The following is a 53,563-nucleotide window of genomic DNA, read 5'->3' on the forward strand; positions in this document are numbered from 1 at the left end:
CGGCTCGGCCTCGGGCGCCGGCTCGGGCGCCGGCTCGGGCGCCGGCTCGGCTACCGGCGCGGTTTCGGGCTCGGCCTTTGCCCCCGTCCCGGCATCCGGCCCGGCCTCGGGCGCGTGTTGCCCCCGGGCCGGTCCGGACGCGAGGGTCGGATCGTCGTCGCCGGCCCAGCCGAGGGCATCGTCATCCCGATGAGAAGTCATACCCCTAGGTTAGCGAGCGCGGGGGAGACTACCGGCTGATCACGACCTTGAGCGCCTTCGTTTCCGCCGCGCGGGAGAACGTGTCGTAGGCCTCGAGGAACTGGTCGAAGCTGAAATGGTGCGTCGCGAGCTTCTCGGCCGGGATCTTCTTCTGCGCCACCAGCTTCAGCAGCATGGGCGTCGTGTTGGCGTTGACCAGGCCCATGCTGATGTTGATGTTCTGGATCCACAGGTTCTCGAGGTGCAGCTCGACCGACTTGCCGTGCACGCCGACGTTGGCCACGTTTCCGCCAGGGCGCACGATGTCGGTGGCCATGGTGAAGGTCTGCGGGATGCCGACGGCCTCGATGGCGACATCGACCCCGGCACCGTCGGTCAGGGCGAAGACCTGTTCCTTCCAGTCGGCCGCATTGGAGAGCACCGTGTCCGTCGCCCCGAACCCCTTCGCCTGCTCGAGGCGGTTCGGATCCAGGTCGAGCGCGATGATGGTCGCGGCGCCGTAGAGTCCGGCCGTGGCGATCGCGGCCAGGCCGACCGGACCGGCCCCGATCACGGCCACCACATCGCCGGGCTTGACCCGGCCGTACTGCACGCCGATCTCGAACCCGGTCGGCAGGATGTCCGAGAGCATGACCGCCTGGTCATCGGTCACACCCGCCGGCATCTTGTGCAGGGAGTTCTCCGCATACGGCACGCGCACGAATTCGGCCTGGGTGCCGTCGATCAGGTGCCCGAAGACCCAGCCGATGCCCGACTGGCCTTCGTCGCCGAGGCAGTGCGAATACAGCTCCGACTTGCAGTTGGCACAGTGCCCGCAGGACTTGATGCAGGAAATAATGACCCGGTCGCCCACCGCGAGGCTGCTCACCGATGAGCCCACGGCCGTGATCGTTCCGACGCCTTCATGGCCGAGGATCCGGCCGACCTGCACTGCCGGCACATCGCCCTTGAGGATGTGCAGGTCCGTGCCGCAGATCGTGGTCGTATCGACCCGCACGATGGCGTCGGTGGCGTGCACGATCTCCGGGTCCGGAACGTCCTGCCAGGTCTTCTTGCCCGGACCGCCATAAACCAGTGCCTTCACAGTGACTCCCTCAGTGGATTTCTTTAAGTGGACTTCGTTCAGTGGATTTCGCTCCGGGCATCCGCCCGCCTGTGCCCACCGTACTCCCGGCGGCCGCCGCGGGGCTACGATCCCTGCATGGCGGATCAGACCAGGAATCCCTTCGCCCTCCCCGGTGCCGAGGCGCCGCGGGCAGGTCTGCGTGACGTGAACGGATGCCGGCTCCACACGGAGGTGCGCGGCAGCGGCCCGACGATCCTGATCATCGGCGCGGCGAGTGATGACGCGGAGATGTTCCGCCCCATCGCCGAACGGCTGACCGGGTTCACCGTTGTCACCTATGACCCGCGCGGCACCCTGCGGAGCAGCCGCGATGGCTGGCCCTGCGACTCCACGCGGCATGCGGAGGACGCCGCGGAGCTGCTCCGCACCCTCGGACTCGGCGCCGAAACACGCGCGGACGTCTTCGGCTCCAGCGCCGGCGGCATCGTTGCCCTGCAGCTGGCCCTGCGACACCCCGAGCTGGTGCGACGCGTCACCGTGTTCGAGCCGGGCTACTTCCAGCTGACGGCATCCGGCCGGGCCCTGGCCTCCCGCGTAGGCGCGCAGGTGGACCGGCACCTCGCCGCGCATCCCGGCGACTGGGCCGGGGCGATGGCGCTGGTGTCCGGCGTCGCGCGGGTCGAACGGCCCGACGACAAGCAGCCCGGCGTCACGCAGCCCGGCGCCCGGCCGTCCGGGCTGCTCGCCGCCCCGGCGGGCCTGGAATGGTACGCGGCACGCGGCGAAGCGCTGGCCGAGAACCTGATCAGGGGCGACCTCCCGGTCACCGGCGAGTCCGTCGACTTGCGGGCCCTGGCGACATCGGCCGCCGACATCCGCTTCGCGCTCGGAAGCGCGTCGCATCCCGTGTTCGGCGAGATCGCCCGCGAGCTGACCCGAGTGCGGCGGCGCCCGGGGTCGGCCGATCCCGAGGAACCCGACGTCATCGACGGCGTCGGCCACGTAGTCTGTTTCGCTCCGGAGCCGGTCGCCGAGTACATCCGGCGGCGGTGCGCCTAGATCAGCGGGATGTTGTGGTTGAGCCGGAAGATGTTCTCCGGGTCGAACTCGCGTTTCAGGGCCGCGAGGCGCTGCAGTTTCTCCGGACCGTAGACCGAGAGCGCCTGGGCCACGGGATCCCGCCCGCGCTTCTCGCCGAGGAAGTTCACGTACTGCCCGCCCGTCGAGTACGGCTCCATGTCGGCGGCCATCCCACGCACGAAGGCGGTGTGCGGCGCGTCGTCCGCGGCATCCGGCCAGTAGCCGTAGACATTGAGCCAGAACCGCGCGGAGCGGTTCGGGAAGGGCGTGGCGTCTTCGGGGACGCGGCCGAACGCGCCGCCCAGGTGGTGGATGTCGAAGCCCGTCCCCCGCCAGGTTTGTTCGGTTCCCCGACGCACGAGCGTCCCAATCACGTCGTCATCCAACCGGTCGAACGAGGTGTTCTTCCAGTACCCCCGGACGCCCTTCGGGAACATCTCGTCCGCGGCCGACTGCCACTCGGCCCAGCGGGCGGGCGGGGCGACTTCCGTGTCGGGCGGGGCGGCCGTCCGCAGCCGGTCGACGATCCGCTCGCCCTCCTCTGCATCCGGTGATGCCCAGACGAACCCCAGCAACATGTGCGGGTCACCGCCGAGTTCCCAGGTCTCCGGCGGAACAAAGAACGAGACGATCGAAGTCATCTCATCGGGCAGGTCGCGCGTCCAGGTGTCGTAGACCCGGAGAGCGTCGGCCCAGCCGTCCCGGCGGTAGACGAGGTTGCCGGAGAACACCTTCGAGGGCAGCGGATGCGCGCGAAAGGTGAATGAGGACACCACGCCGAAATTGCCTCCGCCTCCCCGGAGTCCCCAGAACAACTCCGGGTTCTCCCCGGCGCTCGCTCGCAGGACCTCGCCCGACGCCGTGACCAGCTCGGCCGAGAGGAGGTTATCGATCGTCAGGCCGTGGGCCCGGGTCAGCCAGCCGACTCCCCCGCCCAGCGTCAGGCCGGCCACGCCGGTTCCCGAGACCACCCCGACCGGCACGGCGAGGTTGTGCGGCCCGGTCGCCCGGTCGATGTCACCGAGCGTCGCCCCGGCCTGGGCCCGCACGGTGCCTCGTTCCTCGTCGACCTGCACGGCCTTCAGCCCGCCCAGGTCGAGCACGATGCCGCCCTCGACGGTTCCGTTGCCGGCGACGTTGTGCCCGCCTCCCCGCACCGCGAGGGGCAGCGCATGCTCCCTCGCGTACCGCACGGTCGGAGCAATGTCGGCCGGGGAGGCCGCCCGAACCACCGCCGCGGGCCGTCGATCGATCATCCCGTTCCAGACGCGCCTGGCCTCGTCGTACCCGGGGTCTTCGGCCAGCAGCACGCTTCCGGCGACCTGTCCCCGCAGGCCGTCGACAGCAGCCGAGGCCATGGTCTTCGGATCACCCATGTGTCTCACCTACAGATTTGCCGATACTGATGTGCCGATATCGATTTGCCGATACTTGCGTGTGTGTGCGGCTGGCCGCGCCGGCTGGTGAGCGCGGCCCGGATCATCCGCTTCGTCCATTATCGGCAGGGTGAAACACACTCGCAAGGACCACGTCCCGGACGGTCAGGCCCCGAAAGCGTCGATCCGCGCCGTCCCGTCGTAGCCGCCTTTCGGCGCGGGCAGCCCGAACAGCGCCCCCACCGTGGGCGCCACATCTATCGTGCGGGCGGGCTGGGAAGACGACCCTGCGAGAACCCGAGGGCTGCCACCGGCGATGAAGAAGGGGATCGGTTCGGTGGCCGGATGCCCGTGGTTGCCCGGAATCGGGTTGGACGCGACCCAGGGATCGGAGAAGCGCCAGCCCGTCCGGCAGAACGCGACCAGGTCGCCCGCCTCCGGGCCGAGGCGCAGGTCGGCGGGGTTCGAAATCGACAGCACTCCCGGGTGCGCGGCCACGAGACCGCGAATCTCGGCCACCCCGGCATCCCGAGCACCAGCGGGCCCCGTCCAATACAGCAGGTCGGCCCCGCCGTTTTGGGCGATGGCGACCCGATCGCGCAGGTCGGGACGTCCGGCGAGGATCTGATCCACGGAGATGACGTTCGACGGGATGGACCAATCCATGGAATGGTCCGCGAGCACGATGAGCACGCTGCTCTCCCAGGTGCCCGCCGCGACGAGATGATCCACGAATCGCCCGACCTGGTTGTCCGTGTCGCGGAGGGCCGTGGTCCGGGCGGCCTGCAGGGTCGTGCCGGAGACATCCGAATGCCCCACTCGGTCGACATCGCCGAGGTTCGTGAACACGAAATCGGGGTCCACCCCGTCGACCATGGCGATCAGCGCGTCCATCGTGAAGTTGTCGGGCGCGTGCCCCGTCACCGGGAGAAGCGGGGAGGGCTCCCAGCGGTAGGTGGCGCGCTCGCCGAAGATACCGAAGAGGTAGCGCTTGCTGAGCACCGATCCCGTCGAGAAGCCCTCATCCCTGAGCCGGTCGAGCAACGTCGGAAAGCGAAGGTCGGCGGGCCGGTCCAGATCGCGCACGACGGACTCTGCGCGGTCGTAGATCGAGTTGGCCGGAACCCCGGAGCGAATCGGTCGGACCCCGGTCATCATCATCACGTGGTTGGGGATGGTCTCCATGACGGGCAGGGAACGGGCGGCGGGGAAGTCGGTCCCGGCGGTGCGCAGCGCCGCCAGGCGGGGGGTGAGGGCCGAGGTGATCTCATCGGGGCGGCAACCGTCGACGACCAGCACGTACACCCGCGTTCGCGACGCCGGCGCCGTCACGCGGGTCGGCAGCGCGGATGCCTGGCCGGCGGTCCCCGCGGCGATGGAGAGAATGACGGAGGCCCCGCCTGCCGCGGCCAGTCTGAGGAACCGGCGGCGGTCGGAGTCCGGGAATCCGGACGGCGCGGCGTTCACAGGACGCGGCTCACGGCCTGGGTGCCGGCGGCAACCTGCCACGACGCGGACAGGGTGCTGGTCGCCGCCCTGCTCGTGCGGTCAGAGAGCACGTACCAGTCCATCCGCAGGGCGCCCGGCGTCACCTCCAGGACCGAGAATCCGTGCGAGTCGAAGTCCAGGTACTTGACGTGCGGGTTCGCGGCCTTGAAGGCCTCCTCGACGGCGACGGATGCCGTGCGCGGCTGGGTCCCGAGGATGTCGTCCAGGTTGTCGCTGGTCACTGAGGTGCAGACGAGTTCCGCGGCCACGGACGCGCCGTTCGACGGGTACGTCAGCGGGTCCGCCGGCACGTCGCAGGCCCAGCTGGAGTGGATGTCCCCGGTGAGGAAGACGGCATCCGTGATGGCGTTGTCGCGCAGGTGGCTGATCACCCGGCTGCGGTCCGCCGTGTAGCCATCCCACTGGTCCACGTTGTACGGGACGCCGTCGATCGTGGTCGACCCGAGCAGCTGCGAAACGGCGCCGACTTCCTGCGCGCTCAGCGTTGACGGGAAGCGGACGGGGGCGATCATGACGGGGTTGCCGATGAGTTTCCATTGCGTCTCGGCCCCGGAGAAACCGTCCAGCAGCCAGTCCATCTGCGCCGCACCGGTCAGGGTGCGTGCCGGGTCGCCAATCGCGGGATCGACCATGTTCGACGCCTGCTGGCTGCGGTAACTGCGCAGGTCCAGCATGGAAATGCTGGCCAGAGCGCCGTAACTGAAGCGGCGGTAGAGGTGGCCGCCCGGTTCGTATCGCACCGGCATCCACTCGGCGTAGGCCTGCTGGGATGCCGCCTGGCGCGACGCCCAGGACCCCTCCACGCCTTCCGTGTGGTTCTCGGCTCCCCCGGACCAGGCGTCGTTGGCGGACTCGTGATCGTCCCAGGTGACGACGAACGGAACCGCCGCATGCAACGCCTGCAGCTCGAGGTCGGTCTTGTACTGCGCGTGACGGCGCCGGTAGTGGGACAGCGTGGTCATTTCGACCGCCGGGTCGTGCGGCCGGACCACGACGTCCCGGGCCTGGTACTCGCCGGGGCCGTACTCGTAGAGGTAGTCACCCAGGTGCAGCACCACGTCCAGGTCGCCCCGGTCCGCGAGGTGGCGGTACGCGCTGAAGTAGCCGGCCTGCCAGTTGGCGCACGACACGACCCCCATCCGCAGTCGTTGAACGGCCGTTCCGGCCGCGGGCGCCGTGCGTGTGCGACCGGTTGCCGACGTCACTCCGGCCACGATGAATCGGTACCAGTAGGTCGTGCCCGGTCGCAGCCCGTGGGCCGCCACCTTGACGGTGTGGTCCCGTGCGGCGCCCGTGGTGACGGAACCGCGCGCCGCGACCCGGTGGAAACCGGAGTCCTCTGCCACCTCCCACTTCACGGCCACGTCCGCGCCGACCCCCGATCCCGGCACGGCGTCCGCGGAGGGGGTCACCCGCGTCCAGAGCAGGATTCCGTCGGGCAGCGGGTCGCCGGAGGCTACGCCGTGCAGGAAACCGGGCACCACGGCGCCGGCCGCCTGGGCCGGCAGCGCGCCGGCTGTCGCGCCGGCTGTCGTCGCGGCGGCACCGGCAAAAGCCATGACGCCTGCGGAGCGGAGAAGATCTCGTCGATTGAAAGGACTCATACCCCCAGTCTGGGGGGGCATATTCACGCGGCCGCGCATTCGAGGGGTCGTTCACCCGCTGTTCCCCCAGGATTCGTCCACCGTCCATGCCCCCGCGCCGGGATTCTTTGGGTGTACCGTGCGACGAGAGACCCCTGTTCGTGAACGGATGAGCGGAGCAAACGGATGCAACGAGTTCTCTGGCTGGGCGACGCGTCGCTGGCCGATTTGGGTGCCCTGGGCGGCAAGAACGCATCGCTCGGGGAGATGATCTCGCATCTGTCCTCCCTCGGGGTCACCGTGCCGATGGGTTTCGCCACCACATCGGACGCCTTCCGCGAGTTCCTGCTCGAGAACGGCGTCGACAAGCACGTCGACCGGGCGCTGCAGGGCCTCGACACGAACAACCTCGCGGCGCTGCAGACCGCCGGCGCCTCCATCCGCGCCGCGATCATCGCCGGCACACTCCCGCCTCCCCTCGAGGCCGAGGTGCGGGAGGCCTACGGCCAGCTGGAGAGCTGCAACCCGGCGGGCCTGAGCGTGGCCATGCGCTCCAGCGCCACCGCGGAGGACCTGCCCGAGGCATCCTTTGCCGGCCAGCAGGAGACTCTGCTCAATGTGCAGGGAATCGACGAGGTGCTGCGCCGCCTGCCCGAGGTCTTCGCGTCGCTGTTCACCGACCGGGCGATCGCCTACCGGGCACACCACAACGTGCCGACCCTCGGCATCGCGCTGTCGGTGGGGGTGCAGGTGATGGTTCGCTCCGACATCGGCGCATCCGGGGTGCTGTTCACGATCGACACCGAGTCCGGCTTCAAGGACCTCGTGTTGATCAACTCCGTCTACGGGCTCGGCGAAGCGATCGTGCAGGGTGCGGTCAACCCGGATGAATTCCGGGTATACAAGAGCTCCCTGGCCGCGGACAAGTACGCGATCCTCAGCCACGAGCTCGGCACCAAGGAGCAACGGATGGTCTACGCCGACGGGGCACAGGCGACCACGCGCTTCGAGCCGGTGCCGGTCGTCGACCAGCGCCGGTTCAGCATCACCGACGACGACGTGCACGAGCTCGCCCGGATGGCCGTGACGATTGAAAACCACTACGGCCGGGCGATGGACATCGAGTGGGGCAAGAGCGGCATCGACGGCCGTCTCTACATCCTCCAGGCCCGGCCGGAGACCGTGGAGTCCCGGGCCGGCACGGCTGGGGTCCTCCGCCAGTACCGCCTCACCGGGACGGCCCCGGAGCTGCTCTCCGGCCGGGCCGTGGGCCGCAAGATCGGCAGCGGGATCGCCCGGATCCTCGCGTCCACGGCGGAGATGGGGCGGCTGCAGCCGGGTGATGTTCTCGTCACGGACATGACGGACCCGGACTGGGAACCGGTCATCAAGAAGGCCAGCGCCATTGTCACGAACCGCGGCGGCCGCACCTGCCACGCGGCGATCATCGCCCGCGAGCTCGGGATTCCGGCCATCGTGGGCACCGCCTCCGGCACGACGGCCCTGTATGACGGGCAGCCGGTCACCGTCACCTGCGCCGAGGGAGAGACCGGCCGCGTCCTCGACGGGCTGGTCGACTTCACCGTTGATGAGGTCAGCATCAACGAGCTCCCGCCCATCGGGCCCCGCCTGATGCTCAACGTCGGCTCCCCCGACCAGGCCTTCTCCCTCGCGTCGCTGCCCCACCACGGCGTCGGCCTGGCCCGGCTCGAGTTCATCATCAGCACCCGCATCGGCATCCACCCCGCCGCGCTGATCGCGGTCGAGTCGGGCGACACCGCCGGGCTGACGGATGAGGTCGTCGCGGAAATCCACCAGAGAACGGATGCCTACGGCGGCGCGACCGCCTTCTACGTGAAGCGCCTCGCCGAGGGCATCGCGACCATCGCCGCCGCCTTCGCCCCCGAGCCCGTCATCGTCAGGTTCTCCGATTTCAAGTCCAACGAATACGCCAATCTGCTCGGCGGCCCGGCGTTCGAACCCGACGAGGAGAACCCGATGATCGGCTACCGGGGTGCATCCCGGTACGTGTCCGACGCCTTCCGGGAATGCTTCGACCTCGAGTGCCAGGCCGCCCTGTTCGTGCGGGACACGATGGGCTTGACCAACCTCAAACTCATGATTCCCTTCGTCCGGACGATCGCCGAAGCGGAGGGTGTGATCCGCATTCTCGCCGAGAACGGGCTGGAGCGCGGGCGCAACGGTTTGGAGGTCGTGATGATGTGCGAGGTCCCCTCGAACGCCGTCCTGGCCGACGAGTTCCTCGAGCACTTTGACGGGTTCTCGATCGGCTCGAACGACCTCACCCAGCTGACGCTCGGACTCGACCGGGACTCCGCGCTGGTGGCCGAGGCATTCGACGAGCGCGACCCGGCGGTGCTGAAGCTCATCTCCCTGGCTATCGCCGCGGGTAAGCGCGCCGGCAAGTATGTGGGCATCTGCGGCCAGGGGCCAAGCGACTACCCGGACTTCGCCCGCTGGCTCGCGGCCGAGGGGATCGACTCCATGTCGCTGTCGCCCGACACGCTCGTCTCGACCTGGCTGGCGTTGGCCGAACCCTGATCCGCGCCGGCCGGGCCCGGATCCGTCATCGTGCGGCGAATGGCCGCACAGACGACGAAGGCCCAGCCGAGGATCCCGGCCAGGCAGACCCGTTCTGCGAGCCCGAGCAGGGTCGGTTCGAACCGGTCGGACAGGCCGACGCCGAGCAGCCCGGCCGCCGCGACGGCGACGAGGGCCAGGGCGGCCGGGTAGATGCGACGGAGCTCGGGTGTGGCCCGGAGCCAGCCGGTCAGGAGCGCGAAGGCTGCGAGTGCGGCGAAGAAGCCGAGCGACGCCACGATGAGGTGCAGGGTGCCGGCAAGGGTGGAGGCCCGCAGGCCGAACTCCCCCGCTGGATTGATGTCCGTGGGAAGGAACGCCAGCGCCGCCGAGCACGCGCCGGCGACGATCAGCAGCACCAGCCCGGCTCCCCGGAGCCTCGTCGGGGGGCCGACGAGGCCGATGGCCGCGGCCGCGCAGAGCGTCAACCCGGCCCGGCCGAGGAAGTTGAGGTTCATGATCCAGCCGAAGGGACCGACCGCGAGGTTGCTCTCGGCGTCACTGACCACGCTGTAGTGCGGCGGCAGGCATTGGAGCACGACGTCCACGAGCACGTACACGACGACGCCGAACATCGCCGCAGTGGCGAAACGCCGCGCCGCATCCGGCGGCAGGGCCGGTCGAAACCGACCGGCCCTGCCGCGAACAATCACCTGGCGATACTCAGCGCGCGGCTTCGCCGTCGACGTAGTCGTCGTCGGCGGAGGCGTTCCAGGCGAACAGCTTGCGCAGCTCGCGGCCGGTGGCCTCGATCGGGTGCTCTTCGCCCTTCTTGCGCAGCGCCAGGAACTCCGGCGCGCCGGCGTCCTGGTCGGCGATGAAACGGGCGGCGAAGGCGCCGTTCTGGATGTCGGCCAGAACGGCCTTCATGTTCTCCTTGACGTGCGGGTCGATCACGCGCGGGCCGGAGACGTAGTCACCGTACTCGGCCGTGTCAGAGACGCTCCACCGCTGCTTGGCGATGCCGCCCTCCCACATCAGGTCGACGATGAGCTTGAGCTCATGCAGCACCTCGAAGTAGGCGACCTGCGGCTGGTAGCCGGCCTCGGTCAGAACCTCGAAGCCGTACTGGATCAGCTGCGACGCGCCGCCGCAGAGCACGGCCTGCTCGCCGAACAGGTCGGTTTCGGTCTCTTCGGTGAACGTGGTCTTGATGCCCGCGGCACGCAGCCCGCCGATGGCCTTGGCGTAGCTGAGGGTGAGCGGCCAGGCGCTGCCTGAGGCATCCTTCTCGACGGCGACGATGACGGGAACGCCGCGGCCGGCCTCGTACTCGCGGCGCACGGTGTGGCCGGGACCCTTCGGAGCGACCATGACGACATCCACACCCTCGGGGGCGGTGATGTAGCCGAAGCGGATGTTGAAGCCGTGGCCGAAGACGAGGGTCTTGCCCTGGGCGAGGTTCGGTTCCACGTCGTCGGCGAAGAGGTGGCGCTGCACCTGGTCGGGCGCGAGGATCACGATCACGTCGGCCCAGGCGGATGCCTCGGCGGCGCTCAGCACGGTGAAGCCCGCTTCCTCGGCCTTGGCCCTGGACTTCGAGCCTTCCTTGAGGCCGACGACAACCTCGACACCCGAGTCGCGCAGGTTCTGCGCGTGGGCGTGCCCCTGCGAGCCGTAGCCGATGACGGCCACCTTCTTGCCCTGGATGATCGACAGGTCGGCGTCTTTGTCGTAATAAATCTCAGCCAATGGGTTTCTCCTTGTTGGTTGTGGAAAAGGGTTAGTTCTTGAAAACGCGGTCGGTGATCGATTTGGAGCCGCGCCCGATGGCGAGCAGGCCCGACTGGGCGATCTCCTTGATTCCGTAAGGTTCGAGCACGCGCAGGAAGGCCTGGGTCTTGCCGGAGTCCCCGGTGACCTCGATCACGAGCGCATCCGTCGAGACGTCGACGACGCGGGCGCGGAAGAGCGTGACGGCCTCGAGCACCTGGGACCGGGTGGCGTTGTCGGCGCGAACCTTGATCAGGAGGTGTTCGCGCTGCACCGATTGCGACGGTTCGAGTTCGACGATCTTGATGACGTTGATCAGCTTGTTCAGCTGCTTCGTCACCTGCTCGAGCGGCACGTCTTCGACGTCGACGAGGATCGTGATCCGGGACAGGCCCTCGATTTCGCTGTGGCCGACGGCCAGGCTCTCGATGTTGAAGCCGCGCCGGGCGAACAGGCCGGCGACGCGGGTCAGCAGGCCCGGCTTGTTTTCAACGAGGAGGCTGAGAACGTGGGTGCTCATGGTTACTCCTCTTCCCAGGTCGGTGCGTGGTCTTTGGCGTACTGGACGTAACTGTTGCTGACGCCCTGCGGCACCATCGGCCAGACCATCGCGTCGCGGCTGACGATGAAGTCGATCACGACGGGCCGGTCATTGGTCGCCAGCGCGAGCTTGATCGCGTCGTCGACCTGGTCGGCGCTCGTGACCCGGATGGCGAGGGCACCGTAGGCTTCGGCCAGCTTCACGAAGTCGGGCACCATCGCGGTGCCATGGCCCGTGTTCAGGTCGGTGAAGGAGTGCCGTCCGTCGTAGAACAGCGACTGCCACTGGCGCACCATGCCGAGGGACGAGTTGTTGATGATCGCCACCTTGATCGGGATGTTGTTGATCGTGCAGGTGGCGAGCTCCTGGTTGGTCATCTGGAAGCATCCGTCGCCGTCGATGGCCCAGACCACGCGGTCGGGCTCGGCGACCTTGGCGCCCATCGCGGCGGGAACCGAGTAGCCCATGGTGCCGGCGCCGCCGGAGTTCAGCCAGGAGTTGGGGCGCTCGTACTTGATGTACTGGGCCGCCCACATCTGGTGCTGGCCGACGCCGGCCGCGTAGGTGCCTTCCGGCCCGGTCAGCTCGCCGATCCGCTTGATCACGTACTGGGGGGCGAGGAGGCCGTCGGAGGGCTCGGAGAAGCCCAGCGGGTACTCCTCACGCAGGCCGTTCAGGTACGACCACCAGACGCTGATGTCCGGCGTGGTCTCGGCCGCGGCCGCCGCATACGCCACCGTGAGGTCGGCGATGACGTCCTTGGCATCGCCGACTATCGGCACGTCGGCCGTGCGGATCTTCGAGATCTCCGCTGGGTCGACATCCACGTGCACGATCTTCGCGTTCGGGGCGAACTCGGACACCTTGCCGGTGACGCGGTCGTCGAACCGGGCGCCGAGCGACACGATCAGGTCGCTTTCCTGCAGCGCGAGGACGGCCGGCACCGTGCCGTGCATGCCGGGCATCCCGACGTGCTGCTCGTGCGAGTCGGGGAAGGCGCCGCGCGCCATCAGCGTGGTGACCACGGGGGCCCCGGTCAGTTCGGCCAGTTTCAGCAGCTCGGCCGACGCGTGGGCGCGGATGACGCCGCCGCCGACGTAGAGCACGGGCTTCTTCGCTTCGACGAAGAGTTGCGCCGCGGCCTGCACCTGCTTGCCGTGCGCCTTGGTGATCGGCCGGTAGCCGGGCAGGTCGAGCTTGGGCGGCCAGATGAACGGTGCCAGGTTCTGCTGCGCGTCCTTGGTGATGTCCACGAGCACCGGGCCGGGCCGGCCGGTGGAGGCGATGTGATACGCCGCCGCGATGGCCGCCGGGATGTCTTCCGCACGGCGGACCAGGAAGGAGTGCTTCGTGATCGGCATCGTGATGCCGACGATGTCGGCCTCCTGGAACGCGTCGGTGCCCATCGAGGTCGAGAACACCTGGCCGGTGATGCAGAGGATGGGCACGGAGTCCATGTAGGCATCCGCGATCGCCGTGACCAGGTTGGTCGCCCCCGGTCCGGAGGTGGCGATGGCCACGCCGACGCGGCCGGTCGCCGCGGCGTAGCCCTCGGCCGCGTGGCCGGCGCCCTGCTCGTGTCGCACGAGGATGTGGCGGATGACGTCCTGGGTCATCAGCTCGTCGTAGAGCGGGATGACGGCGCCGCCGGGGATGCCGAAGACATCGGTGACCCCGAGGAGCGCGAGGGTGCGGATGATCGCCCCGGAACCCGTGAGGACTTCCGGCGCTGAACCGTGCGCACCTGACGTGTCGGGGGACGCGGAGGCGCGCGGTGTGGGCGATGGCACGGGCGAAGGTTCCGTGGTCATGGAAAGTTGAATCCCTACTTCAGATACGTGCGGTGAGCAGAAGGCCTAGCCGGTAACCGCGCCGAGAGCCGCGGATTGCACGAGCTTCGTGTACTTAGCCAGGACGCCACGGGTGTAGCGCGGAGGAAGCGGAGCCCAGCCGATGCGGCGGGTGGCCAGCTCATCAGGGTCGACCAGTAGGTCAAGCGTGCGAGCTGCGATATCGACCCGTATGAGATCACCATCGCGCACGAAGGCGATGGGACCTGCGTCCACCGCTTCGGGTGCTATGTGGCCGATACACAGTCCGGTTGTGCCGCCTGAGAATCGACCGTCAGTCAATAGTAGTACATCGGCACCGAGCCCGGCGCCCTTGATGGCGGCGGTGATCGAGAGCATCTCGCGCATGCCGGGACCGCCCTTCGGGCCCTCATAGCGGATGATCACGACGTCGCCCTTTTCGATGCGACCCTCGGTCAGGGCGTCCATCGCGCCGCGCTCTCGCTCGAACACACGCGCCGGACCTTCGAAGATGTCGGAGTCGAAACCGGCGGTCTTCACGACCGCGCCCTCGGGGGCCATCGTGCCCGTGAGCACGGTGATGCCGCCGCTGGCGTGGATCGGGTTGTCGAGGGTGCGCAGAACCTCGCCGTCGAGGGCGGGCGGGTCGATCTCGGCCAGGTTCTCGGCGACGGTCTTGCCGGTGACGGTGAGGGCGTCGCCGTGGATCAATCCGGCCTCGAGGAGCGCGCGCATGACCGCCGGCACCCCGCCGTGACGGTCGACGTCGTTCATGACGTACTTGCCGAAGGGCTTGAGGTCGCCAATGTGCGGAACCTTGTCGCCAATGCGGTTGAAGTCGTCGAGGGTGAGCTCGACCTCGGCCTCGCTGGCAATGGCCAGCAGGTGCAGCACGACGTTGGTGGATCCCCCGAAGGCCATGGCGACGGCGATCGCGTTCTCGAAGGCCTTCTTGGTCAGGATGTCCCTGGCCGTGATCCCGAGGCGCAGCAGGTTGACGACGGCCTCGCCGGAGCGGTGCGCGTAGTAGTCACGGCGGCGGTCGGCCGACGCCGGCGACGCGGAGCCGGGGAGGCTCATCCCGAGGGCCTCGGCGACGCTCGCCATTGTGTTGGCCGTGTACATGCCGCCACAGGCCCCCTCGCCGGGGGCGAAGGCACATTCGATCCGCTTCGCGTCCTCGACGCTCATCCGTCCGGCCTTCACCGCGCCGACGGCCTCGAAGGAGTCGATGATGGTGATGTCTTTTTCGGTTCCGTCCGAGAGCTTGACCCAGCCGGGGGCGATCGACCCGGCGTAGAGGAAGACGGAGGCCAGGTCCAGGCGCGCGGCGGCCATCAGCATCCCGGGCAGCGACTTGTCGCAGCCGGCCAGCAGCACCGAACCGTCGAGGCGCTCGGCCTGCATGACGACCTCGACGGAGTCGGCGATGACCTCGCGGGAGACGAGCGAGAAGTGCATGCCCTCATGGCCCATCGAGATGCCGTCGGAGACGGAAATCGTGCCGAACTGGAGCGGGTAGCCCCCACCGGAGTGCACGCCTTCCTTCGACGCCTGGGCCAGGCGGTCGAGGGACAGGTTGCACGGCGTGATCTCGTTCCACGAGCTGGCAATTCCGATCTGGGGCTTGTCCCAGTCGGCGTCCCCCATCCCCACGGCGCGCAGCATGCCGCGCGACGTGGTGGCTTCGATCCCGTCGGTGACGGCACGGCTGCGTGGTTTCAGATCGTTCTCAGGCATGCTCCGAGTCTAGAACGTCGGAACAAGGGTCACTGTTCGTGTGACGCCTCGTGTGATCAGGTGGCCGAATCGGAGGCGGCCGACCGGAAATCGGCGAGAAGCCGAAGCACCTCGGTGACCTCGCCCGGGCCGCGAACGCGGTAGCCGGCCAGCGACACCCCTGGCCCGATCTTGAGGCCGATGTCGCCCTCGCGAAGCACCGCGAACGCGTCCTCATCGGTCACGTCGTCGCCCGCGTAGAGCACCCGGTCGGCGCCCGTGTGATCCCGAAGGCGGGCCAGGGCTTCTCCCTTTGTACTCGCGCGGACGGAGAACTCGAGCACGTTCTTGCCCTCCCGGATGGTAAGTCCCGGTAGAAGCTGCTCTGTTTGCTCGCGCGCCTGGCGCTGGGCGGCCAGGCCGTCCTGCGGCGTCGCGAGCCGGGTGTGCAGCGCCAGGCCGGCCGGTTTGCGCTCGATCCAGGTGCCGGAGGTCGACCCGGCGATCCGGTCGAGCACGCCGGCGAGCGCGTCGAGCTGCTCGAGTTCGGCGGCGACCAGGTCCAGCTCGATCTCCGGGGTGTCCAGTTGCACCTCGATGCCGTGCGACCCCGTCAGCAGCACGTCACTTTGGGGCTGCGCGACGTGCTGCAGGCTCACCAGGGCGCGGCCGGAAACGAACGCGACGCGAACGCCGGGAAGGTCGAGCAGGCGCTGCACGGCCTCCCGGGTGCCTTCCACCGCGCGCGCCTCTTCCGGCCGGTCGACGTGCGGCGCCAGAGTGCCGTCGAAGTCGAGGGCCACCAGAAGCGTCTCCGCTCCGCTGATCTCACGCAGGGCTTCGGCGAGCTTGTCGGGTACTCCGGCGCGCACAACGGCTCCTTCGGTCAGGGTTCGGAGGAAGGATGCCGACCAGGCGGCGACATCGTTGTCAAAGACTTTGCGCCGCAGCGCGCGCATCCGGCGTGTGCGCTCGGTGCGGGGCATGGCGATGGCGCGGAGGATGGCGGCCTTCACACCGTCGATGTCATGGGGGTTGATCAGGATCGCCTGTTTGAGTTCGTCGGCGGCTCCGGCGAATTCGCTCAGCACGAGCACCCCGTCGCCGTCGAAGCGCACGGCCACGTACTCCTTGGCGACGAGGTTCATCCCGTCACGCAGTGCGGTCACGAGCATGACGTCGGCGGCCAGGTAGAGGGCGACCATCTCTTCCCGCGGGTACGCGTGGTGGTGGTAGCTGATGGCCGTGTGGCTGATGGTGGAGTAATCGCCGTTCAGGCGCCCGACGGCGAGCTCGATCTCGTCGCGCAGGGCAATGTATGTGCCGACCCGTTCCCGGGAGGGGCTCGCGACCTGCACCAGCGTGACATCCTCAACGCTCAGGCTGCCGTCTTCGAGCAGTTCCCCGAAGGCCTTGATGCGGTGCCCGATGCCCTTGGTGTAATCGAGCCGGTCGACGCCGAGCATGATCGTCCCGGGGTTGCCGAGGTCCGCACGGATCTGCCGGGCTCGCTCCTGGATATCCGGGCGTCTGGCCAGCGCCTCGTAGCTGGCCGCGTCGATCGAAATCGGGAAGTGCTTCGCGATCACGTGGCGCGAACCTGCGGCGTCGGGGACGTCGATGGCCACCCCGCGCGTCGTGTATCCGAACAGTCGTCGCACGGCGGCCGAGAAGTTGCCGGCGTCCGCGACCCTTTGGAAGCCGATCAGATCGGCGCCGAGAAGGCCGTCGAGGATCTGTTTGCGCCACGGCAGCTGGGCGTAGATTCCGTACGGCGGGAACGGGATGTGATTGAAGAACCCGATCAGCAGGTCGGGGCGCGCCTCGCGCAGCATCCGCGGCACGAGCTGGAGCTGATAGTCGTGCACCCAGACCGTGGCGCCCGGCGCAGCGGCCGAGGCCGCCCGTTCGGCGAATCGCCGATTCACCGCTACGTAGGAGTCCCACCATTCCCGGTGGTAGCTCGGCGGGGCGATCACGTCGTGGTACAGCGGCCAGAGCGTGTCGTTGGAGAAGCCCTCGTAGAACTGCTCCAGCTCGAGGGCGCTCAGCCGAACCGGGATGATCGAGATCCCGTTTTTCTCGAACGGGTCGAAACTCCGATCGGCGACCCCGGGCCAGCCGACCCAGGCGCCATCCGACGCCTGCATCAGGGGCTCCAGCGCGGTCACCAGCCCTCCCGGCGAGGTGCGCCAGGCGTCGGACCCGTCGGGATTCACCTCGTGGTCCACCGGCAGGCGGTTCGACACGACGACCAGGGGGTAAGCGCCCTGGGGCTCGGCGGACTGTCGGGGTTCGGCGGGAGTTGAAATGGGAGTGTCCGTTCCGCTGCGCGCGTGGTTGTCGAAGTGTGCTGCAAAATCTGGAGTTTACCAGCCGAGCCCATTCCGGGGCCGGGAAGAGCGATGCCGACCGGGAGGCCGCCGGGCCGGCCATCCACGCCGCGCCGCGCCCGAGTAGCCTAGGACCCAGACGAAACGGAGGCCCCATGCGCAAGTACATTTTCAACGGTCCCATGATCGGCGTCATCCTCGGCGGGTGGAGCACCCTCCAGGCCACCAGGAACCGCCCGCGCGATTGGCGACTCGCGCTGGTGTGGCTGGGCTGGGCGCTCAGCGCCGTCGCCGCCATCGACGCCGTCGTCGAAGACGCCAGGGCTCGCAAGATCAAGGCCTGAGCGGGCCGATCTCCCGGCGTGTCCGGCAGGGGGAACCGGGGCTCGTCAGCGAGAATTGAACCACTACAGTCGTACCGCTCGAAAGGGGTCCCGATGTTTGGTCGCCGACGTCGCGTCGCACCCGTCATTCAGGTGCCCGCGCCTGAACTCAGTGACGAGCAGATCTTCGACCTGCTGCATAGCAAGCTCACCGAACTCATCGGCGAACAAGGCCAGTGGACCCTCGTTTCCCGCAGCGTCGACGACACCGACGTCATCTTCCACGGACTCAAGGCGACGCAGATCGCTACGACGCTGACCGGCATCCTGAGCAGCCAGAAGGCCGAGCTTCGCGGCGAACGCACCGCCGAGCCGACCGCCCTGTCGTGGACACCCGCCCCGATCTCCGTGTGGGCCGAACCCGCACGCGCGGCTGCGGTTCCCGTGCTGCTCCCGACCCGCTCGGTCCGAAGCAGCGAGCCGGCCCGCCTCGTCGCGTAACGACGACTAGCCCAGGGCGCTCCAGCCCGACGGACCGGTTGTGCCCGCCGCGTAGTCTTCGAGCGCCGGCTTTCCCGCGCGCCAGGCCGCGAGCACGGGCGCCACGATTCGCCAGCATTGCTCCGCGACGTCGCCGCGCACGGAGAGCGCCGGATCGGAATCGAGCACACCTTCGAGCACCTCCCCATAGGCCAGCAGCTGGCCCGGGCCGAAGACCGCGCCGAGGCTGACCCGTTCGAGCACGTGCGGGTCTCCCGGGCCGTTGAGATTGAGTTCCAGTGACAGCTCGTCGGGCCCGAGGAAGATGCGCAGGACCGTCGGCTCTTCGTGTCCGGTCAGTCCCACCGGCAGGTGCGGAACGGGCTTGAAGGTGACGACGATCTCGCGGCGCCGCGCGGAGAGGGCCTTGCCCGACCGGAGCGTGAAGGGCACTCCGGCCCACCGCCAGTTGTTGATCTCGAAGGTGACCTCGGCGAGCGTCTCGGTGTCGTTGGCGGGGTCGACGCCCGGCTCATCGACGTAGGCCGGCACGGGTCGCGCGGCGACGACGCCCGCGCCGTAGCGGGCTCGGCGGCTCGACCGACGCGGGCTTCCGCCGCGCACCCGCGTGGCGCGCAGCACGATCCCCTTTGCGTCTCGCAGGTCTGCGGCCTCCAGCGTCGACGGCGGCTCCATGGCCAGCACGGCGAGCACCTGCAGGAGGTGGCTCTGGATCATGTCCACCAAAGCCCCGGCCCGGTCGTAGTATCCCGCTCGTCCCTCGAGTCCGAGCTGCTCGTCATAGACGATGTCGACACGCTCGATGTGGTCGTTGTTCCACAGCGGTTCGAAGATGCGGTTCGCGAACCGGAAGCCGAGCAGGTTGAACACCGTCGACCGGCCCAGAAAATGGTCGATGCGGTGGATACACTCTTCCGGAACGAGCCTGGCAAGGCTCGCGTTGAGCCGCACCGCACTGTCCTCGTCGAAACCGAACGGCTTCTCCAGGGCGAGCTGGGTGCCGCCGGGAAGTTCCAGCTCAGCAAGCGCATCGCAGACCAGCCCGGTCACGGCCGGCGGCAGCGCGAAGTAGACGGCCGGCGCCCCCTCGCACAGGGCGAGCAGCCCCTGCATCTCCTCGGGCCGGGTCACATCGGCCCGTCGGTACACCGTCGTGGCCACGAGGTGGTCGACGCAGGCGCCGGACGCCTCGGCGGCGGCGAAGGACTTCACGACGATCGCCCGCCACTCGGCAGGCGTGAGGTCGTCGCTGCCCGCACCGACCAGGCGCAACCGACGTACGTGCTGCTCGGTCAGGAGCTGCCCCAGCGCCGGCAAGAGGAGCCGGGAAGTGAGGTCTCCGCTTGCGCCGAGGATGAGGAGAGTCGCGATGGGCTGCGTCATACGCCCACCGTAGCTGTCCGGATGGCGCCGGGCATCAGGCACAGGAAAAGGGAGCCCCGCCGAAGCGGAGCCCCCTTCCCTGTGGAGCGTTGGAGTGCGGGATCAGGCCTTCCGGCTGCGGGTGAAAAGCCCGTAGATGAGCAGCACGACGATGGAACCGAGAATCGCGATGATCCAGGTCCGCCAGTCGAAGAACTCGCCCATTTCGACACCGAAGAGCAGGCTGGCAAGCCAGCCGCCGAGGAGCGCCCCAACCACGCCGAGGACCAGGGTGATGACCCAGCCGCCGCCCTGTGTGCCGGGCAGGAGTGCCTTCGCTATGGCGCCTGCGATTAGGCCGAGGAGGAGAAAGCCGAGAAAACTCATAATCGATACCCTTCTGTCGGCACCCACATTCTGGATGCGGCGGTGCGGCCGGCTGTGAATTTGCTGTCCGTGGAGGGCAGCTTATAGACTTTCCGCGATTTTGTTGTAGGTTCCCTTTTCCCCGGCGTGTCGCACGAATTCTAAATTGGGGAATATGACAAATCGGACACTCGCCGCACGCGACCTCGCACACATCGCCATCTTCGCCGCCCTGATCGCAGCCCTCGGTCTTCCCGGTGCGCTGTCTATCGGTGCCGTCGCGGTTCCGATCACCTTCCAGACCCTCGGCGTCATGCTCGCCGGTGCCATCCTCGGTGCGCGCAAGGGCTTCTTCGCGGTGGCATTGTTCCTCGCCCTGGCCGCGGCGGGCCTTCCCCTGCTGTCCGGCGGTCGCGGCGGGCTGCTCTGGTTCACCATCTCCCCCTCGACCGGCTACCTGTACGGCTGGCTGCTCGCCGCGGTCGTGATCGGCTACCTCACTGCGCGCCTGCTGCCGAGGTATCCGTTCTGGCCCGCCGTCGGAGCGACCGCGCTCGGCGGCATCGTCGCCGTCTATCTCATCGGAGTTCCGGTGACCGCGATCAACCTGGGCCTGCCCCTCTGGGTCGCGTTGTTCGACAGCGCGAAGTTCCTGCCCGGCGACCTGCTGAAGGTCGTCGTGACCGTGCTCGTTGCCCGCCAGGTGCACCGGGCCTACCCCGGACTCATCGCCCCGCTCGGCCGGCGGTCCGCGTCCAGCGCGGCGCCGGTCGCGGTCAGCGCTGAGCCCGCCAACGCAAAGCCGGCCAACGCAGAGAACGCGGGCCAGGGGTCTCGATGAGCGCAATCACCTTCGACCGGGTCTCACACTCGTTCGGCGAGAGGCAGGTGCTGCGGGGCATCGACCTGAGCCTCACCGAGCACCGCATCGGGATCGTCGGCGCCAACGGCTCCGGCAAGTCCACGCTGGTGCGCATGATCAACGGCCTCGTCGCACCGAGCAGCGGCACCGTGACCGTGGACGGGCTCGACGTGGCGAAGAAGGCTCGCGACGTGCGCCGCCTGGTCGGTTTCATCTTCACCAATCCCGACAACCAGATCGTCATGCCGACCGTGCAGGAGGACATCGCCTTCACGCTTCGGCGCCGCGGCCTGAGCGCCGCGGAGATCGCCGAGCGCACCACGGCCGCGTTGCACCGCTTCGGGCTCGCGGAACACGCAGACCATCCTGCTCACCTGCTCTCCGGTGGACAGAAGCAGCTCCTCGCCCTGGCCGCCGTGCTCGTCGCGGAACCGCAGGTGCTCGTCGCGGATGAGCCGACGACCCTGCTCGACGCCCGCAATGCCCGCCGCATCGGCGAGCTGCTGCACTCGATGAGCCAGCAGGTCATCGTGGTCACCCATCAGTTCGCGCTGATCGAGGGCTTCGACCGGGTGATCGTCATCGAGCACGGCGAAGTGGTCGCCGACGGAGTGCCCGAGGACTCCCTCGACTCGTACCGCGCGCTGCTGGCATGATCGGCCTCGCGTGATCGGCCTGTACTCCCCCGGCCGGTCGGTCATCCACCGGGCGCCCACCCTGCTGAAGCTGCTCCTGCTCTCGGTCGGCGTGGTGGTCGTCGGCGTGCTGGCGGAGCCCTGGCAGCTCGCCATCGCTGCGCTCGTCGTTCTCTCGCTCTTCGTCATCGCGCGCATTCCGCCGCGCGCCGCGGTGGCGCAGATCGCGCCGATCCTCTGGATGCTCGTGCTCGTCGTTCCGATTCAGGGGCTGCTGTCCGGATGGCTCGTCGCGGCCCTGATGGCCGGGCGACTCATCGTGGCAGTCGCCCTCGCCGCGCTGTTCACCCTCACCACGACCGTGACGGCCGTGCTCGAGGCCTTCCACCGCCTGCTGCGGCCGTTCGGGCGCTGGGTCGACGCCGACCGAATCGGCCTGCTGGTGGCCCTCACCATCCGCTGCATCCCGCTGGTGACCGAGATCGTGACCGAGGTGCTCGAGGCACGCCGCGCTCGAGGCACGCGCGGCTCCGTCATGGCGCTGGCCGTTCCCGTCGTCGTCCGGTCGCTGTACGCGGCGGATGCCCTGGGCGAGGCCCTCGTCGCCCGGGGCCTCGACGACTGAGCGGGTGTGCTGGGGCCACGTTCTGGCTGACTTGCGGAGAAAGTACCTTCGTCGCGCCAGTGAAGGTACTTTGTCCGCACCTCAGCGCGGAATTCCCGGAGTACATTGCCTGCATGGCTGCATGGGCACAGGTCGAATCAGAGATGCGTCTGAAGGAAGGAAGCTGGTCATGAGTACACTCGTTCTGTTTGACTCGAACTTCGGCAACACCCGGAAGATCGCCGAGACGGTTGCCGCGGAACTCGGAAACGACGCCACTGCGACCCCCCTGGCAGGCCTGGGACAGGGCGGCCTGGAGGGCGTGGACCTGCTCGTCGTCGGAAGCCCGATCAACGCGTGGAAACCCACCCCTCGGACGCAGGAGTTCCTCGACGGCCTCGGCGAGGGGTCCCTGCGCGGGGTCCGGGCCGCGGCCTTCGACACGCGCGTGAGGCTCTTCATCCACGGTGACGCCGCGGCGAAGATCTCCCACGCCCTCGAAAAGGCGGGAGCCCGGATCGTAGCGAGACCCCGCGGCTTCATTGTCGAGGGCCGGGAGGGGCCGCTCGCTGCCGGCGAGGTGGAGGGGGCAACCGCCTGGGCGCGGTCGATAGCGGTCGCCGCCCAGGGCTCCGGCCCGAGCGGCACGGACGTCACGGACTAGGCCGGCGGCGGCGTCTGCGCCGTCTTCTCGGCCGGTCCACGGCGGGCACGGGTGCGGTAATGCTGAACGGCGCCGCCCGCCGGGCAATGTGGTGGTCGGACCTCCGCTGCCTGGGCGCCGGGGCCTTCTGCGCCGGCAGGCCGAAGAACCACAGCTTGGCGACCTCCACCAGGACCAGGTAGACGACGAGCATTGCCAGAAGCGCAAGGAAGAACGGTACCGGAAGCGGGTCGAAGCCGAGCAGCCCCGCCAGCGGGGAGTACGGCAGGGAGATTCCGACGAACACCACGCTCAGGGCGGCCGTCGTGAGGCCGGCCGACGGGCGGCTGCGCAGGAACGGCACCCGGCGCGTTCGGATGACGAAGATGATCAGGGTCTGCGTGGCGAGCGACTCGATGAACCAGCCGGCCCGGAACTCGCCCGGCACGGCGTCGAAGACAAACAGCATCAGGGCGAAGGTCGCGAAGTCGAAGAGAGAGCTGATCGGGCCGAAGACCAGCATGAAGCGCCGGATGAGCCCGATGTTCCAGTGCGCCGGCGCCCGAAGCTGCTCCTCATCGACGTTGTCGCCGGGGATGGCCAGCTGCCCGGTGTCGTAGAGAAGGTTGTTCAGCAGGATCTGGCCGGGCAGCATCGGCAGGAAGCTCAGCACGACGGATGCCACCGCGGCGCTGAACATATTGCCGAAGTTGCTCGACGTCCCCATCAGCACGTACTTGATCGTGTTCGCGAAGATGCGCCTGCCCTCCATCACACCGTCCGCGAGCACTCCCAGATCCTTGTCGAGGAGCACCACGTCGGCGGCGTCCTTGGCTACGTCGGTGGCGCTGTCGACGGAAATGCCGATGTCCGCGTCGTGCAGCGCCAGCGCGTCGTTCACGCCGTCGCCGAGGAATCCGACGGCCCGGCCGCCTTCCCGGAGGAGCCGCACGATCCGCGCCTTCTGCTCCGGGGTCACCCGGGCGAAGATGCTCGCTTCCTCGGCCGCGGCGCCGAGGTCCGCATCCGACAACTCGTCGATCTGCGTGCCGGTGAGGGTGCCGCCCGAGAGCACATCGAGATCCGCGCATACCTTTTCCGCCACCCGGGCGTTGTCCCCGGTGGCGATCTTCACCGTGATTCCGAGCGCCTCCAGTCGGTCCAGCGACCGGCGGGCGTTGGCCTTCGGCGGGTCGAGGAAGACCAGGAAGCCGACCAAAACGAGGTGCTGCTCGTCCGCCGGCTGGATGGCGGCGAGCCCGGCGGCGGGCCGGGAGGCGACAGCGATCACCCGGGCGCCGGCATCGAACTGTTCGTCCAGTTGAGCCTCGGTCCCCGCCGGCGTTCCCACGCAGCGCCGGAGGACATCCTCGGGGGCGCCCTTGGTCACCAGGCGCACGCTGCCGGAGACTTCCCTGACCAGCACGCTGGTCATCCGCCGCTCATGGTCGAAGGGGATCACGTCGAGGCGCTCGTACCGGGCTGCCTGGAAGGTCTGTGCGCGCGGGGACTCCCAGAGCGCAGAGTCGAGGGGGTTCTGGCCCTCATCCGCAGGCCCGCCCGTCGCGTAGTCGGCTTCGGTGGCCAGCAGGCCCAGCACGTACACGTCCTCGGCCGAGGCGTCCGGCCCGATCGGCAGGGCGTCGGTGAACCTGATCCGCCCCTCGGTGAGCGTCCCTGTCTTGTCGGTGACCAGCACATCCATGTCGCCCAGGTCTTCGATGCAGACCAGTCGTTTGACGAGCACCTTTCGGCGAGCCAGCCGCCTCGTTCCCGTCGCGAGGCTGGTGCTGACCACGGCAGGAAGCAACTGCGGAGTGATGCCGACCGCGATGGCCAGGGAGAACAGCAGGGACTCGAGCACCGGGCGCTGCAGCAACAGGTTGGCGACGAAGATCAGCGAGGTCAGGCCGATCGCAACCTGCAGCAGAAGGATGGAGAAGCGTCGGAGCCCGAGCTGGAATTCGGTCTGCGGTTGCTGCTCCCCCAGCCCGAGGGCGATTCGGCCGAATTCTGCCCGTCCTCCGGTGGCGACCACGACGCCGACGCAGCTGCCGGCCTGGACGACCGTTCCCATACGGATGCAGGAGGCCAGCTCTCCCGGCTCCGCCGGCGTCGCGGCCGGGTTCTTGCTCACCGGGAGCGACTCGCCGGTGAGGATGCTTTCGTCGCAGAGCAGGTCTTCGCTGCTCAGCAACCGGATGTCCGCCGGCACGATCGCGCCGAGTCCCAGGTGCACGACGTCGCCGGGCACCAGGTCCACGACGTCGACCGGGCGGGCCGTGCCGTCGCGGACGACGACGGCGCGGTGCGTCACTCGGGAGTGCAGGGCCTGGGCGGCACGTTCCGCCCGGTACTCGTTGCTGAAACCGAGGCCGACGCTGACCACGAGGATCACGCCGATGACTATCGAGTTCGTGACATCGCCGAGGAAGAGCGATACGCCCGCGGTGATGACGAGGAGGATCAGGATGGGGCTGCGCAACTGCCGGGCGAGTACCGACCAGGCGCTGGCCCTGTGCGTCCGGACCGCGTTGGGTCCCAGCTCCCGCAGGCGCTGTGCCGCTTCCGCGCTCGTCAACCCGGCTTCGCGGGTGCCCAGCGCCCGCAGCGCCTCGACCGGACTCAGGCGCGCGGCATCGGCCAACGACTCCCGCACAGCCACGTCTCCTACGCCCACGTCCGGCATGGCCTCAGAATGTCCCACCCGCGCGCGGGCCGCCACTGGGCGCCGAAAGGCCCGCGTCAGCGCGACGCGGGCCTTCCGGATGAAACGAGGAGCCGTGCGGCCCTACTTGGCGGTCATGGAGTCGACGTACTCCTGGTTTTCACCGATCCACTTCTTGACGATCGGCGCGTAGTCCTGGCCGTCGTAATCGACGAACATGGCCTTCTCGAGCGAGTACAGCTTCTCGAGGTCCATGTCGAAGCCCTTGATCCACTTGGTGGCCTGCGGGAAGTCCTTGGCAACATCCTTCCTGCCGTAGGCGTGGATGCTTTCGACGTTCTTGAGGGTGCCCTCTGGGTCCTCGAGGGTCTTGATCGGCAGCGAGCTGTAGGCCCAGTGCGGCTCCCAGAGGGTGACGGCGATGTTCTCGCCGGCCTTGGTGGCCGCGGTCAGCTCGGTGAGCATGGCTGCGGTCGAGGAGGTGAGGTATTCCATCTTTTCGAGGCCGTAGGCCGGGATGACCCGGTCGGTGGTCGCCGCGGTCAGGCCGGCGCCGGGCTCGATTCCCACGATGCGGTTGCCGAACTTATCGGCGTTCTTGGCGAGCTCGTCGAGGGAGTCGATCGGAGCATCCTCGTTCACCGCGATGGTGAGCCGGGACTCTTCGTTCCAGGCGCCGAGGTCGACGATGTCATCGCCGTACTCCTTCACGTAGGAGGCGTGGGTTTCGGGCATCCACACGTCCAGGTTGAGGTCGTAGTCGCCGGTGGACAGGCCCGAGTACACCGGGGCCACGTCGGCGTATTCCAGCTCGACGTTGTAGCCCTTCTCGTCGAGAACGGCCTTCCATAGCTCGGAGGCGGCGACGCCTTCATCCCAGCCGTTGAACACGGCGATGGTGAGGTCCTTCTTGTCCTTGTTGCCGCCGCCGACGGACTCCTCAGCGGACGCGCAACCGGTGAGGGCGAGGAGCCCGACTGCTCCGGCGGCGATCAATGATCGTGAACGATTCTTCATGTTTTCCTTTCATGCCACCGCGATGGGTGGCCGGGTGTGAGGTGTGTGGGTCAGGCTGCCAATGCCTGCTGGCGGCCGCGTTTGCGCGCCCCGAGGAAGCGACCCAGGGGGGTGTCGCTCGTGCCGAGGGCCGCGGTCAGGCGGTCCAGGAAGATCGCGAGGATGACCACGGCAAGTCCGGCCTCAAAGCCGAGGGCGACGTCGATCCGGTTGAGGCTGGCGACCACCTGGGCACCGAGACCGCCGGCGCCGACCATTCCGGCGATGACGACCATCGACAGGGACAGCATGATGACCTGGTTGATTCCGGCCATGATCGTCGGCATCGCGAGCGGGAGCTGGATCTGGCGCAGGATGCGCCAGGGCGACGCGCCGAAGGCCTGCCCGGCCTCGACAACTTCCTTGTCAACCCCGCGAATGCCCAGTTCGGTGAGACGGACACCGGGTGCCATCGCGAAGATGATCGTCGCGACGATTCCGGGAACGACGCCGACGCGGAAGAGGATGAGCGCCGGGATCAGGTACACGAAGGCCGGCATCGTCTGCATGAAGTCCAGGACCGGTCGGATGATGCTTGACGCGGCCTTGGACTTCGCGGCCAGGATGCCCAGGGGAACGCTGATGGCGATGGCGAGCAGGCTGGCTACCAGCACGAGCGCCAGGGTGTCCATGGCGTTTTCCCACTGGTCGACGCCCACGATCAGGGCCAGCCCGACGACAGAGCCGACCGCGAATTTCCAGCCACGGGTGGCGTAGGCCAGCGCGGCGGCGATCACGATGATCACCCAGAAGGGCGGAGCGACCAGCAGGAAGGCCACGACCTCGAACGCGCCATCGAAGACCGCACGGATGATGTCGAAGAGGAAACCGAACGTGTCGGTGATGTACTCGATGAAGCCGTCGACCCAGGTGCCCAGGGGAATGCGGAAGTCGTTCACAGCTGTGCCCCTTCCAGCGCGGTTTCGCGCAGGGTTTCGGTGATCAGGCTGACGGAGATCGTTGCAGCCGGCTCGACGACGGGCAGTTCGCCCGTGTTGGTGGTGACGTTGCCGATCGCGGCTAGAAGCGTGACCCGCGGGATGACCCCGACCAGGCGATTCTTCTCATCGACGACGGCGATGGGCAGGTCGCTTTCGACCGAGGCCTCGACGAGATCGACCAGCGCCGTATCGGGAGTGACCGCCGTGGCGGTGTCGCGGATGATCGTTCGCAGGTCGGTTTCACCGGCCTTGACCAGCCGGAGCACGTCCCGGTCACGCACGACACCGGCGAAGGTGCGGTCGCGGTTGACGACGAACGTGGCCGAGGTCTGCAGGTCGCGCATGGTGCGAAGCGCCGCGCGCGGCCCGGCATTGATCGTGACGACGCTGCGCACGGGCTCCATGACACTCGAGGCGGTGAGAACCCGGGCCCGGTCGACATCCTGCACGAACTGGGCAACGTAGTCGTTCGCCGGGTCGGTCAGGATCTCTTCTGGCGTGCCGATCTGCACGATTCGGCCGTCGCGCATGACGGCGATGCGGTCGCCAAGGAACATGGCCTCGTTGAGGTCGTGGGTGATGAAGATGATGGTCTTGCCCAGTTCGGCCTGCAGCTCGATGAGCTGTTCCTGCATTTCGCGACGGATCAGCGGGTCCAGCGCCGAGAAGGCCTCGTCCATCAGAAGCACGTCGGTGTCGGCGGCCAGCGCACGGCCGAGGCCGACGCGCTGCCGCATTCCACCGGAGAGCTCCGACGGAAGGCTGTCGGCCCAGCCGTCGAGTCCGACCAGGCGGATGATCGTGCGGGCGCGCTCCAGGCGCTCCTCGCGACCAATTCCCTGCACTTCGAGGCCGTAGGCGACGTTGTCGATCACGGTGCGGTGCGGCAGCAGGGCGAAGTGCTGGAAGACCATGGAGATGCTGCTGCGGCGAATCTCACGCAGCGCCTTGGCCGGGATGCCCGTGATGGGCTTGCCGGCGACCGTGACGGTTCCGGAGGTGGCGTCGAGAAGGCCGTTGAGCATGCGGATGAGCGTGGACTTGCCCGATCCGGACAGGCCCATGACGACGAAGATCTCGCCGCGCTTGACCTCGAACGACGCGTCGATGACGGCGGCCGTACCGAGGGGGGAAACCTCCGACCTGCTGGCTCCTGCGCTAAGTTTCTTGACCATCTCGCTCGGGCGGCGCCCGAACGCTTTGTACAGTCGATCTGCCTTGACGGCAATAATTTCGGTCACGTGTTCTCCGTGCACGCCGAACGCCCACCGGTTTAACGGTCAACGCATCGAATGCAAGCTGTTGCCGGACGGGTAGGCAGTGACCGGCCACGGCGCGCTTCGATGAGCGGGGCTGGAGCGATCATGGGACCACTCGTCAGGGCCTCACCATACGATCACGGCCGTCCCGCGCGATTGTTTGCATCGGGGCTGTCGGCTGCGTGAGCGCGTCCTGGTGAAGGGTCGTAAGACCGTCGCCAACCCTAGCACACCCCCTTTTTGGGGGATGGCCGCGCTTTTTTGTCGCGAGGGGGATGGACGCGCGAGTGCCGCCCGGGAGTACTGCTGCCCGGACGGCACTGCCTTGCGCGTTCCCCCCAAGTTGTTTCGCCGGGTCAGGCGCCGACGGAGACCGGCTGCCTGGTGGCGTCGCCCTGGCCCTCGCCCTGGCCCTCGGCCTGGCCCTCGCTCTGGCCCCCGGCCTGGCCTTCGTGGTGTTCGAAGCTGTGGTGCGCCAGCATCGTGGACTCGTCGAAGGGCTCGAGGCGGTCGAGAACCCGGTCGACCTGCACCCGGTCGATTTCCCTCGTCCAGGTGCCGATAAGCACGGTGGCGACCGCGTTGCCGGTGAAGTTGGTCAGCGCGCGGGCCTCGGACATGAACCGGTCGATCCCCACGATGAAGCCGACGCCGTCGAGCAGTTGCGGAGCGTGAGCCTGCAGGCCGCCGGCGAGGGTCGCCAGCCCGGCTCCGGAGACGCCTGCCGCACCCTTCGAGGCGATGATCATGAAGACCAGAAGCCCGATCTGCTCCCCAAGCTGCAGGGGCTGGCCCAGCGCCGTAGCGATGAAGAGGGACGCCATCGTCAGGTAGATGGCCGTGCCGTCGAGGTTGAAGGAGTACCCGGTGGGGACCGTGACACCGACAACCGGCCGGGAGACGCCGAGGTGCTCCATCTTCGCGATCAGGCGAGGCAGGGCGGCCTCGGAAGACGAGGTGGAGAAGATGAGCAGGTATTCGCGTCCCAGGTACCGCATCAGCTTGAAGATGTTGACCCCGGTGACGATCTTCAGCAGCCCGCCGAGGATGACCACGATGAAGACGACGCAGGTGGCGTAGAAGGCCGCCATCAGGGTGAAGAGGCTGATCACGGCCTGGATGCCGGTCTCACCGACGACCGCGGCAATCGCGCCGAAGGCGCCGATGGGCGCAAGCCACATGACCATGATCAGGATGCGGAAGACGAGGGCCTGGACGTGGGCGATGCCGCGGAGGATCGGCAGCCCGGCCGGCCCCATCTTCTGCAGGGCGAAGCCGGCGATGAGCGCCACCATCAGGGTCTGGAGGATGTTGCCGGAGGTCAGCGAGGAGAAGAGTGTGGTCGGGATGATTCCGAGAATGAAGGTCTCGGTGTCGGAGGATTCCGTCACCTCGTAGCTGGCGCCGGCGATGTCCAGGCCCGCCCCCGGCTGGATGAGGTTGCCGACCAGCAGGCCGATGCCGAGAGCGAAGGTGGACATGACGAGGAAGTACCCGAGCGCCAGGCCGCCGATGCGTCCGACCGTTGCGGCCTTCGCGATGGATCCGATGCCGAGCACGATCGTGCAGAAGATGATCGGCGAGATCATCATCTTGATCAGGCCGATGAACGCAGCCCCGAGCGGCTTCAGCGAGACGGCGAACCCGTCCGGACCACCGAACATCAGTCCGACGACGACGCCCAGCACGACGGCGACGATGACCGCCGTGTACAGGTAGTGCGACTTGTCGAAACGCTTCTTGCGCTTCACGACGGGGGCAACTGGCGACGACGCCATGGGAGACTCCTTTGTCTAGGCTTGAGGGGGCCCTCACTGGGCCCACAGAAATCCGTGGTGCGTTCAAGAGTCGTTCACGGCGCCCGCACCGTCACGCTTGCGGTCATATTGTTCACGGAAAGGCGATTGCCATGAGTCACGGATGGAGCATCGCGCGCCGGCTCTTCCTGGCCCATGCCCTCTTCATCCTCGTGCTGGCGGCATTCGTCGGAACTGCATCCTTCGTCGACGCCCGTGATCGCGGATATTCGGAAACCGCGGATCGCATGCTGGCCGTGGCCACGGCCATCGCGGACAATCCCCTCGTGCTCGAGGCCAGCCGCGGAGCGGATCCGAGCGGTTCCCTCCAGCCGTATGCCCTGCGGGTGGCGGCGGACGCCGACCTCGACTTCATCACGATCATGGACACGGACCGCACCCGCTGGACCCACCCGACGACCTCGGAGATAGGCAAGGAGTACATCGGCGCGGTCGGACCGGCGCTCGCCGGAGAACCGCTCACCGAGGTCAGCACCGGCACGCTCGGGCCATCCGTGCGCGCCGTAGTTCCGGTCACCGACGAGCAGGGAGCCGTGCGGGCGCTCGTGGCCGTCGGAGTGACGACGAGCAACGTGACAATCGCGCTCAACGCCCGCTTGCCGGCGGTGCTCGGCCTGGCCCTGGCGCTCCTGGCCGCAGGGTCCATCGCGACCTGGCTGCTCGGGCGCTACCTGCGCCGGGTCACCCTCGGCTGGGGACCGGAACAACTGGCCCAGCTCTTCGTCTACCTCGACTCCGTGCTGCATTCCGTGCGCGAGGGGCTGGTGCTGGTCGACCCCCGGGGCGAGCTGGTGCTCTACAACGACCAGGCGGCCCGGCTGCTCGGCATCCCCCCGAGGTCGCCCGCGGGGGCGGCTGCCGGCGGAGCCCCGCTCCTGGCGGACCTGGACCTGCCGGCGAGCCTGGGCGAGCTGCTGCAGAGCGGCCGACCGGCGCGAGACGAGATCCATCCGACCGGGAGCCGGGTGCTGGTCGTCAGCCAGCAACCCGCGCTCGCGTCAGCGGCCGGCCGCGGCAAGCCCGCCGCGATGGGGTCGGTGGCCACCATCCGTGACCACACCGATCTCCAATCGCTGGGCAACGAGCTGCAGGGCATGCGCACCCTCTCGGATGCGCTTCGCGCCCAGACCCACGAACACTCCAACCGCCTGCACGTGCTTGTCTCCCTGATGGAACTGGGCCGGATCCCGGAGGCGCTCGAGTTCGCGACCCGGGACCTCGAGCTCAGCCAGCAGCTGACCGACGAACTGGTCACCTCCGTCGACGAACCGGTGATCGGCGCCCTCTTGATGGGCAAGGCCGCGCAGGCGCACGAGCTCGGGATCGCGCTCACGGTCGAGGCGTCGGGCAGCCTGTCGGATTCCGGGCTCCTGGTGCAGGACCTCGTCACGGTGCTCGGCAACCTGATGGACAACGCCCTCGACGCGGCCGTCTCGGGCGAGGCGCCGCGCACCGTGGACCTCCGCGTTAGTTCGACGGCGGATGCCCTGGTCATCGAGGTGGCCGACAGCGGTCCGGGCGTCGCCGCCGAGGCGGAGGAAGACGTGTTCCGGCCGGGATTCAGCACCAAGGATCCCGGCGCCTACGGCCGCGGCCTGGGCCTGGCCCTCGTACGGCAGACCGTGGCGCGCCTCGGCGGCAGCCTCGTCATCGGCCGGCACCAGGGGGCGGTTTTCACCGTCACGATCCCCACTCACCGCTCCCCCGAACCCACCCCCGCCGCAGACCAGGCGCAGGCACCTCGTGCCTGACCCGGTCGCGCCTGGGCCGGTTGCGTCTGGCCGCCTGATCCGCGTGCTCGTCGTGGAGGACGAGCCCCTCGTCGCCGAGGCCCACGCGGCCTACCTCGGTCGGCTCGAGGGCTTCGTGCACGCCGGGACCGCCGGCACCGGCCAGTTGGCACTCCGACAGCTTGCCGAAGCCGCCGAATCGGGGGCGCCGATCGACCTCGTGCTGATGGACATGAACCTGCCCGACCTGCACGGCCTCGACGTCTGCCGCCGCATCCGGGCGGCCGGACTGGCCACCGACATCATCGCGATCACCGCCGGCCGGGAGCTCCGCACCGTGCGCGGCGCAATCGCCGCCGGCGCCGTGCAGTACCTGATCAAGCCGTTCACCTACGCGCGTTTCGCCGAGAAACTCATCCAGTACCGCGACTTCCACCAGCAGCTGGGAGCCCAGCCGGCGGTGACGACGCAGTCGGAAGTGGACCTCGCCTTCGCCACGCTCCGCGCGCCCAGCGAGCTTCCCCCGCCCAAGGGCCTCTCCGCGGCGACGCTCGCCGCCGTCATCGAGTTCCTCAAGGCCGAACCCGGGCCTGCCTCCGCGAGCGAGGTCATGGAGCGGCTCGGCATGTCCCGGGTGACCGCGCGGCGATACCTGGAGTACCTGGCCGACGCCGGCGCCGTGCTCCGCACGCCCCGGTACGGCACGCCGGGGCGCCCCGAGAACGCGTACGCCTGGAAGTCGTCCGGCTGAACCTGTCCCGAAACTGAACCGTTCCCGAAAAGGGGCGTGCCTTCGACCGGGGAATGCGCCAGACTCAGCGGGATGAACGCAGATCTGTGGCTGCCGCTGCCGGCCGGGCTGGTCGGGCTGGCGCTCGGCGTGCCGCTCACAGGACTGGCCGCACGGATGCTGCGCGCGCCGCGCGACTTCGGCTGGCGGGTTCGCCTGGCCGCCAGCCTGGCGACCGGGGTGCTGTTTGCGCTGCTCGCCCTCGGGTTCGGCCCCAGCCCGGAACTTCCGGCTTACCTGCTGCTGGCCGCGGCATCCGTCGCGCTCAGCATCGTCGACGTCACTGAGAAGAGACTGCCCAACCCTCTGCTGCTCGCCACCACGGTGATCGTGGCGGTCGCCCTCGTGATCGCGGCCGCCGTCGGCGCCGACTGGGGCGCCGCGTTAGGCGCCCTGCTGGGCGGCGCCGCGCTGTTCGCGCTCTACCTGGTGCTCGCGCTCATCTCGCCGGCGGGCATCGGCTTGGGGGACGTGAAGCTCGCAGCGGTGATCGGGCTCGCCCTCGGCTACCTCGGCTGGGACACCTGGCTGATCGGGCTGGTCGCCGGATTCGTCGTCGGCAGCGCCATTTCTCTGGTCGCGCTGGCGCTGCGCCGGGTCAGCCTGCGCGGTTCCCTGCCATTCGGGCCTTCCATGCTGGCCGGGGCATATATCGCGATTCTCGTCGCCGTGCTCTGACCCGCGTTCGTGAGCTTGCTTCGCCACCCCCGTTCGGGTGCCCCGCGACTGGGGGAATGATGCGCACGGGAGACCGGCAGTATGGTGGCCTCCTTCCCGGCGATACCCGAAATCACAAGGGGTTAGACATGCGCACGATCCTCGACATCCTGGCCAGCCGTCTCCGCCATGCCGATGACCGCGAACGCGGCGCGACCGCGGTGGAATACGCCCTGATGGTGTCCCTGATCGCCCTGGTGATCTTCGGCGCCGCCGTAGTCTTCGGCGCCGCCGTCACCGGCATGTTCGGCGAGTACAACGCGAGCATGCCGTAAGCCCTGAATCCCTCTGCTCGCTGCCGGGACCGGCGGCGCAAGCCTCAGCGCGCCGGCGGCCCCGCCCTGCGCCCCCCTCCCCTCCCCGCCGTCCTCCCTCCACCCGCCACGCCGCTGGTCGCGTCGCCCTCGCACCCCCCGAACAGTGGCCCCCAAACAGGGGCCCCCCGTTCTGGGTGTTAGTGAGAAATCCTCAATCCGCATAGCTTGCCTTCATCCGCTCGGCTAACCAGGCCGGCTCTTCACAGAACGGAAACCCGACATGAAGTTCTTCACCAAAATCCAGGCCGCCGTCAACAGCCTGCGCACCGAAGACGACGGCGCCACCGCAGTCGAGTACGGCCTCATGGTCTCACTCATCGCCGTGGTCATCATCACCGCCGTTGCCCTCATCGGCACGAACCTCGACACGATGTTCACCGGCGTGGCCAACAACCTCTAACCACGAACCCGAGTAGGGCGGCGGCCTCCCGGAATCCGGGAGCCGCCGCCGCACTCTCCCCCACTCTCCCGATCTCCCCGTTGCCCCGCCCACCCGAAGGGCCATCCAGATGAAGCGTCTTCGCGATCGATTCAACGAACGCGGCGCGGCCGCCGTTGAGTTCGCGCTCATCCTCCCGGTGCTCCTGCTGCTCGTGATGGGGCTCATCGAGTTCAGCCGGGTCTTCAACATTCAAATCTCCCTGAGCAACGCGGCTCGGGAAGGCGCCAGGACCATGGCCATCCATGATGACCCCGCCCGCGCACGCACGGCCGCCAGCGCGGCCGCCCCGTCGATCAACCCCGCGATCGCTGACGGTCAAATCACGGTCAGCCCCGGCGCCTGCACGCCCGACGCGACCGTGGAAGTGACCATCGACTACAACGTCGCCCTCATGACGGGCTTCTTCGGCGCGACGATCCCCCTGACTGGAACTGGAGTAATGCTATGTGGTGGTTGACCAGCCGGCTTCGGCCCGAACGCGGCGCATCCGCGGTTATCGTCGGCATCATGCTGGTGCCGCTCATCGGATCTCTGGCGATCGCCCTCGACGTCGGCGCGCTGTACGCCGAACGCGCGCAACTGCAGAACGGGGCCGATGCCGCCGCCCTGGCGATCGCAATGGGTTGCGCGGACGACGGGGTATGCGATGCCCCTGGCGCCGCCGCCGCGAACTTCACGAACGACAACGCCAATGACGGTGCCGCGAACGTGCTCGCTCCGGTCATCGACCTCACCAACAGAACCGTGACCGTGACCGACTCGACGCGGGTCGCCGGCACGGATCAGGACGCCATCCAGCACCCGTTCGCTGCCATGCTCGGCATTACCGAGACGACCGTGGGCGCAACGGCGACTGCGGAGTGGGGCGGAATCCGCTCCGGCCCCGCGGTGTTGCCGCTCGCGCTGTCCTTTTGCGAATTCCAGCTGTTCGGCGAGCTGAACAACGAACAGAAGCTCACCATCCGCTACGACGAAAACCACCCGTGCACGAGAAACGGTATGGACATCCCCGGCGGATTCGGCTGGCTCGAGCAGACCGACGGCACCTGCGCGGCAACGGTGGCCGTTGACGGTTCCGTGCCGAGCGAGCCCGGCGTCGACTCCCCGAGCAACTGCGACGCGACCCTTCGCGCGCTCGAGGGCAGCACCGTCCTGATCCCGATCTTCGATGGGTCCACCGGCAACGGTGGTCCCGGCATCTTCCATATCTACGCCTTCGCCGCCTTCAGGGTCACCGGCTGGAAATTCGCCGGCGGCAACCGGTTCCCGCTGGTCAATGTGGATCGCTACCCGGGGTGCGACTGCTCCGGCGGCAACGAGCGATTCATCCAGGGCTTCTTCGAAGAATGGGTCACTATCGACTCGGCCTACGACATCGGCGGCCCCGACACCAACGTCACGACCGTCAACCTCACGAACTAGGAGATGTCATGAAAACCCGACTCATTGGAGCGATCGTCGCCATCGTGCTGGCGCTTGTCGGCACCGTCGTGCTCACCGGATATGTGCGGGGCGCTGATGCCCGCGCCGCGGACGGCGCCGCGTTCGTGCCGGTCTTCGTGGTCTCCGAGGAGATCCCGGAAGGAACCGCGGCGGAGGCGATCAGCGACTTCATCACGGTGAAGCAGTTGCCCGCGATGTCCGCGGTTCCGGGGCGGGTGACCAAGCTGTCGGCCCTGGCCGGCATGGTCACGGACGCCGCCCTGATGCCGGGCGAACAGCTCATCAAATCGCGCTGGGTCGACCCTGCCGAGCTCGCGGCCCGCGGCCAGGTCGACCTGCCGGACGGCATGCAGGCCCTGACGATCGCACTCCCCGTCGAACGAATCGTCGGCGGCACCGTCAAGGCGGGAGACACGGTGGGCATCGTCGTGGCGGCCACCGTGAAGATCGGGCAAGCCGCCGAGGACGTGTCGGTGAGTAAGCAGGTCTTCCACAAGGTGCTCGTAACGGCCGTGCACGAAGGAACCCAGACATCGCCCGCGAAAAACGATGAAGCGCAGTCCGAGCCGGTCGGCGAGATCATGGTCACCCTCGCCCGCACCACGCCCGACATCGAGAAGATCGTCTGGGGCCAGGAATTCGGCTCGGTCTGGCTGACGATTGAGCCCAAGGAAGCCACCGAAACCGGCTCCACCGTCGTCGACGCCGGAGACGTGTTCAAATGACCCACGCACCGGCAGGTCGATAATGCCGGCCTCCATCCGCCGCAGCCGGCCGAAGCCCGGGGTGCAGCGCAACCCTGACGTCGACCCAGACGTCGACATCGACATCGACATCGACAACGACAACGACAACGACAACGACAACGACAACGACCCAGAAGGTCACGTCGCGGTCCCAACGGCCCCCAGACTGGAACTGGTGCCCGAGCTGGCACCAGATCCGGAGCCCGAAGCCGACCTCGAAGCCGAAGACGAGGTCGAGGCCGAGGTCGAGGTCGAGTCACCGGCAGAGGGGACCTCCCCGGCCGCCGTCGCCCGGAACCGGGTCATCGCCGTCGTCTCGGCCAAGGGCGGCGTTGGGAAGACAACCATCGCCACGAACCTTGCCGTGGGGCTTGCCCAGGACTCACCGCTCGGAGTAGTGCTTATCGACGCGGACATGCAGTTCGGCGACGTTGCGACGGCTCTCTCCCTGGCACCGTCCCGCACCTTGCCCGACCTGGTATCCGGCGTCGTCCCCAACGACACCATGGTCCTGAAGACCTACCTCACCCCGCACCCCAGCGGCTTCTATGTCGTGTGCGGGGCGGAGACACCGGACGAGGGCGACCGGGTCACCGGAGACCAGCTGGCCAACCTGATCGCACAGCTGGCGACGGCCTTCCAGTATGTCATCATCGACACGTCGCCAGGCCTCGGGGACCACGCCCTGGCCGCAATAGAACTCGCCACGGACGCCGTCATGGTGTGCGACATGTCGGTGCCGAGCATTCGCGGGCTGCGCAAGGAGTTGTCCATCCTGGCCGACATCGGCATCATGCCGGCGTCCCGTCACGTTGTGCTGAACTTCGGCGATCACTCCAGCGGCATGTCCGTGCGCGACGTCGAGCAAACCATCGGCGTTCCGGTCGACATCGCGATTCGGCGCTCCAATCGAGTCGCCCTGTCAACGAATCGGGGGCTTCCGCTCCTCGCCGAGGGCGCGCGCAGTCCCGCGACCGGGGCATTCAAGGCGCTCGTGCGCCGATTTGATCCGACCGCTTCGCTGAAGGCCGGTCGCCGACACCGAAGGGTGGTTGTCTCATGAGACTGAACGAGCGAGTCGATACGATGCGCCAGGGGCCCCAGCATCTCGCTGAGAAGCGGCCCTCCAAAGCAAGCGCACCCAGGGCCGCCGAGGTCAGCGTGCCGCCGGTCGAACAGCTGCCCCCGCCGGCAGCCGCGCCTCACCGGGTGCCTGTGGCTGCGCCCGCGCCGACGCCCCCGGTCGACCCTCTCGCCGACATCAAGGAGAAGGCGGCGCAGGAGCTGTTCGCGCGGATCGGGTCGCGCCTGAACGACGCGAGCCTCACCGAAGAGCAGCTTCTCGCCTACGCACGCACCGAACTCAGCAAGATCGTTTCGGCCGAGCAGGTGCCGTTGAGCTCGCAGGAACGCGCCAGGCTCATCGCGGAGATCGGCTCGGACGTGCTCGGCTTTGGTCCGCTCGAAGCGCTGCTGAGCGACGACGACGTGACGGAGATCATGGTCAACGGCCACGAACAGATCTTCGTGGAGCGCCACGGGCACCTGACTCTCAGCGGGTCCCGCTTCACGAGCGAAGCCCAGTTGCGCCGCGTCATCGAGCGGATCGTCTCGAAGGTGGGTCGCCGCATCGATGAATCATCGCCGCTCGTGGATGCCCGGCTTGCCGACGGTTCGCGCGTCAACGCGATCATCCCGCCGCTCGCGGTCGACGGTTCGTCGCTGACGATTCGGAAGTTCGCCCGGGAACCCTTCACTGTTCACGACCTGGTGCGGTTCGGCACGTTGAGCCCCGATATGGCGCAAGTACTCGACGCCTGCGTCAAGGCCAAGCTGAACATCATCGTCTCGGGCGGTACCGGAACCGGCAAGACGACCCTGCTCAACGTGCTCTCTGCTTACATTCCCGAGGAAGAGCGCATCATCACCATCGAGGATGCGGTCGAGCTCCAGCTGCAGCAGGAACACGTCATCCGGCTCGAATCGCGGCCCTCGAACACCGAGGGAGTGGGTGAGGTCACCATCCGCGACCTGGTGCGCAACTCACTCCGGATGCGCCCGGATCGAATCGTCATCGGCGAATGCCGCGGCGGCGAGACCCTGGACATGCTGCAGGCCATGAATACCGGACATGAGGGGTCCATCTCGACGGTGCACTCCAATTCGCCGCGCGATGCGATCGCCAGGATGGAGACACTCGTGCTGATGGCCGGCATGGATCTGCCGCTTCGGGCCATCCGTGAGCAGATAGCATCCGCCATCGACGTCATCGTGCAGATCACCCGGATGAAGGACGGCACCCGGCGTGTCACGCACGTGACCGAGGTGCAGGGCATGGAGGGCGACATCGTCACCCTCCAGGACGCCTTCACCTTCGATTACGGCGCAGGCGTGGACCACGACGGACACTTTGTCGGTCATGCCGCCGCCACCGGAGTGCGCCCGCGGTTCGCCGACACGTTCCACGATCTCGGAATCGACCTGCCCGCGAGCGTCTTCCAGGCCGAACTGCTCACCAGGAGCCAGCGATGAATCCCGTCGTGCTCTATGGCGGAATCGCCATCGGACTGGCCGCGTTGCTCGTCTTCATCTTCGCGGTGATCGCGCCGGCCCCGCGCATCCCCCTCGAACGGCGGCGAGCCCCCGGCGCGGAGGAGACGACGACCCTGACCCGGATGACCGATCACACGACGGCAGCGATCGACCGGGCGATGAAACGACGCGGCAAGGCTCCGTTCAGCGCTGCCGAACTCGAGCAGGCCAACATTCGTATGCAGCCATCCGGCTTCGTTCTGCTGGTCGTCTCGGCCGCGATCGTGCTGGCGCTGCTGGGCCTGGTGCTCGGCAGCAACGGCCCGTTCGGTGTGCCGCTGATGGTCACCTTCGCGGCGCTCTCCCCCGTCGGCGCGAAGATCCTGATCAGCGTCCGCGCCTCCCGACGGCGCGCCAGGTTCGCGGACCAACTCGACGAATCACTCGGTCTTCTCGCCGGCGGTCTGCGCGCAGGGCACAGCCTGCTCCGCGCGCTCGACGCCGCTTCCCAGGAGACAGAGGCGCCGACCTCCGAGGAATTCGTCCGGGTCGTGAACGAAACCCGAATCGGGCGCGACCTGGGCGAGGCACTGGACAACACCGCTATTCGGATGCGCAGTGACGACTTCCGGTGGGTTGCGCAGGCCATCGCCATCAACCGTGAGGTCGGCGGCAACCTCTCCCAGGTGCTCGACCGGGTTGGCCACACCATCCGGGAGCGCAACGAAATTCGCCGGCAGGTGAAGGCGCTGGCCGCGGAAGGGAAGATGTCGGCGTGGGTGCTCATCATGCTCCCCATCGGAGTGTTCACGTTTCTGCTCCTGACGAAGCCGGACTATTTCGGCGCCTTCTTCGAGAACGTGTGGGGCATTCTGGCGCTGGTCGTCGCGGTCGTACTGCTCATTGTCGGCTCATTGTGGATGATGGCCGTCGTCAAGGTGAAGTTTTAGGAGAATCCAATGACGTCATTCATTGCCATCCTCGCGATTGCCGGCGGATTCGGGGCCCTGGTGGGAATCCTCGTCGGCAGCCGCCGCCCGCAACGGGTCACCGTTGGTCCTGAGGCCGCATCCGCTGCGGTTTCCATGGGCGCCTCCCTCGGTACCAGGATGCGCGACATCGCCCCGACCGGCTATGTCGGCATGCTCGCCCGCCAGGTGGCACTGGCGGGTCGCCCGCCCGCCTGGACCGTCGACAGGATCCTGATGGCCAAGCCCATCCTGGGCATCGTCGCGCTTCTCTTGTCGGGATGGTTCATCAGTGGCGATCCCGGCGTTCCACGCCTGGCCCTCGGGATCTTCGTCACCCTGTTGTGCTTCTTCCTGCCTGACCTGCTCATCCTCAGCAAGGCTCAGAAGCGGCAGGAGGAGATCCAGAACGCGCTCGCCGACACCCTCGACCAGATGACCATCGCCGTGGAAGCCGGCCTCGGCTTCGAGTCGGCCATGGCCAAGGCTGCGACGAACGGCAAAGGCCCCCTGGCAGAGGAGTTCATCCGCACCCTGCAGGACATGAGCATCGGCCAGGCCCGCAAGGCCGCCTACGAGGCGTTCTCCGAGCGCACCTCGTCTCCGGACCTCCGACGCTTCACCCGCTCGATCATCCAGGCGGATGCCTACGGCCTCGCGATTGCCGACGTCCTGCGCATCCAGGCCAGCGAGATGCGCCTGCGCCGCCGCCAGCGGGCCGAGGAGAAGGCAATGAAGGTGCCGGTCAAGGTCTTGTTCCCCCTGGTGTTCTGCATTCTCCCGGTGCTCTTCATCGTTCTGATGACACCGGCCGTGCTCGGCATGGTCAAGGTCTTCTCCTAGAGGATGGCCGTCATCACATTCCAGCCCGAGCCAATCTGCTCGCGTGCGCCCAGACCCGTTGCGGTGCCGCGGTACAGCCAGAGGTAGCCGCTCTTGTCACGGGCGACCACCTCGGTCCGGCCGTCGCCGTTCAAGTCGCCGCCCGCGGTGATGGCCGTCATCAGGTTCCAGCCGGAACCGATCTGAACCCTCGAGCCGAGCCCGGACCCGGTGCCGCGGTACTGCCAGAGGTAGCCGCTGGTGTCACGGGCGATGACATCCGCCCGGCCATCGCCGCTGAAGTCGCCGCCGGCGGCAATCGAGGTCATCCCGTTCCAGCCGGAGCCAATCTTGACCCGGGCGCCCAGGCCGGACCCCGTGCCGCCGTACAACCAGAGTGCGCCGGCCGAGTCCCGGGCGAGGACATCCGCCCGGCCGTCGCCGGTGAAGTCGCCGCCGGCCGCGAGGGCCGTCATCGCTGTCCAGCCCCAGCCGATCCTGACCCGCGAGCCCAACCCCGAGTCGGTGCCATGGTAGAGCCAGAGATCGCCGGCCGCGTCGCGGGCGATCACATCCGCCCGGCCGTCGCCGCTAAAATCCCCGCCGGCCATGATGGTCGTCATCGTGCCCCAGCCGGAGCCGATCCTGACCCGCGAACCCAGCCCGGAGCCGTTTCCCCGATAGAGCCACAGGTACCCGGCCGAGTCCCTGGCCGCCACATCGGGGCGGCCGTCGCCGGTGAAGTCCTTCCAGGATGAGGGAGCGGGCGGGGTCAGGGGTTCAATTGTTGTCGCCGAGTAGGAAGCGAAATTCTGGGTGTAGTACGGCCTCCCGTCGGAGCCGTAGTAGTACCCGATGCCGATGTCGGTCGACTTCGACATGATGTTGGCGTAGTGCCCCGGGGAATTCAGCCAGGCGGGGGTCACCCTCTCGACGGCGTAGCCGAAGGCGACGTTCTCGGCGCCGGACGAGGCGCCCGCCGGATACTGCCTGAAGTAGTCGGGGTTGTGGCCCATCACACCGGAGTCGGACATCTTCTTCGTCCAGTTTTGGGCAACGGTGTTGAGCGACGCGTTGAGCCGGAGCGGTGCCAGGCCCTTGCCGGCGCGGGCCGCGTTCGTTTGGCCGAGAATCGTCCGACGGGCGGCGTCGAGTTCACTCGACGACGGCGCGGCGGTAGCGGCCTGCGGATCCAGGCCGACGGCGAGCCCGGACGTGAGGCCCACGATCAGCAGGGTTGCCAGCACGAGGCCGGGAAGTCTTCGCATCGGGGTTCCGTTCACCAGGTTGCAGCGTCAGTCAACACTGCGTCTTTCCCGACCGCGCCACCAGTCGGCGCTTCGGGGGACGGACCCACTTTCGGCTGAGTTGCGGACAAAGAACCTTCAATGTCGAAGCGAAGGTACTCTCTCCGCATCTCAGCCGGGGGGGGTGGCTGGGAGAACAGGGGGGAACAAGCAGAAGGCCCGGGCCGCAATGCGGGCCGGGCCTTCTGTCCTCGTGCTGTGGTGCACCCCCCCGGACTTGAACCGGGAACCCACTGATTAAGAGTCAGTTGCTCTGCCAATTGAGCTAGAGGTGCATGCTTTCGGTTCGGGGTCTAACCCGAACCGAAGACCAACGATAACACCACGAACCCACAGTTCGCCAATCGAGGGCGCGTTCGGGAGAGTCGCCCCGGATTACTATCCTTGGGAGCGTGACCGAACCCCTGAACCCCTCGCTCGACGACGACCTGGCCCTGGCCCTCGAGCTCGCCGATCGGGCCGACGCCATCTCCCGTGAGCGCTTCCACGCCCTCGACCTGGTGATCACGACGAAGCCGGATCGCACCCCCGTGACGGATGCCGACCAGGCCGTGGAGCGCGCCATTCGCGCCGGTCTCGCCCAGCGGCGGCCGGGCGACGCCATCCTCGGCGAGGAATACGGCGCCGAGGGGTCCGGCTCGCGCCAGTGGATCATCGACCCGATCGACGGCACCGCCGGGTTCCTGCGCGGAATCCCGATCTGGGCGACGCTCATCGCCCTGGCCGTCGACGGCGTCCCGGTCGTCGGGGTGGTCAGCGCCCCCGCGCTCGGCAAGCGGTGGTGGGCGCGCACGGACGGCGGCGCCTGGATGCTCGACGAGCGCGCTCCCGATGCCGCGCCGGAGCGCCTGCGGGTCTCCGGGGTGGCGGCGCTCGACGACGCGTCACTCAGTTACAACAGCATCCAGCAGTGGGACTCGGCCGGACGGCTCGACTCCCTCATCGCCCTCTCCCGCCGGGTCTGGCGCACCCGCGCGTACGGAGACATGTGGTCGTACATGCTGCTCGCCGAAGGGCACCTCGACATCGCCGGGGAGTTCGACCTGCAGCCCTACGACATGGCCGCGCTCGTGCCGATCGTGCAGGAAGCCGGCGGGCGGTTCACTTCGGTCGACGGGCAGGCGGGCCCCTGGCACGGCAGCGCCCTGGCCACCAACGGCCTGCTGCACGAGGCCGCACTCGAGGCGCTGAAGGCACCCGAATCGGCCGCACCCCGCGGCTAGCAGGCACAGCGGTTAGCAGGCACAGCAGCGCCCTCTACTCTGTATCCATGAGGATCAATGCTTTCTCCGATGTGTGCCTGCGCATCGTCATGCTCCTCTCCGCCGCCCCGGAATCCGCGCTGGAGACCACCAGACACATCGCGACGCAGGTCGGCACACCGTACAACCACGTCAGCAAGGCCATCATCAAGCTTCGCGAGCTGGGGCTGGTCGAGGCCGTGCGCGGACGCGCCGGCGGAGTGCGGATCAGCGACGCGGGACGCCGGGCCACGGTCGGCTGGGTCCTGCGGCAGCTCGACACCCGCGCCGACCTCGCCGACTGCGAAACGCCCGACGGCGTCTGCCCGCTCATCGACGGCTGCGGCCTGCGGACGGCGCTGCGACGCGCCCGGGAAGCCTTCTACGCCGCACTCGACGACATTGTGATTTCCTCGCTCCCCCGGAACCGGTCGAACCAGCCGGTTTCCCTGACCCTGGGCCTCCGCCCACCGGGCTGAGCGCCTCACTTCCCCCCGTCCAATGCAGCGGGAAACGGGCCCTCGTCCGTATATAAGTATTTGAAATGCTACTTTGGGGAGACACCCAGAAACAAAGGAGACCGCATGCTCTCGACCCAGTCCCTCCCCCTCATCGAAGCCACTCTCCCCCTCGTGGGCGAGCGTATTCAGGCGATTGCGAAGAACTTCTACGCCCGGATGTTCGCCGCCCACCCGGAACTCTTCGACGGGCTCTTCAGCCGCTCGAACCAGAAGAACGGGTCGCAGCAGCAGGCTCTGGCCGGCAGCATCGCCGTCTTCGCGACCTACCTGGTGAACAACCCGGACACCACCCCGGAGGCCATGCTCTCCCGCATCGCCCACAAGCACGTCTCCCTGGACATCCAGCCCGAGCAGTACGACGTCGTCTATAAGTACCTCTTCGAGGCCATCGCCGACGAACTGAGCGACGTGATCACCGCCGAAATCGCCGGCGCCTGGACCGAGGTCTACTGGCTCATGGCCCACGCCCTGATCAAGTTGGAGAAGGGCCTGTACGCCGGCGCCGCCAACGACAAGCCGCTGGCTCCGTGGACCGTCATCGGCAAGGATGCCGCGGGCACCGACGCGTTGACCTTCACCCTCGAGCCGGCCGACGACACGCCCGTTTCGCCCGCCCTGCCCGGCCAGTACGTGAGCGTCACCGTGGGGATGCCGGACGGCATCCGCCAGGTGCGCCAGTACTCACTCTCGGCCGGAACGGCCACGACCCGCGTTTTCACCACCAAGCTGGACGCCGACGGCGAGGTCTCCCCCGCCCTGCACCGCGACGTTCAGATCGGCGACACCCTGATCCTGTCCAACCCGTGCGGAGACATCACCCTCACCGAGGGTGACACCCCGCTGATCCTGGCCTCGGCCGGCATCGGCTGCACCCCCAGCGCGTCGATCCTGCGGTCGCTCGTCGAGAGCGATTCCAAGCGCGAGGTGATCGTGCTCCACGCCGAGAGCACCCTCGAGCGCTGGGCCCTGCGGGACCAGATGAACGAGGATGTCGCACTCCTGGAGGCTGCCGAGCTGGAACTGTGGCTCGAGATCCCGAGTGACGGCGCCCACGAGGGCTTCATGTCCCTCGATGGCGTGACGATCCCCGAGAACGCGTCGGTCTACCTCTGCGGCCCACTGCCGTTCATGCGCAGCCTCCGCTCGCAGGCGCTGAAGTCCGGCGTGCCGGCCGAGCGCATTCACTACGAGATCTTCGGCCCTGACCTCTGGCTCGCGAGCGTCTAACCCACTGCCGGTTCGACGACATCGGAACGATGCGCGGGTGGTGCGCCGCTGCGCGGCAGTTGCGCCACCCGCGCAACGGCGTACTACCCGCGCAGCTCGAAATCTCCGGCCGGGCACACGTCAGCCGTCGCCGTCCCACTCGGTCCCCTCGAGGTCGCCGCGCAACGTGCCGGTAGCCTCGTCGACGGCTTCCCCGACGGTGCGTGCGAACCGCTCGGGCGGAAACCGCCGGGTCAGCCCGTAGTCGCGCAAATGGTCCTTCACCGGACCCTTCATCTCGGCGAAGATGAGCGTGATGCCACGGGACGCGAGAAAATCGTCGAGTTCGAGCAGTTCCTCTACGGCCGTCGTGTCGATGTCGGTAATGGGCTCGGCCGCGAGGATGACCGTGTGCACGTCGCTGTCCGCCGCGGTGACCGTGGCTCGCACGTAATCGTCGAAGATCCCCCCGTTGGCGAAGAACAGCGGCGCGTCGAAGCGCACGATCACAATGCCGGGCAGCCGTTCGCCCTCCGGGTGCCGCGCCAGGTCGTGGTACCCCCGGATGCCCCTGATCCGGCCGAGCTCGGCCCGGTACGGCCGCCAGGCATGGCTGACGAAGGCCCCGAGCGACAGCACGATCGCGACGCCGATCCCCTCGATCACGCCGAACACCAGCACGCCGAGGAAGGCCGCGAGTGACAGGAACGCATCGACCTTGTTCATCCGCACGAGCGCGAAGAATCCCTTCACGTCGATCAGCCCGGCGGCGGCGACCATGACGACAGCCGCGATGGCGGCCGACGGCAGGTAGCCGGTGAGGCCGGGGGTGAGCAGCATGAATACCACCATTAGCCCGGCCCCGACCACCCCGGTGAGTTGGGAGCGTGACCCCGCCTTCTCTGCGACGGGCGTGCGCGACGATGACGCCGAGATGGGGAAGCCGCCCAGCAGCCCGCCGGCGATATTCGACGTCCCGATGGCGGCCATTTCCCGGCTCCCGTTGACGTTCTCACCGCGGCGGGCCGCGAACGTGCGAGAGAGCACGGCGGTGTCGGCGAACGCGATCAGCGCGATCCCCAGGGCCGGGACAACCAGCGCCGCGACATCCGCCCACGCCAGGCCGCCGAACGCCGGCGCCGGGAGCCCGCCGGGAAGCGCCCCGACGACGGGCAGGGTCTCCTGCAGACCGAGAATGGCCGTCAGCGCCGTTGCGAGCACGACCGCCGCCAGGATCCCGGGGATGCGCGTCTTTCGCCAGGACAGCACGAGGATGACGGCCAGCGAACCGAGGCCGAAGTACAGCGCGGTCGGGTTGACCCGGCCGTCGGCGATACCGGAGACGATGGCGGTCACGTCGCGAAACGGCGACTTTGACGCGACGGAGAAGCCGAGGAACGCCGGCAGCTGCGACACGATCACGAGCAGGGCGAGCGCGTTGAGGTAGCCCACCCGGATGGGCTTCGACAGCAGGTCGGTGACGAAGCCGAGACGCAGGACTCCGCCGAGCATCAGGATCAGGCCGACCATGATCGCCAGGAGCCCTGCCAGGGCGACGGCGCGCACGTCGTCGCCGAGGGCGAGGGGCAGGATCACCGCCGCGATGATCGGCGCCAGGGCCGAATCGGGGCCGAGCACCAGCACCCGCGACGGCCCGAACAGGGCATAGGCGAGCAGGGGGATGATCGTGGCGTACAGGCCAGTCTCGGGCGGGAGCCCCGCGACTTCGGCGTAACCGATACCGACCGGGATGAGCAGCGCGGTGAGCACGAGCCCCGCGCGGAGATCGGGCAGCAACCAGGCGCGCCGGTAGAGAAGGGCCGTGTCGACCCCTGGCAGCACTTTCCGCAGCCACGTCTCGGTCATTCGGCTCGTCTCACGGCCTCTATCTTGGCCCATGGCGGGGGCCGCGTGTGTACCGTCGGCCTCAAAGCCCTGGCTGTCGGGGTGCGCCGGAGCTAGGCTCAGGTCAGGCTCCGCGCGTGCGCCACTTCAGTCCGGGTAGGGAACGATGAATCAGACACCATCCGCATCGCCGCGACGGGGCCCGGGCCTCGGCTGGATCTGGGGAGCGCTGGGCGGGGGCGCGCTCGGCTTCGGCGTGGGATACACCTTCTACGTGCTGATCACGCCGGTGCTGGAAGCGAGTACCGGCCTCGGCAGGGAACTGCAGGGGCTCTCGTGGAACCTCGTGCCCTTGCTCACGCTGGCCGGAGCGGTCCTCGGCGGGTTGCTGGTGAGCCGTCGCCGGCGGCGGTGAGCGCGAGTGAGGTGAGCGCGAAAAAATAGGGCCACCCCATCGGGCGGCCCTATTTGCTTCTCAACACTGTGCTTCTCAACACTGTGCTTCTCAACACTGTGCCTATCAACTGCGTGTGACAGCCCACCGATGGTGGAGGTTAGTGTCACATCTGCTTGTCTCCCGGTGGGATGTGTATCACTCTCAGGCGGAAATCAGGCGGGCACGTGCCGTGATTCTCGATAGGAGCGTATCCCGCCCGACTGGCCTTACGCCTGCAGACCCGCGGCTATCGCTGGAAGGTCATCGGGGTTCCAGACTTGCTGAGCGATCGCCTGATACAGCTGGCCGCGTTCAAGGACGGAACTAGCCTTGAACTCGTCATACGGGTGAACGTCCAAGCCATTCTCGTGGACGAACCGAACGAACCCAGGGTTCCGCTCGTAGCACTGAGGGTGGAGGGAGCGAGCGAGTAAATTCTGTGAGAGGTAGTGCGGCAACTTCTTCTCGTAGGGCAGGTCGCCAAAGCTTGCGTTGAAACTCTTCGGCAAGAGGAGTAGGTCTCCGATGAGATTGCGGTGCTCGGCAAAGTCGTATGCGTGCTCGAATTCGCCAAGATGCCTCTCTGGATGATCTGCCCAAATGTGCTCGACTTCGTAGCGCGTAGTCATCTGGTTTGTCATCTCTAAGTAGCGCGATGGCTCTCCAGATTGCACGCCCACGTAGTCAGTTATCCGAGCCAGAATCCGATGCAGCTGAAGGCGATTCTGCTGGTGAAGCTTGAGTCGATCGAGACTCGCAAAGGTTTCTGATTCCTTCGACAGAGCGCCGTGCAAGTGCGCAGCCAGCTCGTCGACGCCCATGCCTCGGATATCGCGCATGACCAGGAACATCGCGTACTGCATCGTGGAATAAGCGATACTGCGGTTGTTCCACAGCCGCCAGGCAAGGAGGATGTCCACGTATCGTGACACGAGCATCAGCTTGGTGGAGATTGCCGTCGGGGTGTCTTGTGGCCGGAGCGGGGCCATCAAGAGCTGGAACTGGAGGGTGAATCCGTTGTCGCTGTTGAAGCCGATGTACGGAAGGTCTGGCTTAGGGTCACGAGATGTGGATGCGATTGAGATCCGGATGAACTGCTTCGAATAGAAATCGAAGTCTCGCTGCACAAAGGTCCCGAACTCGGCACGACTGGTGAGCCCGACGAGCTCAGCGTCCCGGCGCAACCAGCGGTGAAACTCCGTCCCGATCTTGTCGTAATCCTCCGGGATCGCATCCCGCTTGCGCTCTCGAATCTTCTTCGCGTATTGACTCCGGAACCACGTCTTGAAGAAGTCCGCGTCTGCTTCTTTGCCGAGATCCGCCAGCCCGGCCAGGCGCGACTTCCACAAATCGCCTGCAGCGATTCGAGCGGGCCCTTCACCGATGTTCGCTAGTAGGTAGCCTTTCAGCATGTCGGACGGCGTGAGATTCAGGCCCCGATCATTCATTGTCTCGAAGATTGAGTAGGCGTCGTCGTCGTCGTAGGCCGTGATTTGAACGATTTGGACGCAGTGCTGCAGCCAGTCAATGAATAACGGGAGCGCGTCTCCGCGGAGTTCGTTGGGGAACAGCTCTTCGATGTCCGCGAATCGATTCCAGATCGCCTCGACTGACTCGCTCGCTCCTTCCGGGTCGAAGGACGCATCTTCATACAGTGAGCGCATGCAGGGTTCGCGTTCGGCCACGTCCAAGTTGAATGACTCTATCCCCCACGCTTCGGAGTAGATGAGCTCGTCGATATTGACTCTGGCCGGCATTCCAGCTTGCAGTCGACGCAAATACATCAGAAGCAGAGTCAGGCTCGTGAGACGCTGCTGCCCATCCACGATGAACCGCGTGCCTTCTTTGTCACTAACGACGATGGAACCCAGAAAATAGTGGGGATACGCCAACACCGATTCTCGGGTGTGCGTGACGTCATAAGCCTGGGAAAATCGTGCGGTGAGATCGGCTATCAGCTCCGCAATCTGCTTGGTCTTCCATTTGTACTCGCGCTGGTAGTAGTCGATGGAGTACTTATTGCCCTTGAGCACCGCTCGTATGCTGTAGGCGAAGGCATCTATCTTCTTCTTCATTCCTTGTTCTTCATTCGATATTCCTCAGGAGCTTGCGAGCCATTGTCGGACTGGACGCCCGCAATTCCACAGTAGTTGGGTGCTCTAGCTGGTGTTTCCACGGCTCGCTGGCGCTGCGATCTCCGCGGAGCGCACGTTTTAGACTCTGAAAGCGTTCATTCGCTGCGGCCACCGCAAGCCGCTCCAGTCGGCGTCAGTTGATCACTGCGACATGCGCAGGCCCGCGGCCGTCTCTTCGAGTTCGTTTGAAGCGATGAGGTGGTCCACGAGACCACCAAGCCTCATCGTGATTCCAGACGTCTGGCGTTGCCAGCCGAAAAGTCGGCTGACTCTTGCGAGGGTCTCGGGCCGTGGAGCGCCACCGGCGTCCTGAACGACGCCGCGGATTGCTTCCATCAGCTCCGATTGGGCAATGTGTTCGATGGCGCGCGTCGCGCCATCCGATGGCATGCGAACACGAACGTCCGACACGCTGCCCACTGTGAGGAAGTCCCCGTCGAAATCGATTTTCGAGAAGTGGATTGCCCGCACCAGCGTGTTTCGTATCCGGCTGCCAACACGACCGACCCCGGCGGCATCTCTCAATCGCGCCGACAGAGTCTCGAAGTGAATGGGAGACTCGGCGTTTGCAACTTCCCGGACAAAGGCAACGAGCTGCAGCGCGTAGCGCGCGTCAGAGAGGTCCATCCACTGGGGAATTCGATCGGGCGTCGCCTTGGCATACGGGATGGCCCAGGTCGGGGCCTCGTCGAAGACGGTGTCCACGAACTGCACCTCGATCGGGGTTGAGCGCTTCTTGCTTTCGGCGGGACCCGTGCGGCCCGACATGGGTTGGAGGGCGAGTTCACTGAGCAGTGCTCGTAGTGTTGCCTGCTCCCTTTCGCGATTCCTGTACCAGCCCGTGCCCCAGATGTGGTGGATTCTCCAACCCAGGCCCTCGAGAACCTCATGGCGAAGCCGGTCACGATCGCGCGCCGATCGCGACGAGTGATACATGGCTCCATCGCATTCGACGCCGAGCATGAAGGCGCCGGGGTAGTTCGGGTGCTTGACCCCGATGTCGATTCGATAACCGGAAACGCCTACCTGTGGCTGGACCTCATAGCCCCAGCTCCTGATTGCGTCGATCACAGAGTCTTCGAAGGGCGAGTCAGTGCCCCGACCCTCGTCGCCGAGTTCAAGGCTTAGGGCCGATGGTCCTCGTTCTGCAAAGTCAAGATATCGGCGCAGGTGACGGGCGCCTTCGCTGCCGACCTCTCCCATCTGCGCTGCCGACATTGACGTGACAACTTCGACCAGCTGTCGTGCACGCGTGATAGCCACGTTGAGTCGGCGTTCGCCGCCTTGACGATTGAGCGCGCCGAAATTCTTGTAGATCTTCCCGGCTTCGTCTGGGCCGTATCCGATGGAGAAGATGATGACGTCGCGCTCGTCACCCTGAACAAATTCCAGGCTCTTGATGAAGAAGCCGTCCTGTCGGTCTTCTTCGAAGAAGCGATCAAGTTCCGGCCGGTCGACACGCGCAATCTCGAGCGCGTTCTCGAGCGTGTCCCGTTGCGCCGCGGAAAACGCGACGACGCCCAGACTTAGGTTTGGTCTGGTTTCGAAGTGATGCAGGATTCTCTTGGCGACCTCTTGCGCCTCAATAGGGTTGTCCTGACCGGCCGAACGCCGGTATACGCCGTCGACGTGCACGTATTTGACACCCATGTCGGCGGACGTAGCGATCGCGCCGGGGAACGTAACGAGTTTGCCGTCGTAGAAGGAGGCATTGCTGTATGCGATGAGGTGCTCGTGACGGCTGCGGTAGTGCCAGCGGAGCGTCAAGGCGTTGAAGTGTCCGGCCGATTTCATGAGGTCCAGGATGGACTCGTAATCCGTGGCGAGGTTCTCCTCGTCGCTGTCGGCATCATCGACAGCCGAAACAGCGAAGAACGACATCGGTGGCAGCTGACGCTGGTCGCCGGCTGCGATGAGGGCATTGCCACGATAAATGCAGTTGATCGCGTCGCCTGGCGTGACCTGGCTCGCTTCGTCAAAGATGACGACGTCGAAGTGGAGGTCCGCGGGCAGATACTGGGAGACTGCGAGCGGACTCATCATGAAGCATGGGTGGATAGCTTGGATCACGTCCCGCGCACGATCGACGAGCTGGCGCACGGGGATGTGCCGCTTCTTCTTCTCTGCCTCTCGGCGGATGATGCTGGCCTGACCGTAGTTGGCTCGTGGACGGCGCGCGACAGCGGATGTGATGATGGTGCTCACCGCGCCATCGATCAGACCGCGGTCCAGCCGTCGATAGTTCTCGACGACTTCCGAGCGGTCCATCCCATGGAAACGGTGCAGACGTGTGTCCTCACCGAGATAGTGATCGGCCCAGTGCTCGTATGCGGACTTGGAAAGGAATGAAACCAGGCTTTCGGAGGGAAGCTGATGCGAGAGCGCGTAGGTCACACCGGCACCAAAGCCGAGGGTCACCAGAGCTGATTGCGCGGCGGCGGCATCAAACCAACTGGTTGGGCCGTCAACGTCCGAGGCCAAGTCGTTCAAGAGCATCCTGGCGGACTCGAAATCGGCGAGTTCCTCTCCGAGTTGGTCCTGGCGGTCAGAAGCGAATGCACTTGTGATCGCGGTTCGGGCCCGATTCCAGTCGTCTCCAAACTTTCGAAGAGCGGAAGGCCCGTAGGAGGTCGAGAGTCCCTGGAACTGCTTTTCGGTCAGAGGAGGAGCCCCATCCCTACCCCCTTGGCAAGGCCGATGGCGCAGACCCGTCGAACCGCTAGATGATTGAGTCCTATTAGGCGGTTGGCCGCGTGGACGCTGTTAATCGAGGGCGGAGGGTGTTAAACCCTGTTTGTGAAGACAGATCTAAACACCCTCCTGACCACACTTTACGTCCATCTAGACGATCGGATCATCCCCGCGCTGGGGTTTTCGAGACGGGGCCGGCCCGGGCGCCCGCCGGCCCTGACCGACATTGAGCTGCTCTGCCTCGTCGTCGCCCAACACTTGCTCGGCATCGCCTCGGACCGAAAATGGATCCGCTACGCGAACACGCACCTGAAGAGCATGTTCCCGAATCTGCCCCAACAATCCGGGTGGGGCAAACGAGTCCGCCAAGCCACCGGGCTGCTCTCCGCGGTGATCACAGAACTCGCCCGGGATACCCCGTCCTGGGGCGAGATCACGCGGCTGATCGACTCCACCCCGGTGCCCTGCGGAAAATCACGGGAGACGGTGAAACGATCCGATCTGGCCGGGCACGCCGGCTACGGATACTGCGCCTCACACTCCCGCTACTTCTGGGGATTCCGCCTCTATCTGATCTGCACCCCGGACGGAATGCCCGTGATCTGGGGCCTCGCGAACCCGAAAATCGGTGAACGCGAAGCCGCCGAAGCGATGCTCCGACACGACCGCCATCTCCTGCACCCCGGCCAGGTCATCATCGGTGACAAAGGCTTCGCCGGGCGCAAGTTTGAAGGGTTCATTACTGAAGAACTCGGCGCACATCTGATCCGCCCCGACCGCAAAGACGAGAAGAAACGCTTCGGCAAACTCGGCGGCATCCGCCAATGGGTCGAGTCCGTCTTCGACACACTCAAAGGCCAACTCACCCTCGAAGACCACGGCGGACGCACCATCCCGGGCCTTTACTCCCGCGTCGCCGGCCGACTACTCGCCCTCGCCGCCGGAATCTGGCACAACTGGCTCCTGGGAACCCCCCACAAACGATCCCTGATCGCCTACGACCATTAGGCCGTGTTGAATAAGTCGGTGTTGATCCAGATCAACGTGGCGGCAAGGGTGATACCGGCTTGGTAGTTGCGGGCCGTCTTGTCGGAGCGCATGGCG

General features: G+C 67.2%; 46 protein-coding genes, 1 tRNA gene and 1 pseudogene. 25 read left to right on the forward strand and 23 right to left on the reverse strand.

All coding sequences use genetic code 11. The features are described from left to right. Together E3T33_RS15265 and E3T33_RS09860 are read right to left on the reverse strand one after the other, a co-directional pair. Positions 1 to 201: pseudogene (locus E3T33_RS15265) on the reverse strand (hypothetical protein); the annotation flags it as partial. Between the two features lie 28 nt (positions 202 to 229). After that, the gene (locus E3T33_RS09860) at positions 230 to 1,285 is read right to left on the reverse strand and encodes a zinc-dependent alcohol dehydrogenase family protein (RefSeq protein ID WP_092324231.1); all 1,056 of its coding nucleotides are present in this window, start codon (positions 1,283 to 1,285) and stop codon (positions 230 to 232) included. Between the two features lie 117 nt (positions 1,286 to 1,402). Between E3T33_RS09860 and E3T33_RS09865 the strand changes: the two genes are divergently transcribed. Further along, positions 1,403 to 2,326 carry an alpha/beta hydrolase gene (locus E3T33_RS09865; protein WP_092324233.1) on the forward strand — a complete coding sequence of 308 codons (924 nt, stop codon included), beginning with the start codon at positions 1,403 to 1,405 and terminating at the stop codon, positions 2,324 to 2,326. Here the strand turns inward: E3T33_RS09865 and E3T33_RS09870 are convergent. From E3T33_RS09870 to E3T33_RS09880, 3 genes are all read right to left on the reverse strand, one after another. Then, positions 2,323 to 3,723, reverse strand: coding sequence for an FAD-binding oxidoreductase (locus E3T33_RS09870; protein WP_134575231.1), 1,401 nt, complete (start codon positions 3,721 to 3,723; stop codon positions 2,323 to 2,325). The genes E3T33_RS09865 and E3T33_RS09870 overlap by 4 nt on opposite strands. A 165-nt stretch (positions 3,724 to 3,888) precedes the next feature. Then, positions 3,889 to 5,190 carry an alkaline phosphatase family protein gene (locus E3T33_RS09875; RefSeq protein WP_134575232.1) on the reverse strand — a complete coding sequence of 434 codons (1,302 nt, stop codon included), beginning with the start codon at positions 5,188 to 5,190 and terminating at the stop codon, positions 3,889 to 3,891. Further along, complete coding sequence (locus E3T33_RS09880; RefSeq protein WP_241982900.1) at positions 5,187 to 6,791, reverse strand: alkaline phosphatase D family protein; 1,605 nt, start codon at positions 6,789 to 6,791, stop codon at positions 5,187 to 5,189. Before E3T33_RS09880 ends, E3T33_RS09875 begins: the two co-directional genes overlap by 4 nt. Positions 6,792 to 7,001: 210 nt before the next feature. On the opposite strand from E3T33_RS09880, the gene ppsA reads away from it, so the two are divergent. Next, positions 7,002 to 9,377, forward strand: a complete 2,376-nt coding sequence (gene ppsA, locus E3T33_RS09885; protein WP_092324239.1) for a phosphoenolpyruvate synthase — start codon at positions 7,002 to 7,004, stop codon at positions 9,375 to 9,377. Here the strand turns inward: ppsA and E3T33_RS09890 are convergent. From E3T33_RS09890 to E3T33_RS09915, 6 genes are read right to left on the reverse strand one after another with little or no spacing between them, the layout of a single operon-like run. Beyond that, entirely contained in the window at positions 9,275 to 10,069 is a 795-nt protein-coding gene (locus E3T33_RS09890; RefSeq protein ID WP_134575234.1) for a DUF998 domain-containing protein, read from the reverse strand. The two genes, ppsA and E3T33_RS09890, sit on opposite strands and share 103 nt — an antisense overlap. Before the next feature lie 10 nt (positions 10,070 to 10,079). Beyond that, positions 10,080 to 11,108: a ketol-acid reductoisomerase gene (ilvC, locus tag E3T33_RS09895; RefSeq protein ID WP_092324242.1), complete on the reverse strand. Its 1,029-nt coding sequence runs from the start codon at positions 11,106 to 11,108 to the stop codon at positions 10,080 to 10,082. A 31-nt stretch (positions 11,109 to 11,139) separates the two neighbouring features. Beyond that, complete coding sequence (gene ilvN / locus E3T33_RS09900) at positions 11,140 to 11,649, reverse strand: acetolactate synthase small subunit (protein WP_092324244.1); 510 nt, start codon at positions 11,647 to 11,649, stop codon at positions 11,140 to 11,142. A gap of 2 nt (positions 11,650 to 11,651) precedes the next feature. Next, entirely contained in the window at positions 11,652 to 13,481 is a 1,830-nt protein-coding gene (locus E3T33_RS09905) for an acetolactate synthase large subunit (RefSeq protein ID WP_092324246.1), read from the reverse strand. 45 nt (positions 13,482 to 13,526) lie between these two features. Then, positions 13,527 to 15,221 carry a dihydroxy-acid dehydratase gene (ilvD, locus tag E3T33_RS09910; protein WP_092324247.1) on the reverse strand — a complete coding sequence of 565 codons (1,695 nt, stop codon included), beginning with the start codon at positions 15,219 to 15,221 and terminating at the stop codon, positions 13,527 to 13,529. A 56-nt stretch (positions 15,222 to 15,277) separates the two neighbouring features. Continuing rightward, a complete protein-coding gene (locus E3T33_RS09915; RefSeq protein ID WP_241982903.1) occupies positions 15,278 to 17,458 on the reverse strand; it encodes a bifunctional alpha,alpha-trehalose-phosphate synthase (UDP-forming)/trehalose-phosphatase in 2,181 nt (726 codons plus the stop codon). A 230-nt stretch (positions 17,459 to 17,688) separates the two neighbouring features. On the opposite strand from E3T33_RS09915, the gene E3T33_RS09920 reads away from it, so the two are divergent. Together E3T33_RS09920 and E3T33_RS09925 are read left to right on the forward strand one after the other, a co-directional pair. Continuing rightward, positions 17,689 to 17,877, forward strand: a complete 189-nt coding sequence (locus tag E3T33_RS09920; protein WP_092324250.1) for a hypothetical protein — start codon at positions 17,689 to 17,691, stop codon at positions 17,875 to 17,877. A gap of 93 nt (positions 17,878 to 17,970) precedes the next feature. Further along, complete coding sequence (locus E3T33_RS09925; protein ID WP_092324252.1) at positions 17,971 to 18,357, forward strand: hypothetical protein; 387 nt, start codon at positions 17,971 to 17,973, stop codon at positions 18,355 to 18,357. A 6-nt stretch (positions 18,358 to 18,363) separates the two neighbouring features. On the opposite strand, the gene E3T33_RS09930 is transcribed toward E3T33_RS09925, so the two are convergent. After that, positions 18,364 to 19,740 (reverse strand): glucose-6-phosphate dehydrogenase, encoded by a 1,377-nt coding sequence (locus E3T33_RS09930; protein WP_092324253.1) that lies wholly within the window; start codon positions 19,738 to 19,740, stop codon positions 18,364 to 18,366. 102 nt (positions 19,741 to 19,842) lie between these two features. Continuing rightward, the gene (locus tag E3T33_RS09935; protein WP_092324255.1) at positions 19,843 to 20,106 is read right to left on the reverse strand and encodes a GlsB/YeaQ/YmgE family stress response membrane protein; all 264 of its coding nucleotides are present in this window, start codon (positions 20,104 to 20,106) and stop codon (positions 19,843 to 19,845) included. A 154-nt stretch (positions 20,107 to 20,260) separates the two neighbouring features. Between E3T33_RS09935 and E3T33_RS09940 the strand changes: the two genes are divergently transcribed. The 4 genes from E3T33_RS09940 to E3T33_RS09955 all read left to right on the forward strand — a co-directional run bounded on the left by E3T33_RS09940 (position 20,261) and on the right by E3T33_RS09955 (position 22,850). Beyond that, complete coding sequence (locus E3T33_RS09940) at positions 20,261 to 20,926, forward strand: biotin transporter BioY (protein ID WP_092324256.1); 666 nt, start codon at positions 20,261 to 20,263, stop codon at positions 20,924 to 20,926. Next, the gene (locus tag E3T33_RS09945; protein WP_092324258.1) at positions 20,923 to 21,603 is read left to right on the forward strand and encodes an ABC transporter ATP-binding protein; all 681 of its coding nucleotides are present in this window, start codon (positions 20,923 to 20,925) and stop codon (positions 21,601 to 21,603) included. Before E3T33_RS09940 ends, E3T33_RS09945 begins: the two co-directional genes overlap by 4 nt. Positions 21,604 to 21,613: 10 nt before the next feature. Next, positions 21,614 to 22,207, forward strand: coding sequence for an energy-coupling factor transporter transmembrane protein EcfT (locus tag E3T33_RS09950; protein ID WP_092324259.1), 594 nt, complete (start codon positions 21,614 to 21,616; stop codon positions 22,205 to 22,207). Positions 22,208 to 22,376: 169 nt separating this feature from the next. After that, positions 22,377 to 22,850, forward strand: coding sequence for a flavodoxin domain-containing protein (locus E3T33_RS09955; protein WP_092324261.1), 474 nt, complete (start codon positions 22,377 to 22,379; stop codon positions 22,848 to 22,850). On the opposite strand, the gene mgtA is transcribed toward E3T33_RS09955, so the two are convergent. The 5 genes from mgtA to E3T33_RS09980 all read right to left on the reverse strand — a co-directional run bounded on the left by mgtA (position 22,840) and on the right by E3T33_RS09980 (position 30,531). Next, entirely contained in the window at positions 22,840 to 25,518 is a 2,679-nt protein-coding gene (gene mgtA / locus E3T33_RS09960) for a magnesium-translocating P-type ATPase (RefSeq protein WP_134575235.1), read from the reverse strand. The two genes, E3T33_RS09955 and mgtA, sit on opposite strands and share 11 nt — an antisense overlap. A gap of 102 nt (positions 25,519 to 25,620) precedes the next feature. Continuing rightward, positions 25,621 to 26,514, reverse strand: a complete 894-nt coding sequence (locus E3T33_RS09965) for a glycine betaine ABC transporter substrate-binding protein (protein WP_092324264.1) — start codon at positions 26,512 to 26,514, stop codon at positions 25,621 to 25,623. Between the two features lie 50 nt (positions 26,515 to 26,564). Continuing rightward, on the reverse strand, positions 26,565 to 27,452 hold the full coding sequence (locus E3T33_RS09970) for a proline/glycine betaine ABC transporter permease (protein ID WP_092324265.1): 888 nt from the start codon (positions 27,450 to 27,452) through the stop codon (positions 26,565 to 26,567). Beyond that, the gene (locus E3T33_RS09975) at positions 27,449 to 28,735 is read right to left on the reverse strand and encodes a glycine betaine/L-proline ABC transporter ATP-binding protein (RefSeq protein WP_241982901.1); all 1,287 of its coding nucleotides are present in this window, start codon (positions 28,733 to 28,735) and stop codon (positions 27,449 to 27,451) included. The genes E3T33_RS09970 and E3T33_RS09975 overlap by 4 nt, the downstream gene beginning before the upstream one ends. Positions 28,736 to 29,109: 374 nt before the next feature. Further along, entirely contained in the window at positions 29,110 to 30,531 is a 1,422-nt protein-coding gene (locus E3T33_RS09980; RefSeq protein WP_092324267.1) for a cation:dicarboxylase symporter family transporter, read from the reverse strand. 131 nt (positions 30,532 to 30,662) lie between these two features. Here E3T33_RS09980 and E3T33_RS09985 point away from each other — a divergent pair, with 131 nt between their 5' ends. The 12 genes from E3T33_RS09985 to E3T33_RS10040 all read left to right on the forward strand — a co-directional run bounded on the left by E3T33_RS09985 (position 30,663) and on the right by E3T33_RS10040 (position 41,098). Continuing rightward, a complete protein-coding gene (locus E3T33_RS09985) occupies positions 30,663 to 32,321 on the forward strand; it encodes a sensor histidine kinase (protein WP_092324268.1) in 1,659 nt (552 codons plus the stop codon). Next, positions 32,314 to 33,051, forward strand: coding sequence for a response regulator (locus tag E3T33_RS09990; protein ID WP_241982902.1), 738 nt, complete (start codon positions 32,314 to 32,316; stop codon positions 33,049 to 33,051). Before E3T33_RS09985 ends, E3T33_RS09990 begins: the two co-directional genes overlap by 8 nt. A gap of 72 nt (positions 33,052 to 33,123) precedes the next feature. After that, positions 33,124 to 33,768 carry a prepilin peptidase gene (locus E3T33_RS09995; protein WP_092324270.1) on the forward strand — a complete coding sequence of 215 codons (645 nt, stop codon included), beginning with the start codon at positions 33,124 to 33,126 and terminating at the stop codon, positions 33,766 to 33,768. Between the two features lie 128 nt (positions 33,769 to 33,896). Next, positions 33,897 to 34,082, forward strand: a complete 186-nt coding sequence (locus tag E3T33_RS10000) for a Flp family type IVb pilin (protein ID WP_134575236.1) — start codon at positions 33,897 to 33,899, stop codon at positions 34,080 to 34,082. A 262-nt stretch (positions 34,083 to 34,344) separates the two neighbouring features. Then, positions 34,345 to 34,524: a Flp family type IVb pilin gene (locus tag E3T33_RS10005; protein ID WP_092324273.1), complete on the forward strand. Its 180-nt coding sequence runs from the start codon at positions 34,345 to 34,347 to the stop codon at positions 34,522 to 34,524. Positions 34,525 to 34,633: 109 nt separating this feature from the next. Continuing rightward, positions 34,634 to 35,023: a TadE family protein gene (locus tag E3T33_RS10010; RefSeq protein ID WP_092324274.1), complete on the forward strand. Its 390-nt coding sequence runs from the start codon at positions 34,634 to 34,636 to the stop codon at positions 35,021 to 35,023. Next, positions 35,011 to 35,988 carry a pilus assembly protein TadG-related protein gene (locus E3T33_RS10015; protein WP_092324276.1) on the forward strand — a complete coding sequence of 326 codons (978 nt, stop codon included), beginning with the start codon at positions 35,011 to 35,013 and terminating at the stop codon, positions 35,986 to 35,988. The genes E3T33_RS10010 and E3T33_RS10015 overlap by 13 nt, the downstream gene beginning before the upstream one ends. Positions 35,989 to 35,996: 8 nt before the next feature. After that, positions 35,997 to 36,734 carry a Flp pilus assembly protein CpaB gene (gene cpaB / locus E3T33_RS10020; protein WP_166784460.1) on the forward strand — a complete coding sequence of 246 codons (738 nt, stop codon included), beginning with the start codon at positions 35,997 to 35,999 and terminating at the stop codon, positions 36,732 to 36,734. A 22-nt stretch (positions 36,735 to 36,756) separates the two neighbouring features. Then, positions 36,757 to 37,818 carry an AAA family ATPase gene (locus E3T33_RS10025; RefSeq protein ID WP_134575237.1) on the forward strand — a complete coding sequence of 354 codons (1,062 nt, stop codon included), beginning with the start codon at positions 36,757 to 36,759 and terminating at the stop codon, positions 37,816 to 37,818. Next, positions 37,815 to 39,287, forward strand: coding sequence for a CpaF family protein (locus E3T33_RS10030; RefSeq protein WP_092324281.1), 1,473 nt, complete (start codon positions 37,815 to 37,817; stop codon positions 39,285 to 39,287). The genes E3T33_RS10025 and E3T33_RS10030 overlap by 4 nt, the downstream gene beginning before the upstream one ends. Beyond that, entirely contained in the window at positions 39,284 to 40,237 is a 954-nt protein-coding gene (locus tag E3T33_RS10035) for a type II secretion system F family protein (RefSeq protein WP_092324282.1), read from the forward strand. The genes E3T33_RS10030 and E3T33_RS10035 overlap by 4 nt, the downstream gene beginning before the upstream one ends. A 9-nt stretch (positions 40,238 to 40,246) precedes the next feature. Then, positions 40,247 to 41,098, forward strand: coding sequence for a type II secretion system F family protein (locus tag E3T33_RS10040; RefSeq protein ID WP_134575238.1), 852 nt, complete (start codon positions 40,247 to 40,249; stop codon positions 41,096 to 41,098). Here the strand turns inward: E3T33_RS10040 and E3T33_RS10045 are convergent. After that, positions 41,095 to 42,345, reverse strand: a complete 1,251-nt coding sequence (locus E3T33_RS10045; protein ID WP_134575239.1) for an FG-GAP-like repeat-containing protein — start codon at positions 42,343 to 42,345, stop codon at positions 41,095 to 41,097. The two genes, E3T33_RS10040 and E3T33_RS10045, sit on opposite strands and share 4 nt — an antisense overlap. Before the next feature lie 238 nt (positions 42,346 to 42,583). After that, a tRNA-Lys gene (locus tag E3T33_RS10050) sits at positions 42,584 to 42,659 on the reverse strand. Positions 42,660 to 42,776: 117 nt separating this feature from the next. Here E3T33_RS10050 and E3T33_RS10055 point away from each other — a divergent pair. From E3T33_RS10055 to E3T33_RS10065, 3 genes are all read left to right on the forward strand, one after another. After that, positions 42,777 to 43,607 carry an inositol monophosphatase family protein gene (locus E3T33_RS10055; protein WP_134575240.1) on the forward strand — a complete coding sequence of 277 codons (831 nt, stop codon included), beginning with the start codon at positions 42,777 to 42,779 and terminating at the stop codon, positions 43,605 to 43,607. 47 nt (positions 43,608 to 43,654) lie between these two features. Beyond that, positions 43,655 to 44,104, forward strand: a complete 450-nt coding sequence (locus E3T33_RS10060; RefSeq protein WP_092325299.1) for an Rrf2 family transcriptional regulator — start codon at positions 43,655 to 43,657, stop codon at positions 44,102 to 44,104. Between the two features lie 105 nt (positions 44,105 to 44,209). Continuing rightward, positions 44,210 to 45,373, forward strand: coding sequence for a globin domain-containing protein (locus tag E3T33_RS10065; RefSeq protein WP_092325297.1), 1,164 nt, complete (start codon positions 44,210 to 44,212; stop codon positions 45,371 to 45,373). Positions 45,374 to 45,493: 120 nt separating this feature from the next. Here E3T33_RS10065 and E3T33_RS10070 read toward each other — a convergent pair whose 3' ends face one another. Then, positions 45,494 to 47,218 carry a SulP family inorganic anion transporter gene (locus E3T33_RS10070; RefSeq protein WP_092325295.1) on the reverse strand — a complete coding sequence of 575 codons (1,725 nt, stop codon included), beginning with the start codon at positions 47,216 to 47,218 and terminating at the stop codon, positions 45,494 to 45,496. A 145-nt stretch (positions 47,219 to 47,363) separates the two neighbouring features. On the opposite strand from E3T33_RS10070, the gene E3T33_RS10075 reads away from it, so the two are divergent. Further along, a complete protein-coding gene (locus E3T33_RS10075) occupies positions 47,364 to 47,612 on the forward strand; it encodes a hypothetical protein (RefSeq protein ID WP_092325293.1) in 249 nt (82 codons plus the stop codon). 248 nt (positions 47,613 to 47,860) lie between these two features. On the opposite strand, the gene E3T33_RS10080 is transcribed toward E3T33_RS10075, so the two are convergent. Then, positions 47,861 to 49,708, reverse strand: a complete 1,848-nt coding sequence (locus tag E3T33_RS10080) for a DUF262 domain-containing protein (protein WP_134575241.1) — start codon at positions 49,706 to 49,708, stop codon at positions 47,861 to 47,863. Positions 49,709 to 49,909: 201 nt separating this feature from the next. After that, a complete protein-coding gene (locus E3T33_RS10085) occupies positions 49,910 to 52,258 on the reverse strand; it encodes a DUF3320 domain-containing protein (RefSeq protein WP_166784461.1) in 2,349 nt (782 codons plus the stop codon). A gap of 306 nt (positions 52,259 to 52,564) precedes the next feature. Here E3T33_RS10085 and E3T33_RS10090 point away from each other — a divergent pair, with 306 nt between their 5' ends. Further along, positions 52,565 to 53,467 carry an IS982 family transposase gene (locus tag E3T33_RS10090; RefSeq protein ID WP_134575242.1) on the forward strand — a complete coding sequence of 301 codons (903 nt, stop codon included), beginning with the start codon at positions 52,565 to 52,567 and terminating at the stop codon, positions 53,465 to 53,467. Positions 53,468 to 53,563: the final 96 nt, after the last annotated feature.

The sequence above is a fragment of the Cryobacterium sp. TMT1-2-1 genome, assembly GCF_004403955.1.
GTDB lineage: Bacteria > Actinomycetota > Actinomycetes > Actinomycetales > Microbacteriaceae > Cryobacterium > Cryobacterium psychrotolerans.

What these genes read in the sequence shown, in the direction of transcription:
- E3T33_RS09995 (WP_092324270.1), top strand. Translation starts at nt 33,124, where the DNA reads ATGAACGCAGATCTGTGGCTGCCGCTGCCGGCCGGGCTGGTCGGGCTG.
- E3T33_RS10080 (WP_134575241.1), bottom strand. Translation starts at nt 49,708, where the DNA reads ATGAAGAAGAAGATAGATGCCTTCGCCTACAGCATACGAGCGGTGCTC.
- E3T33_RS10025 (WP_134575237.1), top strand. Translation starts at nt 36,757, where the DNA reads ATGCCGGCCTCCATCCGCCGCAGCCGGCCGAAGCCCGGGGTGCAGCGC.
- E3T33_RS09935 (WP_092324255.1), bottom strand. Translation starts at nt 20,106, where the DNA reads ATGAGTTTTCTCGGCTTTCTCCTCCTCGGCCTAATCGCAGGCGCCATA.
- cpaB (WP_166784460.1), top strand. Translation starts at nt 35,997, where the DNA reads ATGAAAACCCGACTCATTGGAGCGATCGTCGCCATCGTGCTGGCGCTT.
- E3T33_RS10015 (WP_092324276.1), top strand. Translation starts at nt 35,011, where the DNA reads ATGTGGTGGTTGACCAGCCGGCTTCGGCCCGAACGCGGCGCATCCGCG.
- ppsA (WP_092324239.1), top strand. Translation starts at nt 7,002, where the DNA reads ATGCAACGAGTTCTCTGGCTGGGCGACGCGTCGCTGGCCGATTTGGGT.
- E3T33_RS09865 (WP_092324233.1), top strand. Translation starts at nt 1,403, where the DNA reads ATGGCGGATCAGACCAGGAATCCCTTCGCCCTCCCCGGTGCCGAGGCG.
- ilvD (WP_092324247.1), bottom strand. Translation starts at nt 15,221, where the DNA reads ATGCCTGAGAACGATCTGAAACCACGCAGCCGTGCCGTCACCGACGGG.
- E3T33_RS09925 (WP_092324252.1), top strand. Translation starts at nt 17,971, where the DNA reads ATGTTTGGTCGCCGACGTCGCGTCGCACCCGTCATTCAGGTGCCCGCG.
- E3T33_RS10035 (WP_092324282.1), top strand. Translation starts at nt 39,284, where the DNA reads ATGAATCCCGTCGTGCTCTATGGCGGAATCGCCATCGGACTGGCCGCG.
- E3T33_RS10065 (WP_092325297.1), top strand. Translation starts at nt 44,210, where the DNA reads ATGCTCTCGACCCAGTCCCTCCCCCTCATCGAAGCCACTCTCCCCCTC.
- mgtA (WP_134575235.1), bottom strand. Translation starts at nt 25,518, where the DNA reads ATGCCGGACGTGGGCGTAGGAGACGTGGCTGTGCGGGAGTCGTTGGCC.
- E3T33_RS09945 (WP_092324258.1), top strand. Translation starts at nt 20,923, where the DNA reads ATGAGCGCAATCACCTTCGACCGGGTCTCACACTCGTTCGGCGAGAGG.
- E3T33_RS09940 (WP_092324256.1), top strand. Translation starts at nt 20,261, where the DNA reads ATGACAAATCGGACACTCGCCGCACGCGACCTCGCACACATCGCCATC.
- E3T33_RS09985 (WP_092324268.1), top strand. Translation starts at nt 30,663, where the DNA reads ATGAGTCACGGATGGAGCATCGCGCGCCGGCTCTTCCTGGCCCATGCC.
- E3T33_RS10010 (WP_092324274.1), top strand. Translation starts at nt 34,634, where the DNA reads ATGAAGCGTCTTCGCGATCGATTCAACGAACGCGGCGCGGCCGCCGTT.
- ilvN (WP_092324244.1), bottom strand. Translation starts at nt 11,649, where the DNA reads ATGAGCACCCACGTTCTCAGCCTCCTCGTTGAAAACAAGCCGGGCCTG.
- E3T33_RS10040 (WP_134575238.1), top strand. Translation starts at nt 40,247, where the DNA reads ATGACGTCATTCATTGCCATCCTCGCGATTGCCGGCGGATTCGGGGCC.
- E3T33_RS09920 (WP_092324250.1), top strand. Translation starts at nt 17,689, where the DNA reads ATGCGCAAGTACATTTTCAACGGTCCCATGATCGGCGTCATCCTCGGC.
- E3T33_RS10045 (WP_134575239.1), bottom strand. Translation starts at nt 42,345, where the DNA reads ATGCGAAGACTTCCCGGCCTCGTGCTGGCAACCCTGCTGATCGTGGGC.
- E3T33_RS09880 (WP_241982900.1), bottom strand. Translation starts at nt 6,791, where the DNA reads ATGGCTTTTGCCGGTGCCGCCGCGACGACAGCCGGCGCGACAGCCGGC.
- E3T33_RS10075 (WP_092325293.1), top strand. Translation starts at nt 47,364, where the DNA reads ATGAATCAGACACCATCCGCATCGCCGCGACGGGGCCCGGGCCTCGGC.
- E3T33_RS10070 (WP_092325295.1), bottom strand. Translation starts at nt 47,218, where the DNA reads ATGACCGAGACGTGGCTGCGGAAAGTGCTGCCAGGGGTCGACACGGCC.
- E3T33_RS09980 (WP_092324267.1), bottom strand. Translation starts at nt 30,531, where the DNA reads ATGGCGTCGTCGCCAGTTGCCCCCGTCGTGAAGCGCAAGAAGCGTTTC.
- E3T33_RS09965 (WP_092324264.1), bottom strand. Translation starts at nt 26,514, where the DNA reads ATGAAGAATCGTTCACGATCATTGATCGCCGCCGGAGCAGTCGGGCTC.
- E3T33_RS09905 (WP_092324246.1), bottom strand. Translation starts at nt 13,481, where the DNA reads ATGACCACGGAACCTTCGCCCGTGCCATCGCCCACACCGCGCGCCTCC.
- E3T33_RS10005 (WP_092324273.1), top strand. Translation starts at nt 34,345, where the DNA reads ATGAAGTTCTTCACCAAAATCCAGGCCGCCGTCAACAGCCTGCGCACC.
- E3T33_RS10030 (WP_092324281.1), top strand. Translation starts at nt 37,815, where the DNA reads ATGAGACTGAACGAGCGAGTCGATACGATGCGCCAGGGGCCCCAGCAT.
- E3T33_RS10060 (WP_092325299.1), top strand. Translation starts at nt 43,655, where the DNA reads ATGAGGATCAATGCTTTCTCCGATGTGTGCCTGCGCATCGTCATGCTC.
- E3T33_RS10000 (WP_134575236.1), top strand. Translation starts at nt 33,897, where the DNA reads ATGCGCACGATCCTCGACATCCTGGCCAGCCGTCTCCGCCATGCCGAT.
- E3T33_RS09930 (WP_092324253.1), bottom strand. Translation starts at nt 19,740, where the DNA reads ATGACGCAGCCCATCGCGACTCTCCTCATCCTCGGCGCAAGCGGAGAC.
- E3T33_RS09955 (WP_092324261.1), top strand. Translation starts at nt 22,377, where the DNA reads ATGAGTACACTCGTTCTGTTTGACTCGAACTTCGGCAACACCCGGAAG.
- E3T33_RS09870 (WP_134575231.1), bottom strand. Translation starts at nt 3,723, where the DNA reads ATGGGTGATCCGAAGACCATGGCCTCGGCTGCTGTCGACGGCCTGCGG.